This is a genomic window from Planococcus dechangensis, assembly GCF_042654465.1.
GTDB lineage: Bacteria > Bacillota > Bacilli > Bacillales_A > Planococcaceae > Planococcus > Planococcus dechangensis.
The window spans coordinates 1-56,008 of sequence record NZ_JBHSGL010000006.1 but is presented as its reverse complement, the minus strand read 5'-3'; the positions used below and the strand labels follow the sequence as shown (position 1 = coordinate 56,008).

General features: G+C 47.6%; 68 protein-coding genes and 2 other annotated features (1 of these 70 cut by a window edge). All 68 genes read left to right on the top strand.

Annotated features, from left to right (window positions below; genetic code table 11):
- Positions 1–1,445, top strand: the 3' portion of a protein-coding gene (gltX, locus tag ACFO5U_RS13090) for a glutamate--tRNA ligase (protein WP_377279561.1). The gene continues 19 nt to the left of window position 1, outside the view; only the last 1,445 of its 1,464 coding nucleotides appear in the window; its start codon lies beyond the left edge, outside the window; the stop codon is at positions 1,443–1,445.
- Between the two features lie 45 nt (positions 1,446–1,490).
- Positions 1,491–1,705 (top strand) — a binding site (T-box leader).
- 51 nt (positions 1,706–1,756) lie between these two features.
- The gene (epsC, locus tag ACFO5U_RS13085; RefSeq protein ID WP_377279560.1) at positions 1,757–2,428 is read left to right on the top strand and encodes a serine O-acetyltransferase EpsC; all 672 of its coding nucleotides are present in this window, start codon (positions 1,757–1,759) and stop codon (positions 2,426–2,428) included.
- Positions 2,425–3,822: a cysteine--tRNA ligase gene (cysS, locus tag ACFO5U_RS13080; RefSeq protein ID WP_377279559.1), complete on the top strand. Its 1,398-nt coding sequence runs from the start codon at positions 2,425–2,427 to the stop codon at positions 3,820–3,822. The genes epsC and cysS overlap by 4 nt, the downstream gene beginning before the upstream one ends.
- 5 nt (positions 3,823–3,827) lie before the next feature.
- Entirely contained in the window at positions 3,828–4,244 is a 417-nt protein-coding gene (locus tag ACFO5U_RS13075) for a Mini-ribonuclease 3 (RefSeq protein ID WP_377279558.1), read from the top strand.
- Positions 4,241–4,990, top strand: coding sequence for a 23S rRNA (guanosine(2251)-2'-O)-methyltransferase RlmB (gene rlmB / locus ACFO5U_RS13070; RefSeq protein WP_377279557.1), 750 nt, complete (start codon positions 4,241–4,243; stop codon positions 4,988–4,990). The genes ACFO5U_RS13075 and rlmB overlap by 4 nt, the downstream gene beginning before the upstream one ends.
- Before the next feature lie 4 nt (positions 4,991–4,994).
- Positions 4,995–5,504, top strand: a complete 510-nt coding sequence (locus ACFO5U_RS13065; protein WP_377279556.1) for an NYN domain-containing protein — start codon at positions 4,995–4,997, stop codon at positions 5,502–5,504.
- Positions 5,505–5,575: 71 nt separating this feature from the next.
- Complete coding sequence (gene sigH / locus ACFO5U_RS13060) at positions 5,576–6,226, top strand: RNA polymerase sporulation sigma factor SigH (protein ID WP_377279555.1); 651 nt, start codon at positions 5,576–5,578, stop codon at positions 6,224–6,226.
- Positions 6,227–6,296: 70 nt separating this feature from the next.
- Entirely contained in the window at positions 6,297–6,443 is a 147-nt protein-coding gene (gene rpmG / locus ACFO5U_RS13055; protein WP_377279554.1) for a 50S ribosomal protein L33, read from the top strand.
- A gap of 61 nt (positions 6,444–6,504) precedes the next feature.
- Entirely contained in the window at positions 6,505–6,690 is a 186-nt protein-coding gene (gene secE / locus ACFO5U_RS13050; RefSeq protein WP_377279553.1) for a preprotein translocase subunit SecE, read from the top strand.
- Positions 6,691–6,786: 96 nt separating this feature from the next.
- Complete coding sequence (gene nusG / locus ACFO5U_RS13045) at positions 6,787–7,320, top strand: transcription termination/antitermination protein NusG (RefSeq protein WP_377279571.1); 534 nt, start codon at positions 6,787–6,789, stop codon at positions 7,318–7,320.
- A 174-nt stretch (positions 7,321–7,494) separates the two neighbouring features.
- Positions 7,495–7,920 (top strand): 50S ribosomal protein L11, encoded by a 426-nt coding sequence (gene rplK / locus ACFO5U_RS13040; RefSeq protein ID WP_058382184.1) that lies wholly within the window; start codon positions 7,495–7,497, stop codon positions 7,918–7,920.
- 106 nt (positions 7,921–8,026) lie between these two features.
- On the top strand, positions 8,027–8,725 hold the full coding sequence (rplA, locus tag ACFO5U_RS13035) for a 50S ribosomal protein L1 (RefSeq protein ID WP_377279552.1): 699 nt from the start codon (positions 8,027–8,029) through the stop codon (positions 8,723–8,725).
- A gap of 42 nt (positions 8,726–8,767) precedes the next feature.
- Positions 8,768–8,918: a sequence feature (ribosomal protein L10 leader region), on the top strand.
- Positions 8,919–8,953: 35 nt separating this feature from the next.
- On the top strand, positions 8,954–9,454 hold the full coding sequence (rplJ, locus tag ACFO5U_RS13030) for a 50S ribosomal protein L10 (protein WP_377279551.1): 501 nt from the start codon (positions 8,954–8,956) through the stop codon (positions 9,452–9,454).
- Positions 9,455–9,509: 55 nt separating this feature from the next.
- Positions 9,510–9,869 carry a 50S ribosomal protein L7/L12 gene (gene rplL, locus ACFO5U_RS13025; protein ID WP_377279550.1) on the top strand — a complete coding sequence of 120 codons (360 nt, stop codon included), beginning with the start codon at positions 9,510–9,512 and terminating at the stop codon, positions 9,867–9,869.
- Between the two features lie 111 nt (positions 9,870–9,980).
- Positions 9,981–10,583: a class I SAM-dependent methyltransferase gene (locus ACFO5U_RS13020; protein ID WP_377279549.1), complete on the top strand. Its 603-nt coding sequence runs from the start codon at positions 9,981–9,983 to the stop codon at positions 10,581–10,583.
- A 215-nt stretch (positions 10,584–10,798) separates the two neighbouring features.
- The gene (gene rpoB, locus ACFO5U_RS13015) at positions 10,799–14,353 is read left to right on the top strand and encodes a DNA-directed RNA polymerase subunit beta (RefSeq protein WP_377279548.1); all 3,555 of its coding nucleotides are present in this window, start codon (positions 10,799–10,801) and stop codon (positions 14,351–14,353) included.
- Between the two features lie 110 nt (positions 14,354–14,463).
- On the top strand, positions 14,464–18,072 hold the full coding sequence (rpoC, locus tag ACFO5U_RS13010; RefSeq protein WP_377279547.1) for a DNA-directed RNA polymerase subunit beta': 3,609 nt from the start codon (positions 14,464–14,466) through the stop codon (positions 18,070–18,072).
- Between the two features lie 306 nt (positions 18,073–18,378).
- Positions 18,379–18,798: a 30S ribosomal protein S12 gene (gene rpsL, locus ACFO5U_RS13005; protein ID WP_377279546.1), complete on the top strand. Its 420-nt coding sequence runs from the start codon at positions 18,379–18,381 to the stop codon at positions 18,796–18,798.
- A 45-nt stretch (positions 18,799–18,843) separates the two neighbouring features.
- The gene (gene rpsG / locus ACFO5U_RS13000; RefSeq protein ID WP_377279545.1) at positions 18,844–19,314 is read left to right on the top strand and encodes a 30S ribosomal protein S7; all 471 of its coding nucleotides are present in this window, start codon (positions 18,844–18,846) and stop codon (positions 19,312–19,314) included.
- Between the two features lie 50 nt (positions 19,315–19,364).
- Positions 19,365–21,443 (top strand): elongation factor G, encoded by a 2,079-nt coding sequence (fusA, locus tag ACFO5U_RS12995; RefSeq protein WP_377279544.1) that lies wholly within the window; start codon positions 19,365–19,367, stop codon positions 21,441–21,443.
- A gap of 116 nt (positions 21,444–21,559) precedes the next feature.
- Positions 21,560–22,747, top strand: a complete 1,188-nt coding sequence (gene tuf / locus ACFO5U_RS12990) for an elongation factor Tu (protein ID WP_377279543.1) — start codon at positions 21,560–21,562, stop codon at positions 22,745–22,747.
- Positions 22,748–23,173: 426 nt separating this feature from the next.
- Positions 23,174–24,073, top strand: a complete 900-nt coding sequence (ilvE, locus tag ACFO5U_RS12985; protein ID WP_377279542.1) for a branched-chain-amino-acid transaminase — start codon at positions 23,174–23,176, stop codon at positions 24,071–24,073.
- 339 nt (positions 24,074–24,412) lie between these two features.
- Entirely contained in the window at positions 24,413–26,146 is a 1,734-nt protein-coding gene (gene ilvB / locus ACFO5U_RS12980; protein WP_377279541.1) for a biosynthetic-type acetolactate synthase large subunit, read from the top strand.
- On the top strand, positions 26,143–26,655 hold the full coding sequence (ilvN, locus tag ACFO5U_RS12975) for an acetolactate synthase small subunit (RefSeq protein WP_377279540.1): 513 nt from the start codon (positions 26,143–26,145) through the stop codon (positions 26,653–26,655). The genes ilvB and ilvN overlap by 4 nt, the downstream gene beginning before the upstream one ends.
- Positions 26,656–26,688: 33 nt before the next feature.
- Positions 26,689–27,717, top strand: coding sequence for a ketol-acid reductoisomerase (gene ilvC, locus ACFO5U_RS12970; protein WP_377279539.1), 1,029 nt, complete (start codon positions 26,689–26,691; stop codon positions 27,715–27,717).
- Entirely contained in the window at positions 27,704–29,245 is a 1,542-nt protein-coding gene (locus ACFO5U_RS12965) for a 2-isopropylmalate synthase (RefSeq protein ID WP_377279538.1), read from the top strand. Before ilvC ends, ACFO5U_RS12965 begins: the two co-directional genes overlap by 14 nt.
- 28 nt (positions 29,246–29,273) lie before the next feature.
- Positions 29,274–30,374, top strand: a complete 1,101-nt coding sequence (leuB, locus tag ACFO5U_RS12960; RefSeq protein ID WP_377279537.1) for a 3-isopropylmalate dehydrogenase — start codon at positions 29,274–29,276, stop codon at positions 30,372–30,374.
- Between the two features lie 19 nt (positions 30,375–30,393).
- A complete protein-coding gene (leuC, locus tag ACFO5U_RS12955; protein ID WP_377279536.1) occupies positions 30,394–31,812 on the top strand; it encodes a 3-isopropylmalate dehydratase large subunit in 1,419 nt (472 codons plus the stop codon).
- Positions 31,813–31,830: 18 nt separating this feature from the next.
- A complete protein-coding gene (leuD, locus tag ACFO5U_RS12950) occupies positions 31,831–32,421 on the top strand; it encodes a 3-isopropylmalate dehydratase small subunit (protein ID WP_377279535.1) in 591 nt (196 codons plus the stop codon).
- 152 nt (positions 32,422–32,573) lie between these two features.
- A complete protein-coding gene (locus tag ACFO5U_RS12945) occupies positions 32,574–33,902 on the top strand; it encodes a Na+/H+ antiporter family protein (protein ID WP_377279534.1) in 1,329 nt (442 codons plus the stop codon).
- Positions 33,903–34,158: 256 nt separating this feature from the next.
- Positions 34,159–34,467, top strand: coding sequence for a 30S ribosomal protein S10 (gene rpsJ / locus ACFO5U_RS12940; protein ID WP_066790933.1), 309 nt, complete (start codon positions 34,159–34,161; stop codon positions 34,465–34,467).
- Positions 34,468–34,516: 49 nt separating this feature from the next.
- The gene (rplC, locus tag ACFO5U_RS12935) at positions 34,517–35,146 is read left to right on the top strand and encodes a 50S ribosomal protein L3 (RefSeq protein ID WP_377279533.1); all 630 of its coding nucleotides are present in this window, start codon (positions 34,517–34,519) and stop codon (positions 35,144–35,146) included.
- Positions 35,147–35,174: 28 nt separating this feature from the next.
- On the top strand, positions 35,175–35,798 hold the full coding sequence (gene rplD / locus ACFO5U_RS12930) for a 50S ribosomal protein L4 (protein WP_377279532.1): 624 nt from the start codon (positions 35,175–35,177) through the stop codon (positions 35,796–35,798).
- Positions 35,798–36,082: a 50S ribosomal protein L23 gene (gene rplW, locus ACFO5U_RS12925; RefSeq protein WP_377279531.1), complete on the top strand. Its 285-nt coding sequence runs from the start codon at positions 35,798–35,800 to the stop codon at positions 36,080–36,082. Before rplD ends, rplW begins: the two co-directional genes overlap by 1 nt.
- Before the next feature lie 44 nt (positions 36,083–36,126).
- Positions 36,127–36,957, top strand: coding sequence for a 50S ribosomal protein L2 (gene rplB, locus ACFO5U_RS12920; protein WP_377279530.1), 831 nt, complete (start codon positions 36,127–36,129; stop codon positions 36,955–36,957).
- 60 nt (positions 36,958–37,017) lie between these two features.
- Complete coding sequence (gene rpsS, locus ACFO5U_RS12915) at positions 37,018–37,296, top strand: 30S ribosomal protein S19 (protein WP_146494301.1); 279 nt, start codon at positions 37,018–37,020, stop codon at positions 37,294–37,296.
- An 18-nt stretch (positions 37,297–37,314) separates the two neighbouring features.
- Complete coding sequence (gene rplV / locus ACFO5U_RS12910) at positions 37,315–37,656, top strand: 50S ribosomal protein L22 (protein WP_215108227.1); 342 nt, start codon at positions 37,315–37,317, stop codon at positions 37,654–37,656.
- 3 nt (positions 37,657–37,659) lie between these two features.
- Complete coding sequence (gene rpsC, locus ACFO5U_RS12905) at positions 37,660–38,316, top strand: 30S ribosomal protein S3 (RefSeq protein WP_377279529.1); 657 nt, start codon at positions 37,660–37,662, stop codon at positions 38,314–38,316.
- Between the two features lies 1 nt (position 38,317).
- A complete protein-coding gene (gene rplP, locus ACFO5U_RS12900; protein ID WP_377279528.1) occupies positions 38,318–38,752 on the top strand; it encodes a 50S ribosomal protein L16 in 435 nt (144 codons plus the stop codon).
- Complete coding sequence (rpmC, locus tag ACFO5U_RS12895) at positions 38,742–38,942, top strand: 50S ribosomal protein L29 (protein ID WP_058382156.1); 201 nt, start codon at positions 38,742–38,744, stop codon at positions 38,940–38,942. The genes rplP and rpmC overlap by 11 nt, the downstream gene beginning before the upstream one ends.
- A gap of 23 nt (positions 38,943–38,965) precedes the next feature.
- Positions 38,966–39,229 carry a 30S ribosomal protein S17 gene (rpsQ, locus tag ACFO5U_RS12890; RefSeq protein ID WP_377279527.1) on the top strand — a complete coding sequence of 88 codons (264 nt, stop codon included), beginning with the start codon at positions 38,966–38,968 and terminating at the stop codon, positions 39,227–39,229.
- A 47-nt stretch (positions 39,230–39,276) separates the two neighbouring features.
- The gene (gene rplN, locus ACFO5U_RS12885) at positions 39,277–39,645 is read left to right on the top strand and encodes a 50S ribosomal protein L14 (RefSeq protein WP_033542790.1); all 369 of its coding nucleotides are present in this window, start codon (positions 39,277–39,279) and stop codon (positions 39,643–39,645) included.
- A gap of 36 nt (positions 39,646–39,681) precedes the next feature.
- Positions 39,682–39,993 (top strand): 50S ribosomal protein L24, encoded by a 312-nt coding sequence (gene rplX / locus ACFO5U_RS12880; RefSeq protein ID WP_058382154.1) that lies wholly within the window; start codon positions 39,682–39,684, stop codon positions 39,991–39,993.
- Positions 39,994–40,020: 27 nt separating this feature from the next.
- Positions 40,021–40,560: a 50S ribosomal protein L5 gene (gene rplE, locus ACFO5U_RS12875; RefSeq protein ID WP_377279526.1), complete on the top strand. Its 540-nt coding sequence runs from the start codon at positions 40,021–40,023 to the stop codon at positions 40,558–40,560.
- A gap of 19 nt (positions 40,561–40,579) precedes the next feature.
- Positions 40,580–40,765 (top strand): 30S ribosomal protein S14, encoded by a 186-nt coding sequence (gene rpsN / locus ACFO5U_RS12870; RefSeq protein WP_006828941.1) that lies wholly within the window; start codon positions 40,580–40,582, stop codon positions 40,763–40,765.
- A gap of 29 nt (positions 40,766–40,794) precedes the next feature.
- Complete coding sequence (gene rpsH / locus ACFO5U_RS12865; protein ID WP_377279525.1) at positions 40,795–41,193, top strand: 30S ribosomal protein S8; 399 nt, start codon at positions 40,795–40,797, stop codon at positions 41,191–41,193.
- Between the two features lie 30 nt (positions 41,194–41,223).
- Positions 41,224–41,763 carry a 50S ribosomal protein L6 gene (gene rplF / locus ACFO5U_RS12860; protein ID WP_377279524.1) on the top strand — a complete coding sequence of 180 codons (540 nt, stop codon included), beginning with the start codon at positions 41,224–41,226 and terminating at the stop codon, positions 41,761–41,763.
- Between the two features lie 33 nt (positions 41,764–41,796).
- Positions 41,797–42,159, top strand: a complete 363-nt coding sequence (rplR, locus tag ACFO5U_RS12855; protein WP_377279523.1) for a 50S ribosomal protein L18 — start codon at positions 41,797–41,799, stop codon at positions 42,157–42,159.
- A 21-nt stretch (positions 42,160–42,180) separates the two neighbouring features.
- A complete protein-coding gene (gene rpsE / locus ACFO5U_RS12850; RefSeq protein WP_377279522.1) occupies positions 42,181–42,681 on the top strand; it encodes a 30S ribosomal protein S5 in 501 nt (166 codons plus the stop codon).
- Positions 42,682–42,695: 14 nt separating this feature from the next.
- Positions 42,696–42,878, top strand: coding sequence for a 50S ribosomal protein L30 (gene rpmD, locus ACFO5U_RS12845; protein ID WP_068459713.1), 183 nt, complete (start codon positions 42,696–42,698; stop codon positions 42,876–42,878).
- 33 nt (positions 42,879–42,911) lie between these two features.
- Positions 42,912–43,352: a 50S ribosomal protein L15 gene (gene rplO, locus ACFO5U_RS12840; protein ID WP_377279521.1), complete on the top strand. Its 441-nt coding sequence runs from the start codon at positions 42,912–42,914 to the stop codon at positions 43,350–43,352.
- Positions 43,352–44,647 carry a preprotein translocase subunit SecY gene (secY, locus tag ACFO5U_RS12835; RefSeq protein ID WP_377279520.1) on the top strand — a complete coding sequence of 432 codons (1,296 nt, stop codon included), beginning with the start codon at positions 43,352–43,354 and terminating at the stop codon, positions 44,645–44,647. Before rplO ends, secY begins: the two co-directional genes overlap by 1 nt.
- Positions 44,648–44,703: 56 nt before the next feature.
- Positions 44,704–45,357: an adenylate kinase gene (locus tag ACFO5U_RS12830; RefSeq protein ID WP_377279519.1), complete on the top strand. Its 654-nt coding sequence runs from the start codon at positions 44,704–44,706 to the stop codon at positions 45,355–45,357.
- A 406-nt stretch (positions 45,358–45,763) separates the two neighbouring features.
- Entirely contained in the window at positions 45,764–45,982 is a 219-nt protein-coding gene (gene infA / locus ACFO5U_RS12825; protein WP_006828950.1) for a translation initiation factor IF-1, read from the top strand.
- Between the two features lie 37 nt (positions 45,983–46,019).
- A complete protein-coding gene (gene rpmJ, locus ACFO5U_RS12820) occupies positions 46,020–46,133 on the top strand; it encodes a 50S ribosomal protein L36 (RefSeq protein WP_006828951.1) in 114 nt (37 codons plus the stop codon).
- A 25-nt stretch (positions 46,134–46,158) separates the two neighbouring features.
- A complete protein-coding gene (gene rpsM, locus ACFO5U_RS12815; RefSeq protein ID WP_058382144.1) occupies positions 46,159–46,524 on the top strand; it encodes a 30S ribosomal protein S13 in 366 nt (121 codons plus the stop codon).
- A gap of 25 nt (positions 46,525–46,549) precedes the next feature.
- The gene (gene rpsK, locus ACFO5U_RS12810) at positions 46,550–46,939 is read left to right on the top strand and encodes a 30S ribosomal protein S11 (protein WP_377279518.1); all 390 of its coding nucleotides are present in this window, start codon (positions 46,550–46,552) and stop codon (positions 46,937–46,939) included.
- 127 nt (positions 46,940–47,066) lie between these two features.
- Positions 47,067–48,011, top strand: a complete 945-nt coding sequence (locus ACFO5U_RS12805; RefSeq protein WP_215108188.1) for a DNA-directed RNA polymerase subunit alpha — start codon at positions 47,067–47,069, stop codon at positions 48,009–48,011.
- 45 nt (positions 48,012–48,056) lie between these two features.
- Entirely contained in the window at positions 48,057–48,431 is a 375-nt protein-coding gene (gene rplQ / locus ACFO5U_RS12800; protein WP_377279517.1) for a 50S ribosomal protein L17, read from the top strand.
- A gap of 342 nt (positions 48,432–48,773) precedes the next feature.
- Complete coding sequence (locus ACFO5U_RS12795) at positions 48,774–49,622, top strand: energy-coupling factor ABC transporter ATP-binding protein (RefSeq protein ID WP_377279516.1); 849 nt, start codon at positions 48,774–48,776, stop codon at positions 49,620–49,622.
- Positions 49,598–50,470, top strand: a complete 873-nt coding sequence (locus ACFO5U_RS12790; protein WP_377279515.1) for an energy-coupling factor ABC transporter ATP-binding protein — start codon at positions 49,598–49,600, stop codon at positions 50,468–50,470. Before ACFO5U_RS12795 ends, ACFO5U_RS12790 begins: the two co-directional genes overlap by 25 nt.
- Positions 50,467–51,264, top strand: coding sequence for an energy-coupling factor transporter transmembrane component T family protein (locus tag ACFO5U_RS12785; protein ID WP_377279514.1), 798 nt, complete (start codon positions 50,467–50,469; stop codon positions 51,262–51,264). The genes ACFO5U_RS12790 and ACFO5U_RS12785 overlap by 4 nt, the downstream gene beginning before the upstream one ends.
- A 17-nt stretch (positions 51,265–51,281) precedes the next feature.
- Complete coding sequence (truA, locus tag ACFO5U_RS12780; RefSeq protein WP_377279513.1) at positions 51,282–52,025, top strand: tRNA pseudouridine(38-40) synthase TruA; 744 nt, start codon at positions 51,282–51,284, stop codon at positions 52,023–52,025.
- Positions 52,026–52,237: 212 nt separating this feature from the next.
- Complete coding sequence (gene rplM, locus ACFO5U_RS12775) at positions 52,238–52,675, top strand: 50S ribosomal protein L13 (protein ID WP_377279512.1); 438 nt, start codon at positions 52,238–52,240, stop codon at positions 52,673–52,675.
- Positions 52,676–52,704: 29 nt separating this feature from the next.
- Positions 52,705–53,097, top strand: coding sequence for a 30S ribosomal protein S9 (gene rpsI, locus ACFO5U_RS12770; protein WP_377279511.1), 393 nt, complete (start codon positions 52,705–52,707; stop codon positions 53,095–53,097).
- 90 nt (positions 53,098–53,187) lie between these two features.
- Positions 53,188–53,631 carry a VOC family protein gene (locus tag ACFO5U_RS12765; RefSeq protein ID WP_377279510.1) on the top strand — a complete coding sequence of 148 codons (444 nt, stop codon included), beginning with the start codon at positions 53,188–53,190 and terminating at the stop codon, positions 53,629–53,631.
- Positions 53,632–53,730: 99 nt separating this feature from the next.
- Positions 53,731–54,804, top strand: coding sequence for an Mrp/NBP35 family ATP-binding protein (locus tag ACFO5U_RS12760; RefSeq protein WP_377279509.1), 1,074 nt, complete (start codon positions 53,731–53,733; stop codon positions 54,802–54,804).
- Positions 54,805–54,950: 146 nt separating this feature from the next.
- The gene (locus tag ACFO5U_RS12755) at positions 54,951–55,631 is read left to right on the top strand and encodes a KinB-signaling pathway activation protein (protein WP_377279508.1); all 681 of its coding nucleotides are present in this window, start codon (positions 54,951–54,953) and stop codon (positions 55,629–55,631) included.
- Positions 55,632–56,008: the final 377 nt, after the last annotated feature.

The window sequence follows — 56,008 nt, the reverse complement described above, 5'->3', positions numbered from 1 at the left end:
TACGCTATGCACCGAGCCCGACTGGACATCTACATATCGGCGGTGCCCGCACAGCGCTATTCAACTATTTATATGCACGCCATATGAACGGCAAATTCATCGTCCGCATCGAAGACACCGATACTGCCCGCAATATTGAAACAGGTATCATGTCCCAGCTCGATAACTTGAAATGGCTCGGCATCGAGCACGATGAATCGATTGACGTCGGTGGCGAATATGGCCCTTACCGCCAGATGGAGCGTCTTGATATTTACAAGGAATATTCCGATAAGCTATTGGAAAAAGGCGATATCTATAAATGCTTCTGTACACCGGATACGCTGGAAAAAGAACGCGAAGCCCAGCGCGCATCAGGTGTTGCAGCACCTCAGTACAGCGGTACATGCCGCAATTTGACGGCGGAACAAGTCGCTGAAAAAGAGGCAGCTGGGGAGACCTATTCTCTCCGCATGAAAGTGCCGGCTGATGTCACGTATAAATTCGATGACATGGTCCGCGGCGATATCTCATTTGAATCAAAAGACGTTGGCGACTGGGTCGTTGTCAAGACGAACGGCATTCCAACTTATAACTTTGCAGTGGTCATCGACGATCATTTGATGAAGATCACCCACGTGTTCCGCGGTGAAGAGCATTTGTCGAACACGCCGAAACAGCAAATGGTTTATGATGCATTCGGCTGGGAGCATCCAACTTACGGACATATGACCTTGATCGTCAATGAAGAACGCAAGAAGCTATCGAAGCGCGATGAGTCGATCATCCAGTTCATTTCCCAGTACAAAGACCTTGGTTATATTCCGGAAGCGCTGTTTAACTTCTTCGCGCTGCTCGGCTGGTCCCCAGAAGGCGAAGAAGAGATCTTCTCGAAAGAAGAACTGATCCGCATTTTCGACACCGAGCGTTTGTCGAAATCGCCGTCGATGTTCGATAAGCAAAAACTGACGTGGATGAACAACCAATACATCAAGCAAATGTCGCTTGAAGAAGTCGTCGGGCTCGCCTTGCCGCATTTGCAGCAAGCAGGCAAGTTGCCAGAAGACTTGAACGAAGAGCAAGCACAGTGGGCTGAAAAATTGATCGCCTTGTACCATGATCAATTGAGCTTTGGTGCAGAAATCGTCGAGTTGTCGGATCTGTTCTTCACTGACGACTTGCAATATGGCGAAGCGGAAAAAGACGTATTGAGCGGCGAGCAGGTGCCGGAAGTGATGGCTGCTTTTAAAGAGCAGTTGGCGTCTCTAGAAGCGTTCGAGCCGACTGAAATCAAAGCGGCAATCAAAGCGGTGCAAAAAGCGACCGGCCATAAAGGCAAGAACCTCTTCATGCCGATACGCGTTGTCACAACTGGACAGACACACGGCCCGGAATTGCCGGATGCCATTTCGCTTTTAGGAAAAGACAAAGCGATCGCACGCGTTGCCCAATATGCAGGGGCATAAAGTTTTGACTTATCGAATGAAGCGTGTACAATGAATTTACCAATTACCAAAACGTTGACGGGAACAAGTAAGGAAAGCATGCTCCACAGAGAGGGTCATCACTGGCTGTAAGTGACCCGGGCCGCTGCATTCCTGAAATGCCTCTCCGAGTGCTGAGTCGAATCGAGTAGACCAGACGTTTGCCTGCGTTAAAGGCTTTCGAGAGAAAAGGGCTGAACCCTTTTAATCAGAGTGGAACCGCGCAGCGAAGCGTCTCTGTCAAGCAATTGACGGGGGCGCTTTTTGTATTGGAATAGAAAGGAGCGATCCGAATGTGGAAGTTATTGAAAGAAGATATTGATGTTGTTTTTGAACAAGACCCGGCTGCCCGTAGCTATTTGGAAGTCGTGCTCACCTATTCGGGCTTGCATGCCATTTGGGGCCATCGCTTGGCGCATTTCTTTTTCAAGAAAAAATTATTTTTCATTGCGCGTGCGATTTCACAGATCAGCCGCTTTTTCACCGGTATTGAAATCCATCCGGGTGCAGTCATCGGCCGCCGTTTGTTCATCGATCACGGCATGGGTGTAGTGATCGGCGAAACATGTGAAATCGGGGACGATGTGACGCTTTACCAAGGCGTGACACTCGGGGGCACCGGCAAAGAACGCGGCAAGCGTCATCCGACGCTCGGCGATCACGTACTGGTTGCCACCGGGGCGAAAGTGCTCGGTTCGATTACAGTCGGTGAAAACTCCAAAGTGGGTGCCGGTTCGGTCGTCTTGAAAGATGTCCCGCCAAACTCGACGGTTGTCGGTATTCCAGGGAAAGTCGTCATCCAAGACGGCGTCAAAGTCAGAAAGCCCGATTTGAACCATCAAAACATGCCAGATCCGGTGATGGACAAATGCGAGGGCATGGAAATGAAAATCGCTGCCTTGCAGCGGGAACTCGACCAATTAAAACAAGCTGAAGAGCGTCAGAAAGAAGGGAAACCGTTATGAGCATACAAATTTTTAATTCGTTAACACGTCAGAAAGAACCGTTCGTGCCGCTTGAAGAAGGCAAAGTCAAAATGTACGTATGCGGCCCGACCGTCTACAACTATATCCATATCGGCAACGCACGTCCGGTCATTGTCTATGATACGGTGCGCCGTTATTTGGAATACCGGGGTTATGACGTCAAATATGTCTCGAATTTCACTGATGTCGATGACAAGCTAATCAAAGCGGCAAATGAGCTCGGCGAAGAAGTGCCGGAAATTGCGGAACGCTTCATCAAAGCTTATTTCGATAACACGAAAGCGCTCGGCTGTGCAGAAGCGGACGTCCATCCACGGGTTACCGGCCACATGCCGCAGATTGTCGAATTCATTGAGGCTCTCATTAATAAGGGGTATGCTTACGAATCGCAAGGAGACGTCTATTACCGGACGCGAAAATTCGACGGATACGGGAAGCTGTCCCATCAATCGGTCGACGAATTGAAAATCGGTGCGCGCATCGAATCGGGCGACAAAAAGCAGGATGCGCTCGATTTCGTCCTTTGGAAAGCAGCGAAACCGAACGAGATTTCATGGGACAGCCCGTGGGGTCAAGGGCGCCCGGGCTGGCACATCGAATGCTCGGTCATGGCGCGTGAGCACCTGGGTGATACGATCGATATCCACGCCGGCGGGCAAGACCTGACATTCCCGCATCATGAAAATGAAATTGCCCAATCGGAAGCTTATACCGGTAAGCCATTTGCGCGTTATTGGATGCATAACGGGTATATCAATATTGAGAATGAAAAAATGTCGAAGTCATTGAATAATTTCGTGCTGGTCAACGATATTTTGAAAGAACTTGACCCGCAAGTGTTGCGTCTGTTTATGCTATCGGTTCATTATCGCCATCCGATCAATTACTCCAAACACTTGGTGGAAGATGCACAGGCGGGCATGGAGCGGATTCGCACAGCATACAGCAACGTCAAGCACCGCTTGGAGAACTCAGCGGACCTTGGTGACCACGATGATATTTGGCTGTCGAAAATCGCGGCCATCAAAAAACAATTTATCGAAGCGATGGATGATGATTTCAATACAGCAAATGCCATCTCCAAGCTGTTCGACCTGTCGAAGCTGGCCAATACCTATCTGCTCGAAAAGCAAACGACCGAAGCGGTGCTCACGTCATTGATCGATACGTTTGATGAGCTTGCGGCATTGCTCGGCTTGCCTTTTGCCCAGGCGGAACTATTGGATGAGGAAATCGAAGCTTTATTGCAGGAACGCATCGATGCGCGCAAAAATCGCGATTTCGCACGTTCGGATGAAATCCGCGACCACTTGAAAGACCAAGGCATCATTTTGGAAGACACAGCGCAAGGCACGCGCTGGAAGCGGGGCTAATGCATATGGTGTTGCGAAAACAAGATGTTGACCAATTGAATGCACTGGCACTGGCTTACATGGGAGATGCGGTGTATGAGACTGCAGTGCGTGCCCATTTATTGAAAGCCGGGCGGGTGCGGCCCAACACGCTGCATCGTTTGTCGACGGCGTTTGTTTCGGCCAAAGCCCAAGCTTTCGTCTTGAAGCGCTTTGTCGAAGAAGGGGTCTTGACGGAAACGGAACTGGCCATCATGCGCCGCGGACGCAACGCGAAATCCGGTTCAGTGCCAAGAAATACCGATGTCCAGACCTATAATTTCAGCACCGCTTTTGAGGCAGTGCTTGGATGGTTATATTTAAAAGAAGAGCAGGAGCGGCTGGATGAATTGATCGATTATGCAATCACCATTGCCGAAGAGCCGAGAGGAGTGATCAAATGACTGAGGAAACACCAGAAATCATCGGGGGTAAAAATCCGGTGGTAGAAGCGTTGCGCGCCAAGCGCGACATCAACAAAATCTGGATCGCAGAAGGCGTCCAGAAAAAAGGCATCGCCGAATTATTGACGCTGGCGAAAGAGCAGAAAGTGCTCGTGCAATTCGTACCGAAAAAGAAAATCGACGGCTTGACGGATACCAACCATCAAGGAATTGCGGCGGCAGTCGCTGCATATCGTTACGCAGAGCTTGAAGAATTATTCGAAAAAGCCAAAGAAAAGCAGGAAGACCCGTTTTTCCTCATCTTGGACGAACTCGAAGACCCGCATAATTTGGGATCCATCATGCGGACGGCAGATGCCATCGGCGTACACGGCTTGATCATCCCGCAGCGACGCGCGGTCGGTTTGACCGGTGTTGTAGCCAAATCATCAACCGGGGCAATTGAACACGTGCCGGTTGTGCGTGTTAATAACTTGTCGCAAACGGTCGATGAATTGAAAAAACGCGGTGTCTGGATCGCCGGCACTGATGCTAAAGAATCGGTCGATTACCGGCGGATGGATGCGACTTTGCCGCTTGCGGTCATTATCGGCAGCGAAGGCAAGGGCATGAGCCGCATCTTGCGCGAGAAATGCGATTTCCTTTATCAATTGCCGATGGTCGGCCATGTGACATCCTTGAACGCGTCGGTGGCGGCGAGCTTGTTGATGTACGAAGTCTATCGCAAGCGCCATCCGCTCGGGTGACGCCATGAACATTTTGCTGGTGGACGGCTATAACATCATTGGCGATTGGGCAGAGCTGAAGGCGCTGAAGAAAGAACGACTGGCGGATGCGAGGGACCGGCTCATCGAACGGATGGCCGAGTACCGGGGCTTTACAGGATGGCGGGTCATCGTCGTCTTCGACGCCCATTTAGTACCAGGCATCGAAGCGAAAAATCTGCGCAGCGATGTTGAAGTGATTTTCACCCGCGGCAACGAAACGGCGGATGAGCGGATCGAGAAACTGGCGATCAGCCTTAATAACCGGCGCGACCAAATTTATGTCGCGACCTCCGATTTGACCGAACAATGGGTCATTTTTGCCAAAGGAGCTCTAAGAATTTCCGCTCGTGAACTGGAAGTTGAAATGGAAGAGATCGATGATCGCATCGCCAAGAAAGTGCGAGAGATACAAGAGCAGCGCTCGCTTTCAAAGATTCAGCTCGAAGGCGAAGTAGCGGAAATTTTCGAAAAATGGCGCCGAGGTCTCAAATGAACGGTTGACGCTCAAATTTTTCTTCCTGTATACTGGAAATATCGAGGCTCACCCAATCGGAGGGATCACCCGTGGAAAATCATGAGCAAGTTCGAAACCGGAGCTTTACTGAAATGTCAGATGAAGAACTTGTCGCTGTTGTCCATAGTGGCAATACGGAAGCGTTGGATTTTCTCATTACGAAGTTTCGCCCGTTTGTACGGATGAAAGCCCGGTCTTATTTCCTGATCGGCGCTGATAAAGAAGATATCATCCAAGAAGGGATGATCGGCTTATATAAAGCGATACGCGATTTCAAAAGCGATAAGCTGTCATCGTTCCGTGCATTCGCGGAACTGTGCATCGTCCGCCAAATCATTACGGCGATCAAAACCGCTACTCGCCAAAAGCACATTCCGCTGAATTCCTACGTCTCGCTCGATAAGCCGATCTATGACGAAGAATCAGACCGTACCTTGATGGATGTGCTTGCTGGGAGCGGCGCTGATGATCCTGAAGAGTTGATGATCCATAACGAGGAATTCCGCTATATGGAAGGCAAAATGGACGAAGTGCTGAGCGAGCTCGAACGCGAAGTGTTGACGCTCTATCTTGATGGGCAGTCGTACCAGGAAATTTCCGAAAAGCTCGAACGCCATGTGAAGTCGATTGATAATGCGCTGCAGCGAGTCAAGCGCAAACTTGAGCGCCATCTGCAAGCGAGCGAAAGCCGGACCTCCTGAGGACTATTGACATCATGTTTTTATGATGATACTCTTGAAAAAGCTGTAAAATAGAGCAAGGTGAGAGAAAATGGCTAAAAAAATCGCATTGAGCTGCTCGAAATGTGCATCCCGTAATTACACGGTTCCCGCGAAAGCGGATTCAAGCACACGTTTGGAACTCAAAAAATTTTGTGCTCATTGCAACGAGCATACCGTGCATAAACAAACAAAATGATCTTGCTTTAAATGCCGGGCGATATATAGAGTGACTTTGAAATTCGGAGGTTTTTACGATAATGGGTAACATTGGCGAATTCTTTAAAAATGTCTTTTCGGAGATGAGAAAAGTCAGCTGGCCAAAGCGCAAAGAGCTGACGCGCTACACGATCGTCGTCTTGTCTACGGTCATCTTCATGGCTCTTTTCTTCGCAGTAGTCGATGCTGGCATCTCGGAATTGTTCCGTTGGTTCCTGGCACTGTAAGTCATCAGAATAACGCATAAAAATAGCCCGTCATTCCATGGAACGGGTTTTTTCATTTGGAAAAAAAGGAGGGATGGACGCTAAGTCCGCTTGATTATGGAGAAAAATTGGTATGTAGTCCATACGTATTCCGGTTACGAAAACAAGGTGAAAGCCAACCTGGAAAAACGCGTAGAAACAATGGGAATGGAAGATTTGATTTTCCGCGTCATTATCCCTGAAGAACAAGAAACAGATTTCAAAGACGGCAAAAAGCGCACAGTTATGCGCAAAACCTTCCCAGGTTACGTGCTCGTTGAATTGATCATGACGGATGAGTCCTGGTATGTTGTCCGCAACACGCCAGGTGTGACCGGCTTTATCGGTTCATCGGGCGGGGGAGCGAAACCGACGCCGCTGTTGGAAGAGGAAGTCGATTTCATCCTTAAGCAAATGGGCATGACCGGCCGCAAAGTGGACATCGATTTTGCAGTCGCCGACACGGTCGAAGTAATGGAAGGGCCATTCGCCAATTTCCAGGGCAAAGTGGAAGAAATCGACGACACCAAAGGCAAAGTCAAAGTGTCGATCGACATTTTCGGGCGCGAAACGAAAATGGAGCTCGATTTCGAACAGGTTCAAAAAGTATAGAATGTGCCCTTGCTATTTTTTTGCAATGGTGGTATCATTTCATAGGTCAGACTGCCAAAGTGCAGCATCTGTACAAACCAATTAATTCTATCAACGAAAATTCAAGTTGACGGACAGATATGAGTGGGAGGGGCAACCCTATTACCACATCACGGACTTAAGGAGGTGTGTTTCGTGGCTAAAAAAGTAGTTAAAGTCGTAAAATTGCAGATCCCTGCAGCAAAAGCTAACCCAGCGCCGCCAGTAGGACCGGCATTAGGTCAAGCAGGCGTGAACATCATGGGCTTCTGTAAAGAATTCAACGCGCGTACTGCTGAGCAAGCAGGACTTATTATTCCGGTTGAGATTTCGGTATTTGAAGACCGTTCATTTACATTCATTACGAAAACTCCGCCAGCTGCAGTTCTTCTAAAGAAAGCAGCAGGTATCGAGTCAGGTTCAGGTGAACCTAACCGCAATAAAGTAGCGACTGTGAAACGCGATCAAGTTCGCGAAATCGCAGAAACTAAAATGCCAGATCTAAATGCCGCTTCAGTAGAAGCTGCAATGTTGATGGTTGAAGGTACTGCTCGCAGCATGGGCATTACGATCGAAGACTAATTACAAGAAGTTGTTTTTGGATGGGTTGCGCAGTTCAACGCGAACAGCGCAGCCCTTAATCGTGGGAGGTTCAATCCGTTAGACCACAACAAGGAGGACGTTTAAAATGGCTAAAACAGGCAAAAAGCTGCAAGAAGCAGCAAAATTGATCGACCGCACGAAATTCTACGAAGCAAAAGAAGCGATTGAACTTGCGAAAAAAGCAAGCACAGTCAACTTTGATGCTACTGTAGAAGTCGCTTTCCGTCTTGGAATCGACACGCGTAAAAACGACCAGCAAATCCGTGGGGCAGTAGTGCTTCCAAACGGAACTGGTAAAACGCAAAGCGTTTTGGTTTTCGCTAAGGGCGAAAAATTGAAAGAAGCTGAAGCGGCGGGTGCAGACTTTGTCGGCGACGCTGAATATATCCAAAAAATCCAACAAGGCTGGTTCGATTTCGATGTTATCGTCGCAACTCCGGACATGATGGGCGAAGTTGGTAAACTTGGACGCGTTCTTGGGCCAAAAGGCTTGATGCCAAACCCGAAAACAGGCACTGTTACATTTGATGTAACTAAAGCTGTTCAAGAAATCAAAGCTGGTAAAGTGGAATACCGTGCTGATAAAGCCGGCATCATCCATGCTCCAATCGGCAAAGTATCTTTCGAAGATGAAAAACTTGCTGAAAACTTGCGTACAATTTATGACGTGGTCCAAAAAGCGAAGCCATCTTCTGCTAAAGGGACGTACATGAAATCACTAAACGTAACGACTACAATGGGACCTGCTGTTAAAGTAGACCCTGCAAAAGTAGCAGTTAAATAAAATATTGACATTCTTTCGCAGCTTCGCTATACTGGCGAAGTTGTGAAATAACCATTTGTACCGCAGACAGTAGGGGCGGCTTGCCGCTTAATGAATCCCTGCCGAGGACATGATGAATTCAGATTCCATCTTTAATGATGCTGATTTTATGCCTCTGTGTCTGCACTGGACCAGAGGCTTTTCTTATGGACGGACGGTACGAATGACAAATCTATAGGAGGTGCCCACATGAGCAAAGCTATTGAAACGAAAAAAGTTGTTGTGCAAACAATCGCTGACAAGTTCGAAGCTGCAGCATCCGTTGTCGTTGTCGACTACCGCGGTTTGAACGTTGCGCAACTTACTGAACTTCGTAAACAGCTTCGTGAAGAAAACATCGAGTTCAAAGTTTACAAAAACTCAATGACTCGCCGCGCGACAGAAATGCACGGCCTTGAAGCGATCAACGAACACTTCACAGGACCAAACGCTATCGCGTTCTCAAACGAAGACGTCGTTGCCCCTGCGCGAATCATCAACAAATTCGCTAAAGGTAACGAAGCACTAGAAATCAAAGCTGGTGTCATCGAAGGCAATGTTGCATCTGCAGAAGAAGTGAAAGCTCTTGCTGAACTTCCATCTCGCGAAGGCCTATTGTCTATGCTACTCAGCGTACTACAAGCTCCAATCCGCAACTTCGCTGCTACTACAAAAGCAGTTGCAGACCAAAAAGAAGAACAGGGCGCTTAATCTCTTAGCATCCTGAGCACTAAAAAAAAATTACCTATCATAGGAGGAAATTATAATGACACAAGAACAAATTCTAGAAGCAATCAAAGAAATGACAGTTCTTCAACTTAACGACCTAGTAAAAGCAATCGAAGACGAGTTCGGCGTAACTGCTGCTGCTCCAGTTGCTGCTGCTGCTGGTGGCGCTGCTGCTGAAGAAGAGCAAACTGAATTCGACGTAATCCTTAACTCTGCTGGCGACCAGAAAATCAAAGTCATCAAAGCAGTTCGTGAAGTAACTGGTCTTGGTCTTAAAGAAGCGAAAGCTCTTGTAGACGAAGCTCCTAAAGCACTTAAAGAAGGCGCTACTAAAGAAGAAGCTGAAGAAATCAAAGGCAAACTTGAAGAAGTTGGCGCTTCTGTAGAAGTTAAGTAATCTAACTAAACTATAAGAAAGAAAGCTCGTCAGTATTCACCGACGGGCTTTTTCTTCTTTTTAAATCCAATCCGGCAAGTCCGAGATTGTATGATGGAAGGAGGACTCCGCATGTCCCAGCATTATTATTCCAAAAATCCTCAAACCAAAAGCAATCCTCAAGAGTGGACCTACACATTGCGAGGCGAGACGTTCCGGTTTCAGACGGATTCAGGCGTTTTCAGCAAAAGCGAGGTCGATTTCGGTTCACGGTTATTGATTGAGGCGTTTGAAGAGCCAGGCACACAAGGACCAGTCCTCGATGTTGGCTGTGGGTATGGCCCGATCGGAATGGCTATCGCCAAAGCATTTCCCCAAAGGCAGGTGCATATGGTCGATGTCAACAGCAGAGCCATCGAACTCGCACAAAAAAACACCGTATTAAACGGTGTTGAGAATGTTTCTATCTACGAAAGCGACGGACTTTCCGCCGTTGAGCAGCAAGATTTTGCCGCGATCTTAACCAATCCGCCGATCCGTGCAGGAAAAGGAACGGTCTTCCGGTTTTATGAAGAAGCGTACGACAAGCTCACGCCGTCCGGTTCGTTATGGGTCGTCATCCAGAAAAAACAAGGAGCCCCTTCGACGCAGGACAAGTTGCAGGAGTTGTTTGGCGACGTTCGCATCGCTGAAAAGAAGAAGGGTTACTTTATTTTTGAAGCCAGAAAAGTTTGACTTGACAAAATGCCTGTGATATTATAATAAAATGCAAAAAATATTATTTTGAGGTCGTTTGCCCTTTTTCGGGCATAGCATGGCGGCCGGTTTGAACATGTGTAAACCGAAAATGAGCTCATATGCGGTCTCGTTTTCTTTTGTCTTTTCGATATCATACACTATTTTACAGATATCGCAAAGTCCTATAATCGTTTTATTGAGGGGTGAATAAGTTGACAGGTCAACTAGTTCAGTACGGTCAGCATCGTCAACGCAGAAGTTTTTCGAGAATCAGTGAAGTACTGGATCTCCCGAATCTCATCGAGATCCAATCGTCTTCTTACGAATGGTTCTTGGAAGAGGGACTCCGTGAAATGTTCCGCGACATTTCACCAATCGAAGATTTCACAGGAAATCTATCTTTGGAATTCGTCGATTATAGCCTGGCAGATCCGAAATATCCAGTCGATGAATCGAAAGAGCGCGACGTTACTTATGCAGCGCCACTCCGCGTAAAAGTGCGCCTGCACAACAAAGAAACAGACGAAGTGAAAGAACAAGATGTCTTTATGGGTGATTTCCCATTAATGACTGAAACTGGAACTTTCGTCATTAACGGGGCAGAACGAGTCATTGTTTCCCAATTGGTCCGTTCGCCAAGTGTTTATTTCCATGACAAAACAGACAAAAACGGCAAAAGAGGTTTCGGAGCTACTGTTATTCCAAACCGTGGTGCATGGCTTGAATATGAAACCGATGCAAAAGATGTTGTATACGTCCGGATCGACCGCACACGAAAATTACCGGTGACGGTGCTTTTGCGTGCGCTAGGATTTGGGTCCGACCAGGAAATCATCGAATTGCTTGGCGACAACGAATATTTGCAGAACACGCTCGACAAAGACAACACCGAGAACACAGAAAAAGCGCTTCTTGAGATTTATGAGCGCCTGCGTCCGGGAGAGCCACCGACAGTAGAAAGCGCTAAAAGCTTACTTTACTCTCGCTTTTTCGACCCGAAACGCTATGATTTAGCAAATGTCGGCCGTTACAAAATGAACAAAAAGCTTCATATCAAAAACCGCTTGTTCAACCAGACAATTGCAGAAACGCTTGTCGATCCGGAAACGGGCGAGATTTTGGTGGAAGCTGGAACTGTCATTGACCGCCGTGTGCTTGACCGCTTGATTCCGAACTTGGAAAACGGCGTCGGATTCCACACTGTCTCCCAAGCTGGAGGCGTGCTAGAAGACGATGTAACGCTTCAATCCATTAAAATTTATGCGCCAAATGACGAAGAGCAAAAAGAAATCATCGTCATCGGCAATGCATATATAGAAGATAAGATTAAACACGTAACACCGGCGGATATCATTTCTTCCATCAGCTATTTCTTTAACTTGCTGCATGGCGTCGGCAATACCGACGATATCGATCACCTCGGAAACCGTCGTTTGCGTTCAGTCGGCGAGCTTTTGCAGAACCAGTTCCGCATCGGTTTGTCCCGTATGGAACGCGTTGTACGCGAGCGTATGTCGATCAACGATACGCAATCGATCGTTCCGCAGCAATTGATCAATATCCGCCCGGTTATTGCTTCGATCAAAGAGTTCTTCGGTAGTTCCCAGTTGTCTCAGTTTATGGACCAAACGAATCCGCTTGCTGAATTGACGCACAAACGCCGTCTTTCTGCGCTTGGGCCAGGTGGTTTGACGCGTGAGCGCGCAGGTTTTGAAGTACGTGACGTTCACTACTCCCACTATGGCCGCATGTGTCCGATTGAAACACCTGAGGGTCCGAACATCGGTTTGATCAACACGCTGTCGACATTTGCGAAAGTGAATAAATTCGGCTTTATCGAAACGCCGTATCGCCGCGTTGATCCAGAAACCAATAAAGTCACTGACCAAATTGATTATTTGACGGCTGACGAAGAAGATAACTACGTCGTAGCACAGGCGAATTCGCGCTTGAACGAAGACGGCTCCTTTGTAGAAGAAGAAGTGGTTGCACGTTTCCGTGGTGAAAACACGGTGTACAAACAATCCAGCGTCGACTACATGGACGTTTCGCCGAAGCAAGTCGTATCCGTTGCGACTGCGTGTATCCCGTTCCTAGAAAACGATGACTCCAACCGTGCTCTCATGGGCGCGAACATGCAGCGCCAAGCTGTGCCTCTATTGAACCCGGAAGCGCCGTTTGTCGGAACAGGCATGGAGCATTTAGCTGCGCGTGATTCCGGTGCTGCTGTCATCGCGAAAAATGATGGAATCGTTGAATTTGTTGAAGCGAAAGAAATTCGTGTTCGCCGTATTGAAAACGTAGAAGGCAATGAAGTCAAAGGCGACTTGGATACGTATCGCCTGCAAAAATTCGTTCGTTCCAACCAAGGTACCAGCTATAACCAACGCCCGATCGTTAAAGTCGGCGACCGTGTATCTAGACGCGATATTCTCGCGGATGGTCCTTCAATGGAACGCGGGGAAATGGCTCTTGGCCGCAACGTTTTAGTCGGCTTCATGACATGGGACGGCTTTAACTATGAAGATGCGATCATCATGAGTGAACGTCTCGTAAAAGACGATGTTTACACATCCATCCACATCGAGGAATATGAATCAGATTCCCGTGATACAAAACTCGGGCCTGAAGAAATTACGCGTGATATTCCAAACGTCGGCGAAGATGCTCTACGCAACTTGGACGACCGCGGCATTATCCGTGTCGGCGCTGAAGTGAAAGACGGCGATATTCTCGTCGGGAAAGTAACGCCTAAAGGGGTTACGGAACTGACAGCAGAAGAACGCTTGCTTCACGCGATTTTCGGTGAAAAAGCACGTGAAGTGCGCGATACATCCTTGCGTGTGCCTCATGGTGCAGGCGGAATCGTGCTTGACGTGAAGATTTTCAACCGTGAAGACGGCGACGAGTTACCGCCGGGCGTTAACCAATTGGTACGTGCATATATCGTCCAAAAACGGAAAATTTCCGTTGGGGATAAAATGGCCGGCCGTCACGGTAACAAAGGTGTTATCTCCCGTATTTTGCCGGAAGAAGATATGCCGTTCATGCCGGATGGCACACCGATCGATATCATGTTGAACCCACTGGGCGTTCCTTCTCGTATGAACATCGGCCAGGTGCTTGAACTACACCTTGGTATGGCTTCCCGTTCTCTAGGGCTTCATATGGCTTCGTCAGTATTTGATGGAGCAAACGAGGAAGATGTTTGGGAAACGATGGAAGAATCTGGTATGCCGCGCGACGGAAAAACCATTCTTTATGATGGCCGTTCAGGCGAACCTTTCGATAACCGTGTATCCGTCGGGATCATGTATATGATCAAACTGGCGCACATGGTCGACGACAAACTCCATGCCCGTTCAACTGGACCTTACTCACTCGTTACACAACAGCCGCTCGGCGGTAAAGCACAATTTGGCGGTCAGCGTTTCGGTGAGATGGAAGTTTGGGCACTAGAAGCATATGGTGCTGCACATACACTCCAAGAAATCCTGACAGTTAAATCCGATGACGTTGTCGGCCGCGTGAAAACTTATGAAGCCATTGTCAAAGGCGAAAGTGTTCCAGAACCAAGTGTTCCGGAATCCTTCAAAGTATTGATCAAAGAGCTTCAAAGTTTAGGTATGGACGTCAAAATGCTGACAATCGACGATGAAGAAATCGAATTGCGCGATTTGGATGAGGAAGATGAGCTGCAACCTGCAGATTCACTTAATATCTTGCCGATCGCTGATGAAGAATCGACAGTAGGAACGATTGACTAAAGTATATATAGAAGAAACTGTCCGGCACAGCGCCGGACAGCCATTCATCGATCTAGCCATTACCGAGGAAGAGCCGCACAGAAACTCGAGACAAAAGGGAGGTAGGCTCCTTGATAGATGTAAATAATTTTGAGTATATGAAAATCGGATTAGCATCACCCGATAAAATTCGCTCATGGTCCTATGGGGAAGTCAAGAAACCAGAAACAATCAACTACCGTACATTAAAGCCTGAGAAAGACGGCTTGTTCTGTGAACGTATTTTCGGTCCTACAAAAGACTGGGAATGCCATTGCGGAAAATACAAGCGCGTCCGTTATAAAGGTGTCGTCTGTGATCGTTGCGGCGTCGAAGTAACCCGTTCAAAAGTGCGCCGTGAGCGCATGGGCCATATCGAGCTTGCAGCACCGGTTTCTCATATTTGGTATTTCAAAGGAATTCCAAGCCGTATGGGCCTTATCCTGGATATGTCCCCGCGTTCTTTGGAAGAAGTCATCTACTTTGCTTCTTATGTAGTAATCGATCCGGCCGATACGCCGCTCGAGAAAAAACAATTGCTTTCCGAAAAAGAATATCGCGCATACCGCGATAAATTCGGCAAGAAATTCCAAGCAGCTATGGGTGCTGAGGCAATCAAACGTTTGCTTCAAGAAATCGATTTGGAACGTGAAACAGATGCATTGAAAGAAGAACTCAAATCTGCTCAAGGCCAACGCCGCACACGTGCGATCAAACGCCTTGAAGTGGTCGAGTCTTTCCGTAACTCTGGAAACAATCCGGATTGGATGATTCTAGATGTTCTGCCGGTGATTCCGCCAGAATTGCGTCCAATGGTCCAACTTGATGGCGGTCGTTTTGCGACTTCCGATTTGAACGACCTTTACCGCCGCGTCATCAACCGGAACAACCGCCTCAAGCGCTTGCTTGACCTTGGTGCACCTAGCATCATCGTCCAGAACGAAAAACGTATGCTGCAAGAAGCAGTCGATGCGTTGATCGACAATGGCCGTCGCGGCCGTCCGGTTACAGGACCAGGTAACCGTCCTTTGAAATCTCTTTCTCACATGTTGAAAGGGAAACAAGGACGTTTCCGCCAGAACTTGCTCGGAAAACGAGTCGATTATTCTGGACGTTCTGTAATCGTCGTTGGGCCGAACTTGAAAATGTATCAATGTGGTCTGCCGAAAGGCATGGCGATTGAATTGTTCAAGCCATTTGTTATGAAAGAATTGGTTGAACGTGGACTCGCACATAACATCAAGAGCGCGAAACGCAAAATCGAACGTCTCCATTCGGAAGTTTGGGATGTTCTTGAAGATGTCATCAAGGAGCATCCGGTTCTTTTGAACCGCGCACCGACACTTCACAGATTGGGTATCCAAGCATTTGAACCAACACTCGTTGAAGGTAAGGCAATCCGCCTTCACCCACTCGTTTGTACGGCTTACAACGCCGACTTTGATGGTGACCAAATGGCCGTTCACGTGCCGCTATCATCTGAAGCGCAAGCAGAAGCTCGCCTTCTTATGCTCGCAGCACAGAACATCTTGAACCCGAAAGACGGAAAACCGGTCGTAACACCTTCTCAGGATATGGTTCTCGGAAACTACTACTTAACGCTTGAGCGCAAAGGCGCAACAGGCGAAGGTGCGACATTCTCCGGACCAGAAGAAGTGCTGATCGCTTACCAAACTGGGCACGTGCATTTGCACACGCGCATCGCGGTTCAAGCCGGATCAGTCAACAACCCGACATTTACGGAAGAACAAAACAAAATGCTTCTTTTGACTACGGTCGGAAAAGTAATTTTCAACGAAATTCTTCCGAAATCGTTCCCGTATATTAACGAACCGACAGACTATAACCTGCAAGTGGAAACACCTGCGAAATATTTTGCGCCAACTACGACAGATGTCCGCAAATATTTCAAAGAAGCAGAACTTGTAACGCCGTTTAAAAAGAAAATCCTTGGGGAAATCATCGCAGAAGTATTCAAACGTTTCCATATTACGGAAACTTCGCGCATGCTTGACCGCATGAAGAGCCTTGGATTTAAATATTCTACACAAGCTGGTATTACAGTCGGCGTAGCGGATATCGTTGTTTTGCCGGATAAAGGCGAAATTCTAGTAGAAGCTCAGGCGAACGTGGATAAAGTGATGAAGCAATTCCGCCGTGGTTTGATCACGGAAGAAGAACGCTATACACGCGTTATCTCTTACTGGAGCAAAGCTAAAGATATCATTCAAGAAAAACTGATGGCATCTCTTGATACACTCAACCCAATTTACATGATGAGTGATTCTGGAGCGCGTGGTAACGCGTCCAACTTTACGCAGCTTGCAGGTATGCGCGGACTCATGGCCAACCCGGCCGGCCGCATTATCGAACTGCCGATCAAATCTTCATTCCGTGAAGGTTTGACAGTACTTGAATACTTCATCTCGACTCACGGTGCCCGTAAAGGTCTTGCCGATACAGCACTGAAAACAGCTGACTCCGGTTACTTGACTCGCCGTCTTGTCGATGTTGCACAAGATGCGATCGTGCGCGAAAATGATTGCGGAACTGACCGCGGTTTACTTGTCGGCGCACTCATGGAAGGCACGGAAGTCATTGAAGAGCTAGAAGAACGGATTGTCGGCCGTCATGCTAAGAAAACGGTACGCCATCCAGAAACAAAAGAAGTAATTGTAGAAAGAGACGCACTTATTACACAAGACTTGGCTCGACTCGTAATCGAATCCGGCCTTAAAGAAGTGACGATCCGCTCTGCATTTACATGTAATACAAAACATGGCATCTGTAAAAAATGCTACGGTACGAACCTTGCAACAGGCGACGAAGTGGAAGTCGGTGAAGCAGTCGGAATCATTGCTGCCCAGTCGATCGGTGAGCCAGGTACACAGCTTACGATGCGTACGTTCCACACAGGCGGTGTTGCAGGAGACGATATCACACAAGGTTTGCCGCGTATCCAAGAAATCTTTGAATCTAGAAATCCGAAAGGGCAAGCAGTCATTTCTGAAATCACCGGTACCATTACCGAGATTGATGAAATCCGCGAAGGCCAGAAGGAAATTACGATTCAAGGCGATGTGGAAACACGCAAATACTTGGCACCTTACAATGCACGCTTGAAAGTTCAAGTGGATGATACAATTCAGCGCGGCGAAGTGCTGACAGATGGTTCCATCGATCCGAAGCAATTGCTTCAAGTGAAAGAAGTTCAATCTGTTCAATTGTATCTATTGAAAGAAGTTCAAAAAGTTTACCGCATGCAAGGGGTAGAAATCGGCGATAAGCACGTAGAAGTTATGGTTCGTCAAATGTTCCGTAAAGTTCGCGTCATTGAAGCTGGAGATACTGACTTGCTGCCAGGTTCCCTTCTTGATATTCACCAGTTCACAGAAGCAAACGAAAAAGCAGTGCTTGCCGGCAATATGCCAGCGACTAGCCGACCTGTTATTCTCGGGATCACGAAAGCATCCCTTGAGACAGAATCGTTCCTATCTGCTGCGTCCTTCCAAGAGACGACCCGTGTCCTCACCGATGCGGCAATCAAAGGAAAGCGCGATGAGCTTCTCGGCCTGAAAGAGAATGTCATTATCGGGAAATTGGTTCCTGCAGGGACGGGCATGCAACGTTACCGTCAGATTGAAATCGAGCAGAGCGAGAAGAAAGCTCAGCGTGAAGAGATCGTCGGAAGCGAATCTTAAAGTGAACAATGAAATTCCCCGGAGGGCTAATAGCTCTCTGGGAATTTTTTTTGAATTGCTGTTGACAGTGGCGGTAGAAGGATGATAGTATATTAAAGGTTGATGATTGTCGATCTCTGCATGTCGGGAAGATGATTGTCAGGTACGAAGCAAAACAGTAAAAGCGTTCAGCTTTGCTGGATGTAGCCATAATGGCATTACTGATATCGGTTTTTGTGTGAAATCACAAAGACTTTGTTTTTTACCCAAAAATGAACCACCTGGATATGTGGTATTAGAACACCTTTTGAGAGGAGGAAAAAATCGATGCCTACTATTAACCAATTAGTTAACAAGCCTCGTAAACCGAAAAGCACTAAATCAGGCTCACCAGCGTTGAACAAGGGGTATAACAGCTTCAAGAAGTCACAGACTAACTTGAGCTCTCCACAAAAGCGCGGCGTCTGCACACGTGTTGGAACGATGACACCGAAAAAACCAAACTCCGCATTGCGTAAATACGCTCGCGTACGTTTGACGAACCAAATTGAGGTCAATGCATATATCGGCGGCGAAGGTCACAACCTTCAAGAGCACAGTGTTGTTCTTATCCGCGGAGGACGCGTAAAAGACCTTCCGGGTGTACGTTACCACGTTGTACGCGGAGCACTTGATACTGCTGGAGTAAACGGCCGTATGCAAGGACGTTCTAAGTACGGAACAAAACGCCCTAAAGAAAAAAAATAATCTAACAATGATTTAACGATAATTTCGTTGAAAGGAGGAACATACATGCCTCGTAAAGGTCCTGTAGCTAAACGTGACGTATTGCCAGATCCGATTTATAGCTCGAAATTGGTAACTCGTTTGATTAACAAATTGATGGTTGATGGAAAAAGAGGTACTTCACAAAAGATCCTCTACGGTGCGTTCGAACTTATTAAAGAACGCAGCGGGAAAGATCCACTTGAAGTATTCGAACAAGCGTTGGAAAACATCATGCCGGTTCTTGAAGTTCGCGCACGCCGTGTCGGTGGAGCTAACTACCAAGTACCAGTTGAAGTTCGCCCAGAGCGCCGTACGACTCTTGGACTTCGCTACCTAGTGAACTATTCACGTCTTCGTGGAGAGAAAACTATGGAAGAGCGTCTTGCTAACGAAATCCTAGATGCTGCCAACAACACTGGTGCTTCCGTCAAAAAACGCGAAGATATCCACAAAATGGCAGAAGCCAACAAAGCATTTGCTCATTACCGCTGGTAATTTCTTGCGAAACTTAAAATCTTATTTCGAGACGGAAGGAGAAAGACCATATGCCTAGAGAGTTCTCCTTAGACCATACACGTAATATCGGAATCATGGCACATATTGATGCCGGTAAAACGACTACTACGGAGCGTATTTTGTATTACACAGGCCGTATCCACAAAATCGGCGAAACGCATGAAGGTGCTTCTCAAATGGACTGGATGGAGCAGGAGCAAGAGCGTGGAATCACGATCACATCTGCTGCAACAACAGCTTCATGGGAAGGCCACCGCGTAAACATCATCGATACTCCAGGACACGTAGACTTCACTGTTGAAGTTGAACGTTCATTGCGCGTACTTGATGGTGCTGTGACGGTTCTTGATGCCCAATCAGGCGTTGAGCCACAAACAGAAACAGTATGGCGTCAAGCGACAACATACGGAGTTCCGCGCCTTGTATTCATTAACAAAATGGATAAAATCGGTGCAGACTTCTTGTATTCAGTAGGCACTCTTCACGATCGCCTGCAAGCTAACGCTCACCCAATTCAATTGCCAATCGGTGCAGAAGACGAGTTCTCAGGGATCATTGACCTTGTAAACATGAACGCGCGCTTCTATGCTAACGATTTGGGAACTGAAATCACTGAAGGTGACATTCCTGAAGAGTACAAAGAGCAAGCGGAAGAATACCACACGAAATTGGTAGAAGCAGTCGCTGAGCTTGATGAAGACTTGATGGAAAAATACCTAAGTGGTGAAGAACTTACTGTTGACGAACTTAAAGCTGCAATCCGTAAAGGAACGCTTGATGTTGAGTTCTACCCAGTAGTTTGCGGAACTGCTTTCAAAAACAAAGGTGTTCAATTGATGCTAGATGCAGTAATTGATTACCTACCATCTCCACTTGACGTCCCGCCAATGACGGCGCTTCGTCCGGACTCAGACGAAGAAGTATTGCGTAAAGCATCTGAAGACGAGCCTTTCTCTGCTCTGGCATTCAAAGTAATGACAGACCCATATGTAGGGAAATTAACGTTCTTCCGTGTTTACTCTGGTACTTTGAAATCTGGTTCATACGTTCAGAACTCTTCAAAAGGCAAGCGTGAGCGCGTAGGACGTATCCTGCAAATGCACGCAAACTCCCGTGAAGAGATTGCTGAAGTATATTGCGGAGACATCGCTGCTGCAATCGGCCTGAAGGATACTTCTACAGGCGATACGCTATGCGACGAAAAAGATCAAGTAATCCTTGAGCGCATGGTCTTCCCGGAACCGGTTATCTCCCTTTCGGTAGAGCCGAAATCCAAAGCGGACCAGGACAAAATGGGACAAGCTCTTGCGAAATTGCAAGAAGAAGACCCAACTTTCCGTGCTCACACAGATCAGGAAACTGGTCAAACGATCATCGCTGGTATGGGTGAACTTCACCTTGATATCTTGGTTGACCGTATGAGACGCGAATTCAACGTTGAAGCAAACGTCGGAGCTCCTCAGGTATCTTACCGTGAGACTTTCCGCCAGTCTGCAAAAGTTGAAGGGAAGTTCGTACGTCAGTCTGGTGGCCGTGGTCAGTTCGGACACGTTTGGATTGAATTCTCTCCAAACGAAGAAGGCGCTGGCTTCGAATTCGAAAATGCAGTTGTCGGTGGTGTTGTTCCACGTGAATACATCCCAGCAGTTGAAGCGGGTCTTCGCGACTCTCTTGATAACGGTGTTATTGCCGGCTATCCATTGATCGACATCAAAGCGAAATTGTATGATGGATCTTACCACGATGTTGACTCCAACGAAATGGCGTTTAAAGTAGCTGCTTCTATGGCTCTGAAAAACGCAGTATCGAAAGTTAACCCGGTACTCCTTGAGCCGATCATGAAAGTTGAAATTGTAATCCCTGAAGAATACCTTGGCGATATCATGGGTGACGTAACGTCTCGCCGTGGACGCGTAGAAGGTATGGACGCTCGCGGAAACGCACAAGTTGTCCGTTCAATGGTTCCACTTTCTGAAATGTTCGGTTATGCTACAAACTTGCGTTCTAACACGCAAGGACGTGGTGTGTTCTCAATGCACTTCGATCACTATGCAGAAGTACCGAAATCCATTTCTGAAGAAATTATCAAGAAAAACAAAGGGCAATAATTGAATTTTGACCTTTAATCAAGTATAAATAGTTTGTATGTCCATTCTGTAGTTTTCTGCAGGATGGACACTCCAAACGAACACTAATAACTTACATTTTTGAGGAGGATTTTCTAATGGGTAAAGCTAAATTTGACCGTTCTAAAACACACGCTAACATTGGTACAATCGGACACGTTGACCATGGTAAAACAACTTTGACTGCAGCAATCGCTACAGTACTAGCTAAAAAATCAGGCGGGGAAGCTCGTTCTTACGCTCAAATCGACAACGCTCCTGAAGAAAAAGAGCGCGGTATCACGATCAATACTTCACACGTTGAGTATGAAACTGAAACTCGCCACTATGCACACGTTGACTGCCCTGGTCACGCTGACTATGTTAAAAACATGATCACTGGTGCTGCACAAATGGACGGCGGGATCCTAGTAGTATCTGCTGCTGATGGCCCAATGCCACAAACTCGTGAGCACATCTTGCTTTCACGTCAAGTAGGCGTACCTTACCTTGTAGTATTCATGAACAAATGCGACATGGTAGACGACGAAGAACTTCTTGAACTAGTAGAAATGGAAGTTCGCGACCTATTGTCTGAATATGACTTCCCTGGCGATGACATTCCTGTCATCAAAGGTTCTGCACTTAAAGCTCTTGAAGGCGAAGCAGAATGGGAAGAAAAAATCGTTGAATTGATGAACGCAGTTGACGAGTACATCCCAACTCCACCACGCGACACTGATAAGCCATTCATGATGCCAGTTGAGGATGTATTCTCAATCACTGGCCGTGGTACAGTTGCAACTGGTCGTGTTGAGCGTGGACAAGTTAAAGTCGGCGACACTATCGACATCATCGGTCTTACTGAAGAGCCAAAATCTACTACTGTTACAGGCGTAGAAATGTTCCGCAAATTGCTTGACTATGCTGAAGCTGGCGACAACATCGGCGCACTTCTTCGCGGGATCTCCCGTGACGACGTTCAGCGTGGACAAGTTCTTGCTAAACCAGGCTCAGTTAAGCCACACACAACTTTCAAAGCTGAAGTTTATGTTCTTTCAAAAGAAGAGGGTGGACGTCACACTCCATTCTTCTCAAACTACCGTCCACAGTTCTACTTCCGTACAACTGACGTGACTGGCGTTTGTAACCTTCCTGAAGGAGTAGAAATGGTTATGCCTGGCGATAACATCGAAATGGATGTTGAGCTTATCGCACCAATCGCTCTTGAAGAAGGAACTAAGTTCTCTATCCGTGAGGGTGGACGTACTGTAGGCGCTGGCGTTGTAGCTACTATCCAGAAGTAATTCGCTCTAGCCGAACCCCTTAGCTCATAATTGAGTTAAGGGGTTTTTTATGTTGTGTTATAAGGAAATCCGTGGATTTTATTCATGGATTTCCTTTTTTGTATTGGCGCGTTAAAAGTTTGTCTTGTCTATGCGAGGGGCATCGGGTTGGACTTTTACAGCAAATTAAAGAAAACCTTCATTATTTCATACGCAATATATCGCATCTTAATAAAATATTCAAACTTTTTTAAAAACATTTAAAACCGCGCCATGACAGCAATGTAAACGGATACAAATGATTTCAATGTTCAGAATTAGCAAAAATATCGCATTTTGTTTGTTGACACCCTTTGGAATAGGCGATATGATAGCAACAATTTAACAGAACAAAGCAGATACACCGGCATATCGCCATAAAAAATTTCTTAGAAAGAAGTGGACATCATGACTGAACAAGTAATCTATATGAATGGTGAATTTGTAAAAAAAGAAGATGCCAAGGTTTCGGTTTATGATCATGGCTTTCTATATGGCGATGGAGTCTTCGAAGGCATTCGTTCTTACAACGGAAATGTCTTCCGCTTAGAAGAGCATCTCGAGCGCCTTTACGATTCGGCTAAGTCAGTGATGCTTGAAATTCCGCATACTTTCGAAGAAATGACTGAACTGGTCGTAGAGACGCTCCGGCAGAATAAATTAAAAGACGCGTATATCCGTTTAGTCGTCTCTAGAGGCGTCGGAAATTTAGGACTTGATCCTTTCAGCTGTGCGACCCCGAACGTCATTGTTATCGCAGAGCCGCTTTCCTTATTCCCAAAAGCTTTATACGACAGCGGTATTGAAATCGTTTCAGTCGCTTCCAGAAGAAGCCGCTCAGACGTGCTTAGCCCTAAAGTGAAATCACTGAACTATATGAATAACATCCTCGTAAAAATCGAAGCTAGCCTAGCGGGTGTGTCAGAAGCACTCATGCTGAACGATCAAGGGTATGTGGCGGAAGGATCCGCTGATAATATTTTCATCGTCCGGAAAAACAAGTTGTTGACGCCTCCAGGCTATGTCGGGGCGCTTGAAGGCATCACCCGAAACGCCATTATGGAAGTGGCGAAGCAAAAAGGTTATCAGATGGAAGAGGGCGTCTTCACTAGACACGATGTCTATGTAGCCGATGAAGTGTTTCTTACTGGAACGGCTGCGGAAGTCATTGCCGTCATTAAAGTGGATGGCCGTGTAATCGGAGATGGCAAGCCCGGACCGGTCACCAATGACCTGCTCGAGTCTTTCCGGGAATTGGTCCAGAAAGATGGCGTGAAAGTTTATAGCGAACATTTAAACGTTGTATAAAATTCATAAAACAATTCAATGACGAGGTTAAAGCAAAAGGAATACAGCATTTACAGAGAGCCGGGGTGGTGGAAGCCGGCAATGCTGCCAGATGCGACATCCCCTCTGAGTGGAACGCTGAACGGCTTAGGCCCTTTAGGTGCTCCCGGTAACTGCAAGTAAAGGGTTATCGTTATCAACGGATAAGCAATTATCCAAGAGGCTGCAAATCGCAGTGAAATAGGGTGGTACCATGAAGCTTTTTCATCCCTATGCAAAGAAGATGTCTTCTTTGCGTAGGAATGAAAAAGCTTTTTCATTTGGTACTGCCAAAGACTTAAGAAAAAGGAGGCGGAGAGATTGGGAGTAAACGTAAAGGTTAGAGAAGAAGTGAAACAAGGATTATCCGGCAGTGGGGCGGACGTATTGATTCAATCTTTGAAACAGCAGGGTGTGGACATTATTTTTGGCTACCCAGGAGGTGCGGTGCTGCCAATCTATGATGCTTTGCACCGGAATCCGATCCGGCACATCTTGGCCCGCCACGAACAAGGCGCTATCCATGCAGCAGAAGGTTACGCCAGAGTGTCTGGAAAAGCCGGAGTGGTCATCGCCACATCCGGTCCAGGTGCCACGAACCTGGTCACAGGCATTGCAGATGCCATGCTCGACTCGTTGCCGCTTGTCGTTTTTACCGGGCAGGTTGCCACATCGGTCATCGGAACAGACGCTTTTCAGGAAGCAGATATCGTCAGCATCACCCAACCAATCACGAAACATAATTACCAAGTGAAGAAAGTGGAAGATTTGCCGCGGATCATCAAAGAAGCATTTTTCATCGCATCTACAGGGCGTCCCGGACCGGTGGTTGTCGACATACCAAAAGATATCTCGACAATGATCTTTGCCGGCACCGAACAACAGGTAGATGCAGATGTCTACTTGCCGGGTTATCAGCCAACCACGACGCCGAACTATTTGCAGATCCAAAAAGCGGCCAAGCTATTATCCACAGCCAAAAAGCCAGTGATCCTGGCAGGTGCCGGAGTGCTGGCGGCAAGAGCTTCGGAAGAGCTACAGGCATTTGCTGAACATCACCAAATCCCGATTGTTAATACATTGCTCGGGCTTGGCACAATCGGTGGCGACCATAAGCTATTCCTCGGAATGGGCGGGATGCACGGAACTTATGCCGCCAACACAGCGATTTGCGAATGTGATGTGCTTCTCAATATCGGCGCCCGTTTTGATGACAGACTCACAGGAAACTTGGCCGCTTTCGCACCGAACGCGGAAGTCATCCACATCGATATCGATCCGGCGGAAATCGGCAAGAATGTTCCGACCGCTATCCCGATCGTGTCGGATGCGAAAGCCGCACTCATTGAACTATTGAAGAGCAATTTTGAAAGTCCAGATACACAACAATGGCATAGCAAGCTTAACGCATATAAAGAAGCTTATCCGCTTCAATATCACCAGAAAGAACGCCCAGGTATCATGCCTCAGCAGGCTGTTGAGTTGATCCACCGATTGACCGGGGGCGATGCCATCGTCACGACGGATGTCGGCCAGCACCAGATGTGGACAGCGCAGTATTACCGCTTCAACAACCCGCATAACTGGGTTACATCCGGTGGGCTTGGGACGATGGGCTTCGGCTTCCCGGCAGCGATCGGCGCAAAGTTCGCACGGCCAGAAGAAATGGTCGTCGCAGTTGTCGGCGATGCCGGATTCCAGATGACCCTGCAGGAGTTGTCGCTATTGCAAGAGTACCGTTTGCCGGTGAAGGTAGTCATTCTTAACAATGAAAGCCTCGGAATGGTACGCCAGTGGCAGGAAACTTTCTACGAGGAACGGTATTCCCAATCGATGATGCCGGTGCAGCCGGATTTCGTCAAACTAGCGGCAGCTTACGATATCGACGGCTATAAAGTCGAAACGATGGAACAGGCAGAAGAAGTATTCAAAAAAGCGTTTGAGTCGGATGGACCGGCGCTCATCGACTGCCGGGTAGTCCAACTCGAATGTGTTTACCCGATGGTCGCGCCAGGCAAAGGGCTCAACGAAATGATCGGGGTGAAAGGCGAATGAAGCGAGTAATCACAACGACGGTCATCAACCAGAGCGGCGTCTTGAACCGAGTTACCGGCCTATTGATGAAGCGTCAATTCAATATTGAAAGCATTTCAGTCGGACATACCGAGCAAGCGGGCATTTCAAAAATGACCTTTGTCGTGAATGTCGAGGACGAACGCAAGCTTGAACAATTGCTAAAGCAGCTGCAAAAACAAATCGACGTCCTGAAAGTGAATGACATTACCGATAAGGCGATGGTCATGAGGGAGCTTGCATTGATCAAAGTTGTGGCCCCGCCGGCCGCGCGCAGCGAAATCAACAGCATTGTTGAACCGTTCCGGGCAACGGTGGTCGATATGAGCAAAAACGTCACCACATTCCAAGTGACTGGTGATCCTGAGAAAATCGAAGCCTTCATCGATTTGATGAAGCCGTACGGCATCAAAGAATTAACAAGAACCGGAGTATCTGCCTTTGTCAGAGAAACGCAAAAAGCCCATACACCGCAATTGAACATTCTTTAAACTACAAACCCAAACCTGAGGAGGAAATTTAAAATGGCAAAAATGTATTATAACCAAGACGTAAACGAGCAGGCTCTAAAAGGACAGACAATCGCGGTGATCGGCTACGGGTCACAAGGACATGCCCATGCACAGAACTTAAAGGATTCAGGATTTAAAGTGGTTGTCGGTGTAAGACCCGGAAAATCATTTGACCAGGCGAAACAAGACGGCTTAGAAGTGACGACGGTAGCAGAAGCAGCACAAGCGGGAGACGTCATCATGATCCTCGTGCCGGATGAGCGCCAGACGCAAATTTACGAAGAATCAATCAAGCCGCATCTGACAGCTGGCAAATCACTCGTTTTCGCACACGGTTTTAACGTCCATTTTAATCAAATCGTTCCTCCAAAAGACGTGGATGTCTTCCTCGTTGCGCCAAAAGGGCCGGGACATCTCGTTCGCAGAACCTTTGAAGCAGGAGCAGGCGTCCCTGCCTTGTTCGCCATCCACCAGGATGTATCCGGAAATGCGAAAGATACGGCGCTGGCATATGCAAAAGGAGTTGGCGCTGCCCGTGCAGGTATCCTTGAGACGACATTCAAGGAAGAAACTGAAACCGACCTATTCGGAGAACAAGCCGTTCTTTGCGGCGGCGTGACTTCACTTGTCAAAGCTGGATTTGAAACATTGGTGGAAGCGGGCTATCAGCCGGAACTTGCCTACTTCGAATGCTTGCACGAACTGAAACTGATCGTCGACTTGATGTACGAAGGAGGAATGTCCGGCATGCGCTATTCCATTTCCGATACCGCTCAATGGGGCGACTTCGTCTCCGGCCCGCGTATTGTAGATGCAGATACAAAAGCCCGCATGAAAGATGTGCTGACGGATATCCAAACAGGCAAATTCGCCAAAGGCTGGTTGCTTGAGAACCAATTGAACCGCCCGGAATTCACGGCGATCGAAAATGCCGAAGCGGAACACCAAATCGAACAAGTCGGCCGCGAGTTGCGTGCCATGATGCCGTTTGTTAATGAAGACAAAAAATCTAAAGAGGTGGTTACTAATGTCTCAAATTGATATTTTCGATACGACACTACGGGACGGAGAACAGTCGGCCGGGATCAACTTGAATACAGCAGAGAAAATCGAAATCGCCCGCCAGCTCGAACGTCTAGGCGTGACGATTATCGAATCGGGGTTCCCGGCTTCATCGCCAGGCGACTTCGACGCAGTGCAGCGGATAGCCGGTACGGTGAAGAACTCCATCGTAACGGGCTTGTCCCGCTCCATGAAAGCGGATATCGACCGGACATGGGATGCGTTAAAAGGAGCGGAACAGCCGCATATCCACATTTTCCTAGCTACCTCCCCTATCCATATGGAACATAAATTGATGAAAACGCCGGAGCAGGTAGTCGACATCGCTGTCGAGTCTGTCCGCTACGCGAAAAAATTCTTCCCACTTGTGCAGTGGTCAGCGGAAGATGCATCGAGATCCGATCCGGAATTCCTGGTGCACATCATCAAGAAAGTCATCGAAGCGGGAGCTACGACAATCAACTTGCCGGATACAGTCGGCTACGCGACACCGGCGGAATACGGCGCGATGTTCCGCTATATGACAGAAAACGTACCGGGCATCGAGAACGTCAAGCTATCGGCGCATTGCCATAATGATCTGGGCATGGCGACGGCGAATACACTTGCTGCGATCGAAAACGGCGCAACCCAAGTCGAAGGCACCATCAACGGCATCGGCGAACGCGCAGGAAACGTCGCTTTGGAAGAAATTGCGGTAGCGCTGCACATCCGCAAACAATTCTATGAAATCGAAACCGGCATCAATTTGAATGAAATCAAGCGCTCGAGCCAATTGGTCAGTCAGTTGACGGGCAGTATTATCCAACCGAACAAAGCGGTTGTCGGGAAAAATGCTTTTGCGCACGAATCCGGCATCCACCAAGACGGCATGTTGAAAAATCCGTTGACTTATGAAATCATCACACCGGAATTGATCGGCGATGCCGCAACAGAGCTGGTCATGGGCAAACACTCCGGCAGGCACGCATTCCGCGACCGTGCGGTGAAGATGGGCTTTGAGTTGCCGGATGATAAATTGAATGAAGCGTTCGTTGAGTTCAAAAAACTCGCTGACCGCAAAAAACAGATCACCGAAGACGATTTGTTCGTTCTATTGACCGACCAGCAAATCAACGATACCGAAACACCGGTCTACAAACTCGAAAGCGTACAAGTGCAATATGGCACTGCCAATATTCCAACGGCAACAGCGTCTGCAATCGGCCCGGATGGTACGGCGATCCATGAAGCGGCGACAGGTTCGGGTTCGGTAGAGGCGATATTTAATACCCTCGAACGCATCGTCGATGGCAAAGTGCATATTTTGGATTACCGGGTGACGTCGATCGGCAAAGGGCGCGATGCACTCGGTGAAGCGGTCATCAATATGAGTTATAACGGAGAAACCGTCACAGGGCGCGATGTCGCGCAGGACGTATTAGAAGCAACCGCGAAAGCATATTTCAACGCAGTAAACCGCCAGCTCGTGAAGCAAGGGAATAAAATGAAAATCCAAGCAGTGTAACAAACAAACCCACAGAGGAGGAATTACTATGGAAAAGACAATCGCAGTATTGCCCGGAGACGGCATCGGCCCAGAAGTAACAGAAGCAGCAGTGAAGGTGTTGCGCTCCATTGCAATGCGCTATGGACACACATTCCATTGGAAATTCGCGGACATCGGGGGAGCGGCGGTCGATAAAACCGGCAGCCCGCTGCCGAAAGAAACCGTCGAAGCGTGTGAAGCGAGTGATGCGATCCTCCTCGGTGCGGTCGGCGGCCCGAAATGGGACAACAACCCGGCACAACAACGCCCGGAAAAAGGGCTTTTGAGCATCCGAAAGCATTTTGATTTATTCGCTAACGTCCGCCCTGTAAAAGCAGTGCCGGCACTTCTTGGCTCTTCCCCATTAAAAGAAGAAATCGCGCGCGATGTCGACATGGTCATCGTCCGTGAGTTGACTGGAGGCTTGTATTTCGGGGAACCGAAACGCCACAATGAAAGCTCAGCGGTCGATACACTCGTCTACACACGTGCAGAAATCGAGCGCATCGTCGACCAGGCCTTTGAAATGGCTCGTTCGCGCCGCGGCAAGCTGACTTCAGTCGACAAAGCGAATGTCTTGGAGTCGAGCAAACTATGGAGAAAAGTTGTAGAAGAGCGCAAAGCAGGCTATCCGGATGTGGAAGTCGAGCATATGCTGGTTGACGCAGCGGCAATGAAGTTGATCACCAATCCGAAAGCGTTTGATGTCTTAGTGACGGAGAACATGTTCGGTGACATCTTGAGTGACGAAGGATCGGTCATCACCGGTTCACTTGGCATGCTGCCTTCAGCGAGCATCCGTGCAGACGGCTTCGGCTTGTACGAACCGGTACACGGCTCAGCACCGGACATCGCGGGGCAAAACAAAGCAAACCCGTCCGCAGCGATTTTGTCAGCAGCGATGATGCTGCGCCAATCGTTCGGCATGGATTCAGAAGCATCGACGATTGAAGATGCGGTCATGAGCGTCCTAGAAGACGGCTATTGCACAGGTGATTTGTCTGCTTGCGGTAATAAAGTGATCTCTACGGAGCGTTTTGTCGAAAAAGTAATCGAAGAATTGGAACGGGAATTCGTGTCAGAACACATCATGTTTTCCTACGTGTAAATGGAAGGGGCACTCTGCAATGGCAAAGACGATTATTGAAAAAATCTGGGAACAGCATATTGTATTCGAAGAACCAGGCAAGCCTGACCTATTGTATATCGACCTGCATCTTTTGCATGAGGTCACATCCCCCCAGGCGTTTGAAGGCTTGCGTTTAAACGGCCGCAAAGTGCGCCGTCCGGATCTGTGCTTCGCGACGATGGACCATAACGTGCCGACGCGCAATCGCTCTGTCATTAAAGATCCGATTTCCCGTAAGCAAATCAAAACGCTTCAGGACAATTGCGATGAGTTCGGTGTGCCGCTTGCGGGCATCAACCATCCCGATCAAGGCATCGTCCACGTCATCGGGCCGGAACTCGGTCTTACGCAACCCGGCAAGACGATTGTCTGCGGCGATAGCCATACGTCGACCCACGGCGCGTTTGGCGCATTGGCGTTTGGCATTGGGACAAGCGAAGTAGAGCATGTGTTGTCGACGCAGACGCTTTGGCAGTCCAAGCCGAAAACGATGGAAATCCGCATCGACGGCGAACTGGGCTTTGGCGTTTCTGCAAAAGACATCATCCTCGCGGTCATCTCGAAGCTCGGCGTCGACATGGGAACTGGCCATATCGTGGAATATACCGGTGAAGCAATTCGCAAGCTATCGATGGAAGAACGCATGACCATCTGCAATATGTCCATCGAAGCCGGAGCGCGTGCCGGTCTGGTCAGTCCGGATGAAACAACGGTCGAGTATTTGCGCGGCAGAAGAAATGTGCCCCAGGGCGAAGCGTTTGAGCAGGAAGCCGAACGCTGGCTTGCTCTTGCGACAGACGAAGGCGCACGCTACGATGTGACTCATACGGTCCACGCGGATGATATCTCGCCATTTGTTACATGGGGCACCAACCCGTCTATGGGGTCGGGTATTGCCGAAAGCGTGCCGACAGCAGATGACTACGACAAGCAGGAAGATAAAGATGCTTTGCGCCAGGCGCTTGCTTATATGCAACTAGAAGAAGGCGCTCCACTATCGTCCATCGCGATCCAGCACGTCTTCATCGGATCGTGCACGAACGCACGCCTCAGCGATTTGCGTGCGGCAAGTGACATCGTCAAAGGCAGAACGGTTCATCCGTCCGTTACGGCGATCGTCGTGCCGGGTTCCGAGACCGTCAAGCGTGCGGCAGAAGCAGAAGGGCTCGACCAAGTGTTCCTGCAAGCCGGATTTGAATGGCGAGAAACGGGTTGCAGCATGTGCCTGGCAATGAACGAAGACTCGGTGCCGGCAGGAGAGCGTTGCGCCTCCACTTCGAACCGCAACTTCGAAGGGCGCCAAGGCGCCGGTTCGATGACGCATTTGGTGTCACCGGTGATGGCGGCGGCAGCTGCGATTGAAGGGCATTTGACCGATGTCCGCGACTTTATGAAAGAACCTGTGCCCTCGGCATAACGGAAGGAGGAACTGAATTTGAAACCGATCAACGAAATTTCGAGCGTGTTAACGCCGCTCGACCGCAAAAACGTCGACACCGACCAAATCATTTCGAAGGAATTCCTCAAGCGCATCGAGCGCACAGGCTTCGGGAAATACTTGTTTTACCATTGGCGTTTCAATGCTGACGGCACACCCAATCAAGATTTTGTGTTGAATGACCCTCGCTTTCAAGGCTCTGAAATTCTTGTAGCCCAGGAAAACTTCGGCTGCGGCTCCTCCCGTGAACATGCACCGTGGGCTATACAGGATTACGGCTTCCATGTGGTCATTGCCCCGAGTTATGCGGATATCTTCTATAATAACTGTGTGAAGAACGGCATCTTGCCGATCCGCTTAGAAGAGGCACAAGTGACCGCATTGCTGGAAAAAGGCAAAACAGCGCCTTACCGGCTCGATGTCGATTTAAAAGCACAAACCGTTACGGGTGAAGACGGCGCCAGCTATTCATTCGATATCGATCCGTACTGGAAAGAAATGCTGTTGAACGGCTGGGATGAAATCGCCTTGACGGTCCAATACGAATCCTATATTCAAGCGTACGAAGAAAAAATAAAACACGCATAAAAAACCGCTCTCTGCCTCATTGAGTAATACGAGGCGAGGAGCGGTTTCTTAATGCAATAAAATAGACAGCACGCTGTGTTGACATCATTCTGCAGATTTGTTATTTTAGTAAAGGACTTTAACGCTTTAGCAAACTAAAGGAGAAATGAACAATGAATGCAGTTATTATCGCAGTATTAGTGATGCTGATTTTAAGTTTGCTCCGTGTCAACGTCGTCTTTGCATTGCTGCTAGGCGCGCTCGCTGGCGGATTGAGCGGCGGACTAAGCTTTACGGAAACACTCACTTCGTATACAGAGGGGCTTGGTGCAGGTGCGACCATTGCACTTAGCTATGCCATGCTCGGCGGATTTGCCGTAGCGATTTCTAGGACCGGCATTCCGGAGCTATTGGTCGCAGGAGTATTGAAGATGGTCAATAAAGAAGGGGAGGCGACGCGCCAAAACTTGGCGAAAGCGCTCATCATCTTTGCGTTGTTCTCCATGGCGATCTTTTCTCAAAACTTGATCCCGATCCACATTGCGTTCATTCCATTGTTGGTGCCGCCGATTTTGCACATCTTGAATGAATTGCGCATCGACCGCCGGCTGATCGCAGCGGTCTTGACTTTCGGGTTGACGGCTCCTTATATTTTATTGCCGTATGGCTTTGGATTGATCTTCCATGAAATCCTTGCTACGCAGATGGAACTCGCGGGCATGCCGATCGATATGGCGGATATCCCAAGAGCGATGGTGTTCCCGGTAGCGGGGCTGTTCCTCGGCTTGATCATTGCGGTGTTTGTATCTTACCGCAAGCCGCGCGACTATCGTCAAACGGAAGAAGCTATTTCTATAGTAGAAACTCCAAAACGCACCGCTTCCATAAAAGATGTCATCGTCACCGTTATTGCATTGATCGCCGCGCTGTTCGCGCAGATCCAAAGCGAATCGATGATCATCGGGGCGCTCGCCGGTATTCTGATCCTCTACATCTTCGGCGCGATGAAGTGGAAAGAAGCGGACGACGTTCTGACGGCGGGCATGCGCATGATGGCGTTTATCGGCTTTGTCATGATCTCGGCGAATGGCTTTGCTTCGGTCATTCAAGAAACCGGCGCCATCGGGACGTTGGTCGAGAATGCAGCAAATGTGTTCGGTGACCAGAAAGGCTTGGCGGCACTCGCCATGTTGATTGTCGGGTTGTTTGTTACGATGGGCATCGGCTCGTCGTTCTCGACGATTCCGATCATCGCAGCCATATTCGTTCCGCTCAGCGTGGAGTTTGGATTCTCGACGCTCGCAATCATTGCATTGATCGGGACAGCAGGAGCGCTCGGTGATGCCGGCTCTCCTGCATCGGACTCGACGCTCGGGCCGACAGCAGGGCTCAACGTCGACGGGCAGCACAACCACATCTGGGACACGGTCGTCCCGACCTTCCTTCATTACAATATTCCGCTCGTCATCTTCGGCTGGCTGGCGGTCATGTTCCTCGGTTAAGTCCGAAAGATTTCGACTATTTTCGTATCGGTTGAAAGTGAAAAGAATCCTGCTATACTAGTAAAAGCGAATGAAAAAGAATTTCGTGGAAAGCCTTGCGGAATTCTTTTTTATTTTGTATAATGGTGAATGTTGGTCTTTGACTGCGAAGAAGCGAGAGGTTACCGACACACCCGGCCGCTTTGCCATGGCGAGTGTACGGAAAATTTTCGTGGAGAAGTCTATCCCAAAAATAGGCGAAAAGGGAGGGAAAATAATGGCAAAACAAAAAATTCGTATCCGTTTGAAAGCATACGATCACAGAATCCTAGATCAGTCTGCTGAGAAGATTGTTGAAACTGCAAAACGTTCAGGTGCTAGCGTATCAGGTCCGATACCGTTGCCGACTGAAAAATCCATTTACACAATCTTACGTGCTGTACACAAATACAAAGATTCTCGTGAGCAATTCGAAATGCGCACACATAAACGTCTGATCGATATCGTTAATCCGACACCACAGACTGTTGACGCGCTAATGAAACTGGATCTACCATCCGGCGTTGATATTGAAATCAAACTATAATTGGTAACCGACAATAGAAAACATAAAAATTTGCAGGAGGTGTGACGACATGACCAAAGGAATCTTAGGTAGAAAAATCGGTATGACGCAAGTTTTTGCTGAGAACGGTGATTTGATCCCAGTAACTGTAATTGAAGCTTCTCCAAACGTAGTGCTTCAGAAAAAGACAATTGAATTGGATGGCTACGAATCGGTACAACTTGGTTTTGAAGACAAGCGCGAAAAGCTTGCAAACAAACCATCTAAAGGCCACGTAGCAAAAGCAAACACTGCTCCTAAGCGCTTCATTCGCGAACTTCGCAATGTAAACTTAGCTGATTACGAGATTGGTCAAGAAGTCAAAGTAGATGTATTCGCAGAAGGCGATGTAGTAGATGTAACAGGAACTACGAAAGGTAAAGGTTTCCAAGGTGTTATCAAACGCCACGGACAATCACGCGGACCAATGACTCACGGTTCACGTTACCACCGTCGTCCTGGTTCAATGGGGCCTGTTGCTCCGAACCGCGTATTCAAACAGAAGAAATTGCCTGGTCAAATGGGCGGCAACACGGTCACTATCCAAAACCTTTCAATCGTGAAAGTGGATGTTGAGCGCAACTTGCTTCTAGTTAAAGGTAATGTTCCTGGTTCACGCAAAGCATTGATCCGTGTTAAATCGGCAATCAAAGCTAACTAATAACATTTAAAGAAAGGAGGAAACAGGAATGCCTAAAGTAGCTTTACTAAATCAAACCGGTTCACAAGTTGGCGACATCGAGTTGAACGATCTAGTCTTCGGTATTGAACCAAATGAATCTGTACTTTTCGATGCAGTCGTTGCACAACGTGCTTCATTGCGTCAAGGTAACCACAAAGTTAAAAACCGTTCTGAAGTAGCCGGTGGCGGTAAGAAGCCATGGCGTCAAAAAGGAACTGGACGTGCCCGTCAAGGTTCGATCCGTTCACCACAATGGCGTGGAGGCGGCGTCGTATTCGGCCCGACACCACGTAGCTACAGCTATAAACTTCCTAAAAAAGTCCGTCGCTTAGCTCTTCGTTCTGCATTGTCTTCGACAGTCGTGAACGAGAACTTGATGGTACTTGAAGGATTGGCTTTCGATGCACCGAAAACAAAGGAATTCACTAAATTGGTGACTGACCTTTCAATCGGCAAAAAAGCATTGTTCGTAACAGCTGACCTTGATGAGAACGTTGCATTATCTGCACGTAACATCAAAGGCATGACAGTTGTTCCGGCAAACGGCATCAACGTATTGGACTTGCTTGGACATGATAAAGTCATCATGACTAAAGCAGCCGTAGAGAAAATCGAGGAGGTGCTAGGTTAATGGAAGCACGTGACATTCTAAAGCGTCCGGTCATTACCGAGCGTTCTTCTGAGGTAATGGCGGAGAAGAAGTACACTTTTGAAGTGGACGTTCGCGCTAACAAAACACAAGTTAAACATGCAGTGCAGGAAGTCTTCGGCGTTCAAGTTGAGAAAGTCAACATCATGAACTACAAAGGCAAATTCAAGCGCATGGGCAAACACGCAGGATACACAAACAAACGCCGCAAAGCGATTGTTAAATTGACTGCTGATTCTAAAGACATCGAGCTATTCGAAATTTAATTCCATAAGTTCGTAAAGGACTATTAAAGAAGGAGGGAAACAACGTGGGGATTAGAAAATATAAACCTACCACTAACGGTCGTCGTAACATGACGAGTTCGGATTTCGAAGAAATCACAACGAACAAACCTGAGAAATCGCTTTTACGACCAGTAAAGCGTAAGGGCGGCCGTAATAACCAAGGTAAAATCACTGTACGCCATCACGGTGGTGGACATAAACGCCAATACCGTGTGATCGATTTCAAACGTAACAAAGACGGCATTCCAGGTCGCGTTGCTACAATCGAGTACGATCCAAACCGTTCTGCAAACATCGCGTTGATTCATTATGCTGATGGGGAAAAACGTTACATCCTTGCTCCTAAAGGTGTAGTCGTTGGAACACAAATCATGTCAGGTCCAGAAGCTGACTTTAAACCAGGTAACGCTATGGCATTGTCACTGATCCCAATGGGTTCAACAATCCATAACATCGAGTTGAAACCAGGCGGAGGCGGCCAATTGGTACGTTCTGCAGGAGCTTCAGCACAGGTTCTTGGTAAAGAAGGCAAATACGTAACGGTTCGTTTGCAATCAGGCGAAGTTCGCTTGATCCTTGCTACTTGCTACGCAACTATCGGAGCAGTAGGAAACGAACAACACGAATTGATCAACATCGGTAAAGCAGGACGCAACCGCTGGAAGGGCAATCGCCCAACAGTCCGTGGATCTGTTATGAACCCGAACGATCACCCGCACGGTGGTGGTGAAGGCCGTTCGCCAATCGGACGTAAATCACCAATGTCTCCATGGGGCAAACCAACTCTTGGATACAAAACACGCAAGAAGAACAACAAATCCGATAAATTTATCGTGCGTCGCCGTAAAAAATAATTTGATTCCGCTACGGTTCGCTAACAGAACCGTGGTGCAATCACGAAGGGAGGATCCCACATGGGCCGCAGCTTGAAAAAAGGACCTTTTGCTGATGATCATCTTATGAAAAAAGTTGATGCACAAAAGGACTCTGAGAAAAAACAAGTGATCAAAACTTGGTCTCGCCGTTCTACAATTTTCCCGACATTCATCGGACAAACAATCGCAGTATACGATGGTCGTAAACACATCCCTGTATACGTGACTGAAGACATGGTGGGCCATAAACTAGGCGAATTCGCGCCAACACGCAAATACGCTAGTCATGGTGCAGACGATAAGAAAACAAGACGTTAATGAGAGGAGGATTTCCCCATGCAAGCAAAAGCTGTCGCTAGAACAGTACGTATTGCTCCTCGTAAAGTCCGTTTAGTAGTAGATTTGATCCGAGGCAAGCAAATCGGCGAAGCCGTTGCGATTTTACAACACACTCAAAAATCATCTTCGATTGTTGTTGAGAAGTTATTGAAATCTGCAGCAGCTAACGCTGAACACAACTACGAAATGAACGTCGAGAACCTTGTTGTCAGCGAAGTATTCGTTGATGAAGGACCGACTTTGAAGCGTTTCCGTCCACGTGCAATGGGACGCGCGAGCGCAATCAACAAACGCACTAGCCACATCACACTAGTGGTATCTGAGAAGAAGGAGGGATAATTCGTGGGACAAAAAATTCATCCAATTGGAATGCGAATCGGAATCATTCGTGACTGGGACTCAAAATGGTATGCTGAAAAAGACTACGCCACACTCCTTCACGAAGATTTGAAAATCCGTGGATACATCGAAACACGTTTGAAAGAAGCTTCTGTTTCTAAAATTGAAATCGAGCGCGCTGCAAACCGTGTTAATGTAACAATCCACACTGCGAAGCCAGGTATGGTAATCGGTAAAGGTGGCTCTGAAGTAGAAGTACTTCGTACGCAACTGAACTCGATGACTGGCAAGCGTGTACACATCAACATCGTAGAAATCAAAAGAGCTGATCTTGATGCGAAATTGGTTGCTGAAGGAATCGCACGCCAGCTAGAAAACCGTGCATCTTTCCGCCGTGCTCAAAAACAGACGATCCAACGTACTATGCGTGCAGGCGCTAAAGGGATCAAAACTCAAGTATCTGGACGTCTAGGCGGCGCTGACATTGCGCGTGCTGAACACTACAGTGAAGGAACTGTTCCGCTCCATACATTGCGCGCTGACATCGATTATGCGCATGCTGAAGCTGATACTACTTACGGCAAGCTTGGCGTAAAAGTATGGATCTACCGCGGTGAAGTCCTTCCAACCAAGAAGAAATCTGAGGAAGGAGGCAAATAATATGTTATTGCCAAAACGCGTAAAATATCGTCGTGAACACCGTGGCAAGATGCGCGGAGAAGCGAAAGGCGGCAAAGAAGTAGCATTCGGCGAATACGGCCTGCAGGCTCTTGAGTCTTCATGGATCACAAACCGTCAAATCGAAGCTGCCCGTATCGCGATGACACGTTACATGAAACGTGGCGGTAAAGTCTGGATCAAGATTTTCCCTCACAAACCATATACGAAAAAGCCTCTAGAAGTACGGATGGGTTCCGGTAAAGGTTCACCTGAAGGCTGGGTAGCGGTTGTAAAAACAGGAAAAATTATGTTCGAAATCGCTGGAGTATCTGAAGAAGTTGCACGCGAAGCATTGCGTCTTGCCTCTCACAAACTGCCAGTGAAAACGAAATTCGTAAAACGCGAAGAAATTGGTGGTGAATCGAATGAAAGCTAATGAAATCCGTGACCTAACCACTGCTGAGATCGAACAAAAAGTGAAATCACTGAAAGAAGAGCTTTTCAACCTTCGCTTCCAATTGGCTACTGGTCAATTAGAAAACACTGCTCGCATCCGCGAAGTACGTAAAGCGATTGCCCGTATGAAAACCGTGATTCATGAAAGAGAACTCAGTGGCAACAACTGATAATTCGAGAGGAGGTTGCAAGTATGTCTGAGCGTAACCAACGCAAAGTATACACAGGCCGCGTCGTGTCTGACAAAATGGACAAAACCATTACAGTAATGGTTGAAACTCAAAAGAAGCACGGGCTTTATGGCAAACGTGTAAAATACTCTAAGAAATTCAAAGCGCATGATGAGAACAACGAAGCGAAAATCGGTGACGTCGTTCGCGTCATGGAAACTCGTCCGCTATCAGCTACGAAACGTTTCCGCTTAGTGGAAGTCGTCGAAAAAGCTGTTATCATCTAATTTAAATAAGTTCGGAAACCTAAAAGTTCCGGAGGGAGGTTACCTAAGTGATCCAACAGGAAAGTCGTTTAAAAGTTGCAGACAACTCGGGTGCTCGTGAAGTACTTACGATTAAAGTACTTGGTGGTTCTGGTCGCAAGACAGCAAACATCGGTGACGTAATCGTTTGTACCGTGAAAAAAGCAACACCAGGTGGCGTTGTTAAGAAAGGTGAAGTCGTTAAGGCTGTCATCGTTCGCACGAAAAGCGGAGCTCGCCGCAAAGATGGTACTTACATCAAATTTGATGAAAATGCATGTGTGATTATCCGCGACGACAAAGGTCCACGCGGAACACGTATCTTCGGACCAGTTGCACGTGAACTTCGTGACAACAACTTCATGAAGATCGTCTCACTTGCTCCTGAAGTTCTATAAATTACCCAATGTGCGATACCAAGGAGGTGCGACAGAATGCATGTAAAAAAAGGCGATACAGTTAAGGTCATCTCTGGGAAAGACAAAGGCAAAACAGGAGTTGTTTTGACTGCTCTACCTAAGAAAGACCGTGTGCTCGTTGAAGGTGTTAACATCGTCAAAAAGCATACAAAACCGAACCAGGCAAGCCCGCAAGGCGGAATTGTCAGCCAAGAAGCTGCAATCCACGTTTCTAACGTGATGGTAGTGGACCCTAAATCCGGCGAGCCGACTCGCGTAGGATACAAAATGGAAGATGGCAAAAAAGTTCGTGTTGCAAAAAAATCCGGTGAAAAATTAGATAAATAAAATTCCTGAATGAGGGGAGGTACACACATGAACCGCCTACAAGAGAGATACACAAACGAAATTACACCTGCTCTAGTGAGCAAGTTTGAATATTCGTCAGTAATGCAGGCACCGAAAGTTGACAAGATCGTTATCAACATGGGTGTCGGTGAAGCTGTACAAAATACAAAATCGCTTGATGCTGCTGTTGAAGAATTGCAGACGATCACTGGTCAAAAACCAGTTGTCACAAAAGCTAAAAAATCTATCGCTGGCTTCCGTCTTCGTGAAGGTATGCCAATCGGATGTAAAGTTACACTACGCGGAGAGCGTATGTATGACTTCCTGGATAAATTGATTGCCATCTCACTTCCACGTGTACGTGACTTCCGTGGCGTGTCGAAAAAATCTTTCGACGGACGCGGCAACTACACACTTGGTGTGAAAGAACAATTGATCTTCCCTGAAATCGACTACGATAAAGTTAACAAAGTACGCGGTATGGACATCGTAATTGTAACAACTGCGAACTCTGATGAAGAAGCTCGTGAGTTATTAACACAATTCGGAATGCCGTTCCAAAAGTAAACGTGAGGGAGGCGTAAACGTGGCTAAAAAATCTATGATTGCAAAACAAAAACGCACGCCAAAGTTTAAGGTACAAGAGTACACACGCTGTGAACGATGCGGACGTCCGCATTCGGTACTACGCAAATTCAAACTTTGCCGTATTTGTTTCCGTGAACTTGCATATGTGGGACAAATTCCTGGCGTTAAAAAAGCCAGCTGGTAATCCCCTAAATTGGGAAGGAGGTAAATGTAATGACAATGACAGATCCGATTGCAGATATGCTGACACGCATTCGTAACGCAAACATGGTTCGTCACGAGAAATTGGAGCTTCCGGCTTCCAACGTGAAGAAAGACATCGCTGAAATCCTTAAGCGCGAAGGTTTCGTTCGTGACGTGGAATATGTTGAAGATGATAAACAAGGCATGATCCGCATTTTCCTTAAATACGGTGCCAACAATGAGCGCGTCATCACTGGCTTGAAACGCATTTCAAAACCAGGACTACGTGTATACGCTAAAACTGACGAGGTGCCTCGTGTACTAAACGGTCTTGGAATCGCTTTAGTTTCGACATCACAAGGTTTGGTAACTGACAAAGAAGCCCGCGCGAAAAAAATCGGCGGCGAAATACTAGCTTACGTTTGGTAAGAAGCAACAAACGAATGGAGGTGCAACAGAATGTCACGTGTAGGTAAAAAACCAATCGAGGTTCCTGCAAACGTTACTGTTACTGTCGGCAACGACAACAACGTAACGGTCAAAGGACCAAAAGGCGAACTTAATCGCACATTTAACTCAGATATCACGATCAAACAGGAAGACAATGTTTTGACATTGTCACGCCCGTCAGATTCCAAAGACCACCGCACAATCCACGGTACAACCCGCGCATTGCTTGCGAACATGGTTACTGGTGTTTCTGAAGGCTTCTCCCGTTCACTTGAATTAGTCGGTGTAGGTTACCGTGCCCAGCTACAAGGCAAGAAATTGGTCTTGAACGTTGGATACTCTCATCCGGTGGAATTCACTCCGGAAGAAGGAATCGAAATCGAAGTACAAGGCAACACGAAAGTCGTCGTTAAAGGAATCAACAAAGAAATGGTCGGAGCACTTGCTTCAAACATCCGTGCTACTCGCCCACCAGAGCCGTATAAAGGCAAAGGGATCCGTTACGAAGACGAAAAAGTTCGCCGCAAAGAAGGTAAAACAGGTAAATAATGCTGCTTAGGCAGGCTGAAAGGAGTGACCTCAGTGATTACGAAACTCGATAAAAACGCATCCCGTAAAAAACGTCACGCTCGCGTACGTTCTAAAATCTCGGGTACAGCTGAATGTCCACGTCTGAACGTTTTCCGTTCAAACAAATACATCTACGCTCAATTGATCGATGATGTTAACGGCGTAACGCTTGCTAGCGCATCATCTGCAGATAAAGATTTCTCTCTTGATAACAAAAGCAACGTCGAAGCGGCTTCTAAAGTCGGCGAAACGATTGCAAAACGCGCTGTAGAAAACGGCTTATCATCAGTTGTTTTTGACCGCGGTGGTTATCTATATCATGGACGTGTGAAAGCTTTAGCTGAAGCTGCACGTGAAAACGGTTTACAATTTTAAAAAGAAGGAGGGACCCATTACATGAGTCGTATTGATTCAAACAAACTTGAACTTGAAGAACGCGTAGTTACGATTAACCGCGTAGCGAAAGTTGTAAAAGGTGGACGTCGTTTCCGTTTCTCCGCATTAGTTGTTGTAGGCGACAAAAATGGCAAAGTCGGTTTCGGCACTGGGAAAGCACAAGAAGTTCCAGAAGCTATCCGTAAAGCTATTGAAGATGCGAAGAAGAACTTAATCGAAGTACCAATGGTTAAAGGAACTACTCCACATCTCGTGACCGGACGCTTCGGTGCTGGTTCGATTCTTATCAAACCTGCTTCACCAGGTACCGGTGTTATTGCTGGCGGACCTGTTCGTGCGGTATTGGAGCTTGCAGGAGTACAAGACATTTTGTCTAAATCCCTCGGTTCTAACACGCCAATCAACATGGTGCGCGCTACTATCAACGGCCTGACTCAACTGAAAAGTGCTGATGAAGTTGCAAAACTTCGCGGTAAAACTAAAGAAGAGCTATTCGGATAAGGGAGGGAAATTACATGGCTACTAAACTAGAAATTACCCTCACGAAGTCTGTGATCGGTGCTAAACCGACACAACGGAAAACAGTCCAGTCACTTGGCTTGCGCAAAATGCATCAAACTGTTGAGCACCAAGACAACGCGGCAGTCCGCGGAATGCTTGATAAAGTCGCTCACTTAGTTACTATTAAAGAAGTTTAATCCCTGATTTCTATAGAAGGAGGTGCCAACCACATGAAACTTCACGAATTAAAACCAGCAGAAGGTTCACGCAGCTCACGCAAGCGTATCGGACGCGGAATCGGTTCAGGTACTGGTAAAACAGCCGGTAAAGGTCACAAAGGTCAAAACGCTCGTTCTGGCGGCGGTGTCCGTCCTGGATTCGAAGGTGGTCAAAACCCATTGTTCCGTCGTTTGCCTAAACGTGGATTCACGAACATCAACCGTAAAGACTACACTGTAGTGAACCTTGACGTGTTGAACCGTTTCGAAGAAGGCACAGAAATTACACCTGCATTGTTGATCGAAACAGGTGTTGTGAGCAAAGAGCGTTCTGGTATCAAGATTCTTGGTAACGGAAGCCTAGACAAGAAATTGTCTGTTCGTGCTCACAAATTCTCTGCATCAGCCAAAGAAGCTATTGAAGCCGCAGGCGGACAAACAGAGGTGCTTTAATGTTTCAGACAATCTCTAATCTTATGCGCGTATCTGATATTCGAAATAAAATCTTCTTTACTTTAGCAATGCTCATCATCTTCCGTATCGGGACATTTGTTCCGGTGCCGAATGTTGATGCGTCAGTATTGCAAGCTACTGATCAGATGGGTCTGATCGGTTTCTTGAATACTTTCGGTGGAGGCGCTCTAGCTAACTTCTCAATCTTAGCGATGGGAATCATGCCTTATATTACAGCGTCCATCATTGTGCAGCTTCTGCAGATGGATGTCGTTCCGAAATTTGCTGAGTGGGCGAAACAAGGAGAAGTCGGAAGACGGAAACTTGCGCAATTCACTCGTTACTTTACCATCGTTCTTGCATTTATCCAGGCGATCGGCATGTCTTACGGCTTTAACCAAATGTATGGTGGCTCATTGATTCAAGATGATTCAATTGCAACCTATGTGGTAATCGCCATCGTTCTGACCGCAGGAACAGCATTTCTATTGTGGCTTGGTGAGCAGATCACGGCACAAGGCGTGGGGAACGGTATTTCGATTATCATCTTCGCAGGGATTGTCGCTGCAGTACCAGGAGCAATCAATCAATTATATGCGCAGCAGATCCAAGGAGCTGGCGATCAGCTTCCGATAAACATTGCCATCATGGCATTGCTCGCACTCGCAGTTGTTGCAATTACTGTATTGGTCATCTACGTTCAACAAGCGTTGCGTAAAATTCCGATTCAGTATGCTAAACGTGTAGCTGGCCGCGGCCAGAGCTCGAATGGGCAACAAACGCATTTACCTTTGAAAGTAAACGCGGCCGGAGTTATCCCGGTAATCTTTGCAGTGGCGTTTATGATCACGCCACAAACCATTTCTTCTTTCTTTGGTGCCAACGCGTTTACGGATGCCATCCAGAATACGTTTGATTACACGCGTCCAGTCGGCATGATCATCTATATTGCCCTGATCGTTGCATTCACGTATTTCTACGCATTCATTCAGGTAAACCCTGAAAACGTGGCGGACAACTTGAAAAAGCAAGGTGCATACATTCCGGGAATCCGTCCGGGTAAAAATACACAAGACTATTTAACAAGCGTGTTGTACCGTTTGACTTTCGTGGGAGCTATCTTCCTCGCAGTGATCTCGGTGCTGCCGATTTTCTTCATCAATGTCGCAAACCTGCCTCAATCTGCACAGATTGGCGGTACCAGTTTGCTGATTGTCGTCGGGGTAGCCCTCGAGACGATGAAACAATTGGAATCACAACTTGTTAAACGTCATTACAAAGGCTTTATGAAATAATCAATGGAGGGAACGTGCAAGCGTTCCTTATCCAATTGTCTGAGGGGGCAAAACGTATGAACATTGTGTTAATGGGTCTACCAGGTGCCGGTAAAGGCACGCAAGCAGACGAAATTGTCCAGAAGTACGACATCCCTCATATTTCGACAGGTGACATGTTCCGCGCAGCTATCAAAGGCGGCACGGAGATGGGCCTGAAAGCAAAGTCGTTCATGGATCAAGGTGCTTTAGTACCTGACGAAGTGACGATCGGTATCGTCCGAGAGCGACTCAGCCAAGCGGATTGTGAGAAAGGCTTCCTATTGGACGGCTTTCCACGCACAGTTCCTCAAGCTGAAGCGCTGGAATCTCTTCTGGCTGATCTTGGCAAACGAATCGAGCATGTCGTAAACATCCAAGTTGAACAAGACGAATTGATTGCACGTTTAACAGGCCGTTGGATTTGCAAAGTTTGTGGAACTGCTTACCATACCGTATTCAACCCGCCTCAAACTGAAGGCGTGTGCGATAAGGATGGCGGAGAGCTCTACCAACGCGAAGACGACAAGCCTGAAACCGTCACAAAGCGTTTAGAAGTTAACATGCAACAAACTCAACCGCTTCTCGACTTCTATGAAGACAAGAGCGTGTTGAGCAATATAGATGGACAGCAGGACATTGATAAAGTATTTGCTGACATTGATGCTCTTCTAAAGGGCGACCGAGGCTAAGTCCCCGGCGCCGGGCGCAGTTAGTTGCCTCCATGTGGCTTTAAGGAGCACCGGAGATATGAATTTTCGAGAGCTGCAAAAGCAAACAAGGCCTGATTATATGAAAACCGGTGAGGCTCGTTGCCCCGTGCAATTCCGCATCGGAGGTAGTATAATGGGTTTCGTGGAAGCATCTGTGTAACGGGTTTGGAACTCATCCAAGGCAGTCCGGGCAGTCGAGGATACGTGGGTCAGACTGATTCAACCGGATCCCCCAAACTCCGCTGTCAAAAGTGGAGCGAGGAACCCGGAGAAGGTCTTTCAATTGTCACTCATGCATTCCTTGTGAATGGATAAGAATTATTCAATCAGCAAATACTGTTTGAAGATGAGAACCTGATTTGTATACAGAAGGGAGACTGGGTCGATGGCGAAAGACGATGTAATTGAAATCGAAGGAACAGTCGTTGAGACTTTGCCTAACGCGATGTTTAAAGTGGAGCTTGAAAACGGTCATACGATTCTTGCGCACGTATCTGGCAAGATTCGCATGCATTTCATCCGCATTCTGCCAGGAGATAAAGTGACAGTGGAACTTTCTCCTTACGATTTAACACGCGGTCGCATCACATACCGTTTTAAATAATCTTTTGCACTCCGAACTACCAAGGAGGTTGGGTTAGATGAAAGTGAGACCATCTGTTAAGCCGATCTGCGAAAAATGTAAAGTTATTCGCAGAAACGGAAAAGTAATGGTAATCTGTGAAAATCCGAAACACAAACAAAGACAAGGTTAATTAAAGAAGGAGGTGCATTGCACACATGGCACGTATTTCTGGTGTTGACATTCCGCGCGACAAACGCGTTGTAATTTCATTGACTTATATTTATGGTGTTGGGAAAACTACTGCTCAGAAAGTACTTTCTGGTGCTGGTGTTTCTGAAGAGACTCGCGTTCGCGATCTTACAGAAGACGAGTTGAACAATATCCGTGAACAGCTAGACCAATACAAAATCGAAGGTGACCTTCGCCGTGAAGTTTCCATGAACATCAAACGTTTGATGGAAATCGCTAGCTTCCGTGGTATCCGCCACCGTCGCGGTCTTCCGGTCCGTGGTCAAAACACGAAGAACAACGCTCGCACGCGTAAAGGTCCTCGTAAAACTGTAGCTAACAAGAAAAAATAATCAGTAAAGGAGGTTGTTTCTTAACATGGCACGTAAACAACAAACTCGTAAGCGTCGTGTGAAAAAGAATATCGAATCCGGTATTGCTCACATCCGCTCAACATTCAATAACACAATCGTTACGATCACTGACATGCAAGGTAACGCAGTGTCTTGGTCTTCGGCTGGAGCTCTAGGATTCCGTGGATCACGTAAATCTACTCCATTCGCTGCTCAAATGGCTGCTGAAACTGCTGCAAAAACTTCTATGGAACACGGTTTGAAAACTTTGGAAGTAACTGTTAAAGGTCCTGGTTCAGGTCGCGAAGCTGCTATCCGTGCACTTCAAGCTGCTGGATTGGAAGTTACTGCAATCAAAGACGTAACTCCAGTTCCTCACAACGGCTGCCGTCCACCAAAACGCCGTCGCGTATAATCGTTGATCTGAAATCGTTTTTGAACATCACGACTTACTAACTGTGTTCTGAATCGTAGCGAAAGTCTGTGACTATCGAATTCTTGATGCAACGAAAATACCGACGTTTTGAAGGAGGGTAAACTGAATGCTTGAAATAGAAAAACCAAAAATTGAAACGGTTGAGATCAACACCAACGCCAAATACGGCAAATTTGTTGTTGAACCTCTTGAGCGTGGATATGGTACCACTTTAGGTAACTCCTTACGTCGAATCTTACTTTCATCCTTGCCGGGCGCGGCTGTTACTTCTATTCAAATTGATGGCGTTCTGCATGAATTCTCCACTGTTGAAGGTGTAGAAGAAGATGTGGCTTCAATCATCTTGAATATTAAAAAGCTCGCTTTGAAAATTTACTCTGACGAAGAAAAAGTCATTGAAATTGATGTAAAAGGTGATGGAACGGTTACGGCTGCAGATATCACTCACGATAGTGACGTGGAAATTCTGAATCCGGATCTATATATTGCTACAATCGCGAAAGATGGCCACTTGCGCATGCGTATGTATGCAAACCGCGGCCGTGGATATGCCCGTGCAGATCAGAACAAACGTGAAGATCTTCCGATCGGCGTTATCCCGATTGACTCTATTTACACGCCAGTTTCACGCGTCAATTTCCAAGTGGAAAATACCCGTGTGGGCCAACTCGCTCATTTCGATAAATTAACCCTCGATGTCTGGACAGATGGAAGCATCGGTCCCAAAGAGGCAATTGCGCTTGGCGCGAAAATTTTCACTGAACATCTTAACATCTTCGTAGGATTGACAGATGAGGCTCAAACAGCTGAAATCATGGTTGAAAAAGAAGAAGACCAAAAAGAGAAAGTGCTTGAGATGACTATCGAAGAGCTGGATCTTTCTGTTCGTTCTTATAACTGCCTGAAACGTGCCGGGATCAACACCGTCCACGAATTGGCCAACAAGTCGGAAGACGACATGATGAAAGTTCGCAACCTCGGACGCAAATCACTTGAAGAAGTGAAAGTGAAGTTGGAAGATCTCGGACTAGGCCTTCGTAAAGAAGACTAATCACTTGATCGGATTCGAACTATTCAACAAAGGAGGGAAACTTCAATGAGAAAACTTCAACGTACAAGTTCTCAACGTAAAGCACTTTTGCGTGACCTTACAACTGATCTAATCGTACACGAGCGCATTCAGACAACTGAAGCACGTGCGAAAGAAGTCCGTTCAACTGTAGAGAAAATGATTACGCTTGGTAAGCGCGGAGATATCCACGCACGCCGTAAAGCTGCAGCATACATCCGCCGTGAACTCGTGACTTCTACTGATGAAGAAGGTAACGAAAACACAATTTTCGCTTTGCAGAAATTGTTCGATGATGTCGCACCACGCTACGCTGAACGTCAAGGCGGCTACACGCGCATCATGAAAATGGGGCCTCGTCGCGGAGATGGCGCACCGATCGTAATTATCGAATTGGTTTAATTTGATGTAATAGAAGAGGGTGCATAGCCCTCTTCTTTTAGCATCATGATTTATACGACAATATGAAAAGCTGAGTGTTATGATGAGCGAGCCCTAGTGGCGGCGTCTCGTCTAGCTCTACGCACCTCATTCAACCGGCGGCTTAAGCAATCGCAGGAGCTATAGAGACAGAAAAGCGCATACTCTGAATGAGGTGCGCGCTTTTTTTATTTTCTTTTTAATTCATAGTGTTGATGTCCCGGAAAACGGGATGTGAACAGTGCGAATTAAACGTGCTAGATGAAGAGCTCTTGAAAAATGGAGCACAGCAGAGAAGAGCGAGTTTAGAGGAGGCCGAAACACATGACAGGAATTATTTTGTCATTTGAAGACGTGACATTTACATATGCGCCGGAAGATGGAGCGGTCAAACCGGCTGTCTCGGATCTATCGTTTTCAATCCAAGAAGGCGAATGGGTAGCGCTGGTCGGCCATAACGGCTCCGGTAAATCGACGATAGCCAAATTGATGAACGGCTTGTTGTTTCCGCAGCAAGGCATCGTCCGCGCGATGGACATGACCATGTCAGAGGAGAGCTTATGGGACATCCGTTCGCAAATGGGTATGGTGTTTCAAAATCCGGACAATCAGTTTGTCGGAGCGACAGTTCAAGATGATGTGGCATTTGCATTGGAGAACAATGGCGTACCGCATGACGAGATGGTTGTACGTGTTCGGGAATCACTGCACCAGGTGAAGATGGATGATTATATGGATCATGAACCCCACCATTTATCAGGCGGACAGAAGCAGCGTGTGGCGATTGCGGGGGCACTTGCTTTGCGACCGCGTTTGTTGATTTTGGATGAGGCGACTTCGATGCTTGACCCACAAGGGCGCCGCGAAGTGATCGAAACAATTCGCGAGTTGCGCGAAGCGACAGGGCTGACGGTATTGTCGATCACGCATGATTTGGAAGAGGCGGCACTGGCTGAACGCGTCCTCGTCATGAATGCCGGGCATAAGCAAATGGAAGGCACGCCGGAACGAGTGTTTTCTTCAGGCGAAGAGCTGACCGGAATGGGGCTCGATTTGCCGTTTGCAATGCGGATGGCAGATCTGCTTCAAAAGGCAGGAGTGCCGATTACCGGAGAATCTATGACAGAACATGAGCTGGTGGAGGAATTATGGACATACTACTCAAGCAAGTAGGATATAGCTATGCAAAAGATACGCCGTTTGAAAAACGCGCATTAACAGACGTTACGCTTCACATTCCTTCCGGTTCCTATACCGCGATCATCGGCCATACCGGTTCCGGCAAGTCCACGGTGCTGCAGCATCTGAACGCATTGCTGCAGCCGACAGAAGGCAGCGTATTGATCGGTGACCGGAAAATAGAAGCCGGCACCAAGGCGAAAAACTTGCGTGATGTGCGCAAAAAAGTCGGCATCGTCTTTCAGTTTCCGGAACAACAGCTTTTTGATGAAACGGTCGTAAAAGATATTATGTTCGGACCGCTCAATTTCGGCGTGCCTGAAGAAGAAGCGCGCCGCCGTGCACTCGCTTTGATCGAACAGCTCGGCTTGCCCGAAGAAGTCGCGGAAAAATCACCGTTTGACTTATCAGGCGGGCAGATGCGCCGCGTTGCCATCGCAGGCGTTTTGGCGATGGAACCGGACGTCCTTGTATTGGATGAACCGACCGCGGGTCTCGATCCACGCGGGCGCCGTGAAATTATGGACCTGTTCTACCGTTTACATCAACAGCAGGGCTTAACGACCGTTCTCGTAACCCATAGCATGGAAGACGCTGCGCGCTATGCGGATAGCGTCGCCATCATGCACAGCGGCAAATGCGTCGCAACAGGCGGTGTGCGGGAAGTGTTTGCGAATGAAGAGCAGCTCGGCGATTACCGCTTGGAGCCGCCGCGTACGGTGCGCATGCAGCGGGAGTTTGAAGAGAAGACCGGCTTAGTGCTCGATGAACTGGCATTGACGGAAGAGGCGCTGTCACGGTCCATTGCCAAAGCACTGAAGGAAGGGCGTGGGCCGAAATGATGGAGAAAATGATTTTTGGCCGCTTTATTCCAGGAGATTCGCTCGTACATCGACTTGATCCGCGTGCGAAAATCCTCTTTGTGTTTTTGTTTATCGCGATCGTATTCATTGCCAATAATGCGATTACCTACGCGATTTTGCTCGGCTCTACCTTGCTTGCGGTATTCTTGTCGAAAATCCGCCTATACTTCCTGATAAATGGCTTGAAGCCGGTATTCATCCTAATGGCGTTTACGTTTTTCCTGCATTTATTCTTTACACAAGAAGGGGCATTGCTGCTGGAATTCGGCTTTATTGAAATATACGAGGAAGGCTTGCGGCAAGGGATATTCATTTCGATCCGTTTCTTGGTCCTCGTGTTCATGACGAGCATCCTGACGCTGACGACTTCACCGATATCGATTACCGATGGCATTGAAGTGCTGCTCGGCCCGTTCAAGCGCGTCAAACTGCCGGTCCATGAGCTGGCGTTGATGATGTCCATCTCGCTCAGGTTTATTCCGACTTTAATGGATGAAACCGGAAAAATCCTAAAAGCGCAAATGGCACGGGGCTCGGATATCGGATCTGGCCCGATCAAAGAACGCATCAAAGCCGTCGTCCCGCTATTGATCCCGCTGTTCGTCAGCGCGTTCAAGCGTGCGGAAGATTTGGCGACGGCGATGGAAGTGCGCGGCTACCGGGGCGGAGAAGGGCGTACGCGCTACCGCCAGCTGGATTGGCGGATCATTGATTCCATGAGCCTCGTATTGCTAGCCGGTTTTGCCGCATTGCTGTGGTATTTCCGTTCTTAACAAAAAGGAGAATTATCATGAAACGATTAAAAGCGACAATTGCATATGACGGCAGCGGATTCTCGGGATATCAAATTCAATTGAAAACCCGCACCGTGCAACTGGAGCTCTTGCGCGTATTGAAAGAACTCCATAAAGGACAGCAAGTGGAAGTGGTGGCAAGCGGCCGGACGGATTCGGGCGTGCATGCAACCGGGCAAGTGATTCATTTCGATACACCGTTCACCATTCCGAAAGATTCCTGGATGCGTGCACTCAATGTCCGGCTGCCACAAGATATCCGGGTTCACGATATCGAGGAAGCGGCACCGGATTTCCACGCCCGCTATCATGCGGATGGAAAAATTTATCGCTACAAGTGGACGCGCAGCAAAATCATCAGCCCGTTCACACGCCATCATCTGGTCCATGTGCCTCAAGCTATCGACGTAAGCCGCATGCAACAAGCGGCCCAAGCGCTCCTCGGCACCCATGATTTTTCAAGCTTTTGTGCAGCCAATACCAATGTCGTCGATAAAGTGAGGACCATTTGGCGCATCGACTTTGAAGAGCATGGCGAGGAATTGCATATGGTCATCGAAGGTTCGGGTTTTCTCTATAATATGGTGCGCATCATTGCCGGGACTTTGCTCGAAGTCGGATTAAATCGCAGAGAGCCGGAAGAACTGGCGGAAATCGTTGCCGCACGCGACCGGGATGCAGCTGGAAAAACCGCGGCCGCTCACGGTTTATACTTGGAAAAAGTGCATTATTCAAGGTGAAGCAACTTTTCCTGGTGTTTTTCCAAATACCCTTGACTTAAAGCGCAATCCATTATATGATGATGTATGGTATTTTCATTACCCCCACGATATGCCCCGGAAGGTTATTTGTGTTAAGGGATAAGGAAAACACGGAACAACGGAACCAATATGGAACATTTGGAACTGAGTTTTTTAAAAAAAAGAGACGATTCATTAGGAGGACAATATACATGCGTACAACATTCATGGCTAAAGGTCACGAAGTAGAGCGTAAATGGTTGGTTGTCGATGCAGAAGGGCAAACTCTTGGACGTTTGGCTTCTGAAGTCGCTTCAATCTTGCGCGGGAAATACAAACCAACATTCACACCGAACGTCGACACTGGCGATCACGTCATCATCATCAACGCTGACAAGATCCACTTGACGGGCAAAAAGCTTACAGACAAAATTTACTACCGCCACACACAATTCACAGGCGGACTTAAGCAGCGCACAGCACTAGAAATGCGCACGAAATACCCAACAAAAATGCTTGAACTAGCAGTTAAAGGCATGCTTCCTAAAAACTCTTTGGGCCGTCAAACGTTCAAAAAGCTACATGTCTATGCTGGACCAGAGCACAACCACCAAGCACAACAGCCTGAAGCTTACACGCTTCGCGGATAATAATCAGTAACTAAGAGGAGGATACACCTTTGGCACAAGTTCAATATATCGGTACAGGTCGCCGTAAAAACTCAACAGCTCGCGTACGTTTGGTACCAGGAGATGGTACGATCACAATCAACAACCGTGACGTATCTGACTACGTTCCATACGAAACACTTGAGCAAATCATCAAACAACCACTAGTAACTACTGAAACTCTTGGTAGCTACGATGTATTGGTAAACGTAAAAGGCGGCGGGTTCACTGGACAAGCCGGCGCTATCCGTCACGGAATTGCACGCGCTCTACTTACAGTAGACCCTGAATACCGTCCGGCACTTAAATCAGCTGGATTCCTAACACGCGATCCACGTATGAAAGAGCGTAAAAAATACGGTCTTAAAGCTGCTCGTCGTGCACCACAGTTCTCAAAACGTTAAAATTACTTTTCAAAGCACTTTCCGGTTTTCCGGGAGGTGCTTTTTTATGTGGCGGCGAAGCTTATAGCAAACCGAAAAGGAGTGGATGGGATGAACCGCATCAATTTAATTTGCTTAGGTGTCCAAAACATGGAGCGGTCTGTGCAGTTTTACCGTGACCAATTAGGCTTTCAGACTGACGAAACGAGAAACAACCCGGAAATCATTTTTTTCAATACTTCCGGAACAAAATTGGAATTGTACCCGCTAGAGGCATTGGCGAAAGACATCGATGAAGGCAACCCCCCAGTGAAATCGGGTTTTTCTGGCATCACTTTAGCTTATAATGCCAAGTCGCGCAGTGAAGTGGACGAGGTGGTCGAGCGGGCACGTATAGCGGGAGCGGTTATCGTCAAAGAGCCGGTCGATGTCTTTTGGGGCGGCTATTCGGGGTATTTCCAAGACCCTGACGGCTATCATTGGGAGGTGGCTTATGGGCCTGATTTCCAGTTTGACGAACAGGATATACTCGACTTTGGCCCGCGCGGCTCCTAGCAGTTTGCTTGCTGGTGAAGAAGCAAGCCGGAAAGGATTAAAAAACGCTAGCCCTATGGTATACTTGGCTGTAGCAAAAGTTATAAGGAGTGTAGAGATATGTTAACTGAAACACAAGTGCGCGAAGCAGTCGGAGCTTTAGAAGATCCGTTTTTACATAGAACGCTTGCGGAAACCAATGGCATCGTGGCCGTGAAAATCAAAGAAGAGAAAAAATACGTCAGCGTCAAATTGGCGATTGCCAAAACGAACACACCCGAACAAATGCAGCTGCAGATGAAAGTGGTGGATGCCATCAAAGGGATCGGGGCTGACTCTGTCGGGATCCGCTTTGAGGAATTGCCGCCAGAAGCGCTAGCCCAGTTCCGCGGCACAGCGAATGAATCAGAAGCACAAGACCTGTTGTCTCCTTTGAATAAAGTTGAATTCATTTCCATCGCCAGCGGCAAAGGCGGCGTCGGAAAATCGACCGTCTCCGTCAACTTGGCGATCGCGCTTGCGCGTGCAGGAAAAAAAGTCGGCCTCGTTGACGCAGACATCTACGGCTTTAGTGTGCCTGACATGATGGGAATCGATAAAGCGCCGGTCGTGCGCGGCGATACCATCATTCCGGTTGACCGCTTCGGTGTCAAAGTCATTTCAATGGGCTTCTTCGTCGAAGACAATATGCCAGTCGTTTGGCGCGGCCCGATGCTCGGGAAAGTATTGGATCAATTTTTCCGTGACGTCGAGTGGGGCGACCTTGATTATCTTCTATTGGACTTGCCGCCAGGAACGGGCGATGTCGCACTTGATATCCACCAGATGCTTCCGGCTTCCAAGGAAATCGTCGTTACAACACCGCACCCGACTGCTGCATTCGTCGCAGCCCGTGCCGGAGCGATGGCGTTGCAGACCAATCACGAAGTACTCGGCGTCATCGAGAACATGTCTTGGTTTGAAAGCCAAACATCCGGCAAGAAGGAATATGTCTTCGGGCAAGGCGGCGGTCCGAAACTTGCAGAAGAATTGCAAGTCCCGCTGCTCGGCCAGATTCCCCTCGGCCAGCCTGACTGGAACGAAAAAGACTTTGCGCCATCTGTCTATGCAGCAGATCATCCGACAGGAAAGATCTACGGAGACATCGCACAACAAGTCCTCCAGCAATTTGCAGACAAGCAAACCAAACAATAAGATTTATAATCCGGAAACCGGCTTTCGGTTTCCGGATTTTTATATCGCCGAAAGAGAGTTTCAAGGTTTGTTCACAACTCCTACTGCAAGTCAGGTGGATTGTTGGTACAATTTAAAGGAATTTCAAATTAACGGAGGCAATATACGTGACTATACGAAATTGGATTAAGTTTTCTATAAATGCATTATTGATCGGCGGGGGAATAACAGGCTTGCTCGGTATTTTCATCCGGTGGAACGATATTTTTGCAGAGGCGGTACAAAATGGGCAGTGGGGAGAATTCATTGCCGGTTTTGTCTGGATGATTGTCGTCGGGCTCACCATGAGCTTGATTGCGCAGATGGGCTTCTTTGCATATTTGACGATTCATCAGTTCGGACATAATATGTTCCGCTCGCTGCGTCTTTGGAATTGGGTTCAAGTGCTGATCATCGCTGTCGTGATCTTCGACTTGATCGCCTTCCGCTTTCTCCCGAACGTAGAGACAAGCGGCCAAGGAGTGCTTTATGCTGCCCTCCTCATTATTCTTTTGACGGTGTCATTCACCACGGCTTACTTCAAAGCGAAGTGGACGACGAAATCGACATTCATCTCAGCGCTGTTTTTCATGATTGTCGTCACGACTTTGGAATGGTTGCCTGCCTTGATGGTAAGAGCGGGGAACGTCGACAGTTGGGTGACCTTGCTGTTGTTCCCGTTGCTTGCGGTGAATGCGTACCAACTGCTCGTCTTGCCGAAGTATAATGAGAAGTCGGAAGAAGACCGCTTGAAGCTTGAGGCGCGCAAGGCAGCGCGAAGAGCACAAGCAGCTGACGCAAAGAAATGATTTTTCAGAAAAGTTCCGCTTCCTGCCCATTCGGCAAGAAGCGGTTTTTTTATGCCCGAGCAATCTTTTGAAGGTTGGCTACAAACGCTGTGCCTAAAAGGTTTTCGATCTGAAATCAAACAGTTTGCCAAAGCTCGAAAGTTTATTTGAAAAAAGTTTCGGAAATGCGTTGACATATATTTAAACATGCTTTAATATAATAAAAGTCGTCAAGAACGACAGCAAACATGAACCTTGAAAACTGAACAGCAAAACGTCAACAATACAGCCGCGAATAATCGCGGCGAACTTACTGATCAGCGCAAGCAGATCAAAGCGAATCGCGCGTCTACGGACGGCGATGCGCCAGCAACGATTGAGCAATCAACACTACTCTA

Bases quoted from the DNA above. Each gene is read 5' to 3' on its own strand.
- rpsH (WP_377279525.1), top strand. From the start codon at position 40,795: ATGACAATGACAGATCCGATTGCAGATATGCTGACACGCATTCGTAAC.
- rpmJ (WP_006828951.1), top strand. From the start codon at position 46,020: ATGAAAGTGAGACCATCTGTTAAGCCGATCTGCGAAAAATGTAAAGTT.
- leuB (WP_377279537.1), top strand. From the start codon at position 29,274: ATGGAAAAGACAATCGCAGTATTGCCCGGAGACGGCATCGGCCCAGAA.
- ACFO5U_RS12760 (WP_377279509.1), top strand. From the start codon at position 53,731: ATGTTAACTGAAACACAAGTGCGCGAAGCAGTCGGAGCTTTAGAAGAT.
- cysS (WP_377279559.1), top strand. From the start codon at position 2,425: ATGAGCATACAAATTTTTAATTCGTTAACACGTCAGAAAGAACCGTTC.
- rpsK (WP_377279518.1), top strand. From the start codon at position 46,550: ATGGCACGTAAACAACAAACTCGTAAGCGTCGTGTGAAAAAGAATATC.
- rplJ (WP_377279551.1), top strand. From the start codon at position 8,954: ATGAGCAAAGCTATTGAAACGAAAAAAGTTGTTGTGCAAACAATCGCT.
- rplP (WP_377279528.1), top strand. From the start codon at position 38,318: ATGTTATTGCCAAAACGCGTAAAATATCGTCGTGAACACCGTGGCAAG.
- rpsM (WP_058382144.1), top strand. From the start codon at position 46,159: ATGGCACGTATTTCTGGTGTTGACATTCCGCGCGACAAACGCGTTGTA.
- ilvN (WP_377279540.1), top strand. From the start codon at position 26,143: ATGAAGCGAGTAATCACAACGACGGTCATCAACCAGAGCGGCGTCTTG.
- ACFO5U_RS12785 (WP_377279514.1), top strand. From the start codon at position 50,467: ATGATGGAGAAAATGATTTTTGGCCGCTTTATTCCAGGAGATTCGCTC.
- leuC (WP_377279536.1), top strand. From the start codon at position 30,394: ATGGCAAAGACGATTATTGAAAAAATCTGGGAACAGCATATTGTATTC.
- fusA (WP_377279544.1), top strand. From the start codon at position 19,365: ATGCCTAGAGAGTTCTCCTTAGACCATACACGTAATATCGGAATCATG.
- rplA (WP_377279552.1), top strand. From the start codon at position 8,027: ATGGCTAAAACAGGCAAAAAGCTGCAAGAAGCAGCAAAATTGATCGAC.
- rpsE (WP_377279522.1), top strand. From the start codon at position 42,181: ATGAGTCGTATTGATTCAAACAAACTTGAACTTGAAGAACGCGTAGTT.
- tuf (WP_377279543.1), top strand. From the start codon at position 21,560: ATGGGTAAAGCTAAATTTGACCGTTCTAAAACACACGCTAACATTGGT.
- ACFO5U_RS12795 (WP_377279516.1), top strand. From the start codon at position 48,774: ATGACAGGAATTATTTTGTCATTTGAAGACGTGACATTTACATATGCG.
- rpmC (WP_058382156.1), top strand. From the start codon at position 38,742: ATGAAAGCTAATGAAATCCGTGACCTAACCACTGCTGAGATCGAACAA.
- ilvC (WP_377279539.1), top strand. From the start codon at position 26,689: ATGGCAAAAATGTATTATAACCAAGACGTAAACGAGCAGGCTCTAAAA.
- rpsQ (WP_377279527.1), top strand. From the start codon at position 38,966: ATGTCTGAGCGTAACCAACGCAAAGTATACACAGGCCGCGTCGTGTCT.
- ACFO5U_RS12965 (WP_377279538.1), top strand. From the start codon at position 27,704: ATGTCTCAAATTGATATTTTCGATACGACACTACGGGACGGAGAACAG.
- ACFO5U_RS12805 (WP_215108188.1), top strand. From the start codon at position 47,067: ATGCTTGAAATAGAAAAACCAAAAATTGAAACGGTTGAGATCAACACC.
- ACFO5U_RS12765 (WP_377279510.1), top strand. From the start codon at position 53,188: ATGAACCGCATCAATTTAATTTGCTTAGGTGTCCAAAACATGGAGCGG.
- rpsG (WP_377279545.1), top strand. From the start codon at position 18,844: ATGCCTCGTAAAGGTCCTGTAGCTAAACGTGACGTATTGCCAGATCCG.
- secE (WP_377279553.1), top strand. From the start codon at position 6,505: ATGGGTAACATTGGCGAATTCTTTAAAAATGTCTTTTCGGAGATGAGA.
- ACFO5U_RS12945 (WP_377279534.1), top strand. From the start codon at position 32,574: ATGAATGCAGTTATTATCGCAGTATTAGTGATGCTGATTTTAAGTTTG.
- rplW (WP_377279531.1), top strand. From the start codon at position 35,798: ATGGAAGCACGTGACATTCTAAAGCGTCCGGTCATTACCGAGCGTTCT.
- ACFO5U_RS12830 (WP_377279519.1), top strand. From the start codon at position 44,704: ATGAACATTGTGTTAATGGGTCTACCAGGTGCCGGTAAAGGCACGCAA.
- ACFO5U_RS13020 (WP_377279549.1), top strand. From the start codon at position 9,981: ATGTCCCAGCATTATTATTCCAAAAATCCTCAAACCAAAAGCAATCCT.
- ACFO5U_RS13075 (WP_377279558.1), top strand. From the start codon at position 3,828: ATGGTGTTGCGAAAACAAGATGTTGACCAATTGAATGCACTGGCACTG.
- rpsS (WP_146494301.1), top strand. From the start codon at position 37,018: ATGGGCCGCAGCTTGAAAAAAGGACCTTTTGCTGATGATCATCTTATG.
- epsC (WP_377279560.1), top strand. From the start codon at position 1,757: ATGTGGAAGTTATTGAAAGAAGATATTGATGTTGTTTTTGAACAAGAC.
- nusG (WP_377279571.1), top strand. From the start codon at position 6,787: ATGGAGAAAAATTGGTATGTAGTCCATACGTATTCCGGTTACGAAAAC.
- rpsL (WP_377279546.1), top strand. From the start codon at position 18,379: ATGCCTACTATTAACCAATTAGTTAACAAGCCTCGTAAACCGAAAAGC.
- rplO (WP_377279521.1), top strand. From the start codon at position 42,912: ATGAAACTTCACGAATTAAAACCAGCAGAAGGTTCACGCAGCTCACGC.
- rplM (WP_377279512.1), top strand. From the start codon at position 52,238: ATGCGTACAACATTCATGGCTAAAGGTCACGAAGTAGAGCGTAAATGG.
- rplX (WP_058382154.1), top strand. From the start codon at position 39,682: ATGCATGTAAAAAAAGGCGATACAGTTAAGGTCATCTCTGGGAAAGAC.
- rplV (WP_215108227.1), top strand. From the start codon at position 37,315: ATGCAAGCAAAAGCTGTCGCTAGAACAGTACGTATTGCTCCTCGTAAA.
- rplD (WP_377279532.1), top strand. From the start codon at position 35,175: ATGCCTAAAGTAGCTTTACTAAATCAAACCGGTTCACAAGTTGGCGAC.
- rpsJ (WP_066790933.1), top strand. From the start codon at position 34,159: ATGGCAAAACAAAAAATTCGTATCCGTTTGAAAGCATACGATCACAGA.
- infA (WP_006828950.1), top strand. From the start codon at position 45,764: ATGGCGAAAGACGATGTAATTGAAATCGAAGGAACAGTCGTTGAGACT.
- ACFO5U_RS13065 (WP_377279556.1), top strand. From the start codon at position 4,995: ATGAACATTTTGCTGGTGGACGGCTATAACATCATTGGCGATTGGGCA.
- rplC (WP_377279533.1), top strand. From the start codon at position 34,517: ATGACCAAAGGAATCTTAGGTAGAAAAATCGGTATGACGCAAGTTTTT.
- rpmG (WP_377279554.1), top strand. From the start codon at position 6,297: ATGGCTAAAAAAATCGCATTGAGCTGCTCGAAATGTGCATCCCGTAAT.
- rplQ (WP_377279517.1), top strand. From the start codon at position 48,057: ATGAGAAAACTTCAACGTACAAGTTCTCAACGTAAAGCACTTTTGCGT.
- secY (WP_377279520.1), top strand. From the start codon at position 43,352: ATGTTTCAGACAATCTCTAATCTTATGCGCGTATCTGATATTCGAAAT.
- rlmB (WP_377279557.1), top strand. From the start codon at position 4,241: ATGACTGAGGAAACACCAGAAATCATCGGGGGTAAAAATCCGGTGGTA.
- rplE (WP_377279526.1), top strand. From the start codon at position 40,021: ATGAACCGCCTACAAGAGAGATACACAAACGAAATTACACCTGCTCTA.
- rpmD (WP_068459713.1), top strand. From the start codon at position 42,696: ATGGCTACTAAACTAGAAATTACCCTCACGAAGTCTGTGATCGGTGCT.
- ilvE (WP_377279542.1), top strand. From the start codon at position 23,174: ATGACTGAACAAGTAATCTATATGAATGGTGAATTTGTAAAAAAAGAA.
- truA (WP_377279513.1), top strand. From the start codon at position 51,282: ATGAAACGATTAAAAGCGACAATTGCATATGACGGCAGCGGATTCTCG.
- rplF (WP_377279524.1), top strand. From the start codon at position 41,224: ATGTCACGTGTAGGTAAAAAACCAATCGAGGTTCCTGCAAACGTTACT.
- ACFO5U_RS12790 (WP_377279515.1), top strand. From the start codon at position 49,598: ATGGACATACTACTCAAGCAAGTAGGATATAGCTATGCAAAAGATACG.
- rplL (WP_377279550.1), top strand. From the start codon at position 9,510: ATGACACAAGAACAAATTCTAGAAGCAATCAAAGAAATGACAGTTCTT.